The 49,674-nt window shown below is 68.5% G+C and carries 48 protein-coding genes and 3 pseudogenes; 31 read left to right on the forward strand and 20 right to left on the reverse strand.

Annotation, left to right across the window (positions count from 1 at the left end):
• Nucleotides 1-924, forward strand: a pseudogene (locus A5694_RS24025) (PE family protein); the annotation flags it as partial.
• On the opposite strand, the gene A5694_RS08625 reads toward A5694_RS24025, so the two are convergent.
• Nucleotides 921-1,718 carry a family 1 encapsulin nanocompartment shell protein gene (locus A5694_RS08625; protein ID WP_064921424.1) on the reverse strand — a complete coding sequence of 266 codons (798 nt, stop codon included), beginning with the start codon at nucleotides 1,716-1,718 and terminating at the stop codon, nucleotides 921-923. The pseudogene A5694_RS24025 and the gene A5694_RS08625 sit on opposite strands and share 4 nt — an antisense overlap.
• Nucleotides 1,715-2,731, reverse strand: a complete 1,017-nt coding sequence (locus A5694_RS08630; RefSeq protein WP_064921425.1) for a Dyp-type peroxidase — start codon at nucleotides 2,729-2,731, stop codon at nucleotides 1,715-1,717. The genes A5694_RS08625 and A5694_RS08630 overlap by 4 nt, the downstream gene beginning before the upstream one ends.
• Nucleotides 2,732-2,783: 52 nt before the next feature.
• On the opposite strand from A5694_RS08630, the gene A5694_RS08635 reads away from it, so the two are divergent.
• From A5694_RS08635 to A5694_RS08675, 9 genes are all read left to right on the forward strand, one after another.
• On the forward strand, nucleotides 2,784-4,040 hold the full coding sequence (locus A5694_RS08635) for a M18 family aminopeptidase (protein WP_064921426.1): 1,257 nt from the start codon (nucleotides 2,784-2,786) through the stop codon (nucleotides 4,038-4,040).
• A gap of 23 nt (nucleotides 4,041-4,063) precedes the next feature.
• Nucleotides 4,064-6,358: a phosphoribosylformylglycinamidine synthase subunit PurL gene (gene purL / locus A5694_RS08640; RefSeq protein ID WP_064921427.1), complete on the forward strand. Its 2,295-nt coding sequence runs from the start codon at nucleotides 4,064-4,066 to the stop codon at nucleotides 6,356-6,358.
• 10 nt (nucleotides 6,359-6,368) lie between these two features.
• Complete coding sequence (locus A5694_RS08645) at nucleotides 6,369-8,099, forward strand: alpha/beta hydrolase (RefSeq protein WP_064921428.1); 1,731 nt, start codon at nucleotides 6,369-6,371, stop codon at nucleotides 8,097-8,099.
• A 24-nt stretch (nucleotides 8,100-8,123) separates the two neighbouring features.
• The gene (locus A5694_RS08650; protein WP_064921429.1) at nucleotides 8,124-8,513 is read left to right on the forward strand and encodes a sterol carrier family protein; all 390 of its coding nucleotides are present in this window, start codon (nucleotides 8,124-8,126) and stop codon (nucleotides 8,511-8,513) included.
• Nucleotides 8,514-8,563: 50 nt separating this feature from the next.
• Nucleotides 8,564-10,081 carry an amidophosphoribosyltransferase gene (gene purF / locus A5694_RS08655; RefSeq protein WP_064921430.1) on the forward strand — a complete coding sequence of 506 codons (1,518 nt, stop codon included), beginning with the start codon at nucleotides 8,564-8,566 and terminating at the stop codon, nucleotides 10,079-10,081.
• 135 nt (nucleotides 10,082-10,216) lie between these two features.
• The gene (locus tag A5694_RS08660; RefSeq protein ID WP_064921431.1) at nucleotides 10,217-11,482 is read left to right on the forward strand and encodes an aromatic ring-hydroxylating oxygenase subunit alpha; all 1,266 of its coding nucleotides are present in this window, start codon (nucleotides 10,217-10,219) and stop codon (nucleotides 11,480-11,482) included.
• A 6-nt stretch (nucleotides 11,483-11,488) separates the two neighbouring features.
• Complete coding sequence (locus A5694_RS08665) at nucleotides 11,489-11,818, forward strand: hypothetical protein (RefSeq protein ID WP_064921468.1); 330 nt, start codon at nucleotides 11,489-11,491, stop codon at nucleotides 11,816-11,818.
• 2 nt (nucleotides 11,819-11,820) lie between these two features.
• On the forward strand, nucleotides 11,821-13,068 hold the full coding sequence (locus tag A5694_RS08670; RefSeq protein WP_064921432.1) for a metal-dependent hydrolase family protein: 1,248 nt from the start codon (nucleotides 11,821-11,823) through the stop codon (nucleotides 13,066-13,068).
• Nucleotides 13,069-13,078: 10 nt separating this feature from the next.
• Nucleotides 13,079-13,531 carry a MarR family winged helix-turn-helix transcriptional regulator gene (locus A5694_RS08675; protein WP_064921433.1) on the forward strand — a complete coding sequence of 151 codons (453 nt, stop codon included), beginning with the start codon at nucleotides 13,079-13,081 and terminating at the stop codon, nucleotides 13,529-13,531.
• Between the two features lie 9 nt (nucleotides 13,532-13,540).
• Here the strand turns inward: A5694_RS08675 and A5694_RS08680 are convergent, their stop codons facing one another.
• From A5694_RS08680 to A5694_RS08690, 3 genes are read right to left on the reverse strand one after another with little or no spacing between them, the layout of a single operon-like run.
• On the reverse strand, nucleotides 13,541-15,196 hold the full coding sequence (locus A5694_RS08680; protein WP_064921434.1) for a nitric oxide reductase activation protein NorD: 1,656 nt from the start codon (nucleotides 15,194-15,196) through the stop codon (nucleotides 13,541-13,543).
• Complete coding sequence (locus A5694_RS08685; protein ID WP_064921435.1) at nucleotides 15,193-16,014, reverse strand: CbbQ/NirQ/NorQ/GpvN family protein; 822 nt, start codon at nucleotides 16,012-16,014, stop codon at nucleotides 15,193-15,195. Before A5694_RS08685 ends, A5694_RS08680 begins: the two co-directional genes overlap by 4 nt.
• Before the next feature lie 4 nt (nucleotides 16,015-16,018).
• On the reverse strand, nucleotides 16,019-17,167 hold the full coding sequence (locus tag A5694_RS08690) for a spirocyclase AveC family protein (RefSeq protein ID WP_082952584.1): 1,149 nt from the start codon (nucleotides 17,165-17,167) through the stop codon (nucleotides 16,019-16,021).
• A gap of 98 nt (nucleotides 17,168-17,265) precedes the next feature.
• On the opposite strand from A5694_RS08690, the gene A5694_RS08695 reads away from it, so the two are divergent.
• From A5694_RS08695 to purM, 8 genes are all read left to right on the forward strand, one after another.
• Nucleotides 17,266-17,868 carry a TetR/AcrR family transcriptional regulator gene (locus A5694_RS08695; protein ID WP_064921437.1) on the forward strand — a complete coding sequence of 201 codons (603 nt, stop codon included), beginning with the start codon at nucleotides 17,266-17,268 and terminating at the stop codon, nucleotides 17,866-17,868.
• Nucleotides 17,869-17,935: 67 nt separating this feature from the next.
• On the forward strand, nucleotides 17,936-18,700 hold the full coding sequence (locus tag A5694_RS08700) for an SDR family NAD(P)-dependent oxidoreductase (RefSeq protein ID WP_064921438.1): 765 nt from the start codon (nucleotides 17,936-17,938) through the stop codon (nucleotides 18,698-18,700).
• A gap of 42 nt (nucleotides 18,701-18,742) precedes the next feature.
• Entirely contained in the window at nucleotides 18,743-19,957 is a 1,215-nt protein-coding gene (locus A5694_RS08705) for an SRPBCC family protein (protein ID WP_064921439.1), read from the forward strand.
• Entirely contained in the window at nucleotides 19,954-20,289 is a 336-nt protein-coding gene (locus A5694_RS08710; protein WP_064921440.1) for a hypothetical protein, read from the forward strand. The genes A5694_RS08705 and A5694_RS08710 overlap by 4 nt, the downstream gene beginning before the upstream one ends.
• Before the next feature lie 35 nt (nucleotides 20,290-20,324).
• The gene (locus A5694_RS08715) at nucleotides 20,325-21,170 is read left to right on the forward strand and encodes a TauD/TfdA dioxygenase family protein (RefSeq protein WP_064921441.1); all 846 of its coding nucleotides are present in this window, start codon (nucleotides 20,325-20,327) and stop codon (nucleotides 21,168-21,170) included.
• Nucleotides 21,171-21,258: 88 nt separating this feature from the next.
• A complete protein-coding gene (locus tag A5694_RS08720; RefSeq protein WP_064921442.1) occupies nucleotides 21,259-22,389 on the forward strand; it encodes an acyl-CoA dehydrogenase family protein in 1,131 nt (376 codons plus the stop codon).
• Complete coding sequence (locus A5694_RS08725) at nucleotides 22,386-23,633, forward strand: acyl-CoA dehydrogenase family protein (RefSeq protein ID WP_064921443.1); 1,248 nt, start codon at nucleotides 22,386-22,388, stop codon at nucleotides 23,631-23,633. The genes A5694_RS08720 and A5694_RS08725 overlap by 4 nt, the downstream gene beginning before the upstream one ends.
• A gap of 35 nt (nucleotides 23,634-23,668) precedes the next feature.
• Complete coding sequence (purM, locus tag A5694_RS08730; RefSeq protein WP_064921444.1) at nucleotides 23,669-24,766, forward strand: phosphoribosylformylglycinamidine cyclo-ligase; 1,098 nt, start codon at nucleotides 23,669-23,671, stop codon at nucleotides 24,764-24,766.
• A 176-nt stretch (nucleotides 24,767-24,942) separates the two neighbouring features.
• Here purM and A5694_RS22505 read toward each other — a convergent pair whose 3' ends face one another.
• Nucleotides 24,943-25,110 carry a DUF3073 domain-containing protein gene (locus tag A5694_RS22505; RefSeq protein ID WP_082952585.1) on the reverse strand — a complete coding sequence of 56 codons (168 nt, stop codon included), beginning with the start codon at nucleotides 25,108-25,110 and terminating at the stop codon, nucleotides 24,943-24,945.
• A gap of 135 nt (nucleotides 25,111-25,245) precedes the next feature.
• Nucleotides 25,246-26,325: a YgfZ/GcvT domain-containing protein gene (locus A5694_RS08735; RefSeq protein WP_064921445.1), complete on the reverse strand. Its 1,080-nt coding sequence runs from the start codon at nucleotides 26,323-26,325 to the stop codon at nucleotides 25,246-25,248.
• Nucleotides 26,326-26,360: 35 nt separating this feature from the next.
• Between A5694_RS08735 and A5694_RS08740 the strand changes: the two genes are divergently transcribed.
• Nucleotides 26,361-27,263, forward strand: coding sequence for an aminodeoxychorismate lyase (locus A5694_RS08740; protein WP_064921446.1), 903 nt, complete (start codon nucleotides 26,361-26,363; stop codon nucleotides 27,261-27,263).
• On the opposite strand, the gene A5694_RS08745 is transcribed toward A5694_RS08740, so the two are convergent.
• The 7 genes from A5694_RS08745 to lmeA form a co-directional block, all read right to left on the reverse strand.
• A complete protein-coding gene (locus tag A5694_RS08745; protein ID WP_064921447.1) occupies nucleotides 27,234-27,920 on the reverse strand; it encodes an FABP family protein in 687 nt (228 codons plus the stop codon). The two genes, A5694_RS08740 and A5694_RS08745, sit on opposite strands and share 30 nt — an antisense overlap.
• A 117-nt stretch (nucleotides 27,921-28,037) precedes the next feature.
• Complete coding sequence (locus A5694_RS08750) at nucleotides 28,038-28,340, reverse strand: DUF1416 domain-containing protein (RefSeq protein ID WP_064921448.1); 303 nt, start codon at nucleotides 28,338-28,340, stop codon at nucleotides 28,038-28,040.
• 1 nt (nucleotide 28,341) lies between these two features.
• Nucleotides 28,342-29,175, reverse strand: a complete 834-nt coding sequence (locus A5694_RS08755; RefSeq protein WP_064921449.1) for a sulfurtransferase — start codon at nucleotides 29,173-29,175, stop codon at nucleotides 28,342-28,344.
• 18 nt (nucleotides 29,176-29,193) lie between these two features.
• The gene (locus tag A5694_RS08760) at nucleotides 29,194-29,682 is read right to left on the reverse strand and encodes a DUF4395 domain-containing protein (protein WP_064921450.1); all 489 of its coding nucleotides are present in this window, start codon (nucleotides 29,680-29,682) and stop codon (nucleotides 29,194-29,196) included.
• 96 nt (nucleotides 29,683-29,778) lie between these two features.
• Nucleotides 29,779-29,868, reverse strand: a complete 90-nt coding sequence (locus tag A5694_RS25240; protein WP_369127102.1) for a putative leader peptide — start codon at nucleotides 29,866-29,868, stop codon at nucleotides 29,779-29,781.
• A 29-nt stretch (nucleotides 29,869-29,897) separates the two neighbouring features.
• Complete coding sequence (locus tag A5694_RS08765) at nucleotides 29,898-30,302, reverse strand: thioredoxin family protein (RefSeq protein WP_064921451.1); 405 nt, start codon at nucleotides 30,300-30,302, stop codon at nucleotides 29,898-29,900.
• On the reverse strand, nucleotides 30,299-31,090 hold the full coding sequence (gene lmeA / locus A5694_RS08770; RefSeq protein WP_064921452.1) for a mannan chain length control protein LmeA: 792 nt from the start codon (nucleotides 31,088-31,090) through the stop codon (nucleotides 30,299-30,301). Before lmeA ends, A5694_RS08765 begins: the two co-directional genes overlap by 4 nt.
• 60 nt (nucleotides 31,091-31,150) lie before the next feature.
• Here lmeA and A5694_RS08775 point away from each other — a divergent pair, with 60 nt between their 5' ends.
• The 6 genes from A5694_RS08775 to pstB all read left to right on the forward strand — a co-directional run bounded on the left by A5694_RS08775 (nucleotide 31,151) and on the right by pstB (nucleotide 36,870).
• The gene (locus A5694_RS08775; RefSeq protein ID WP_064921453.1) at nucleotides 31,151-31,924 is read left to right on the forward strand and encodes a winged helix-turn-helix transcriptional regulator; all 774 of its coding nucleotides are present in this window, start codon (nucleotides 31,151-31,153) and stop codon (nucleotides 31,922-31,924) included.
• Entirely contained in the window at nucleotides 31,921-32,838 is a 918-nt protein-coding gene (gene mshD, locus A5694_RS08780; protein WP_064921454.1) for a mycothiol synthase, read from the forward strand. Before A5694_RS08775 ends, mshD begins: the two co-directional genes overlap by 4 nt.
• A gap of 113 nt (nucleotides 32,839-32,951) precedes the next feature.
• Nucleotides 32,952-34,058: a phosphate ABC transporter substrate-binding protein PstS gene (gene pstS / locus A5694_RS08785; RefSeq protein WP_064921455.1), complete on the forward strand. Its 1,107-nt coding sequence runs from the start codon at nucleotides 32,952-32,954 to the stop codon at nucleotides 34,056-34,058.
• Nucleotides 34,059-34,169: 111 nt separating this feature from the next.
• The gene (gene pstC, locus A5694_RS08790) at nucleotides 34,170-35,108 is read left to right on the forward strand and encodes a phosphate ABC transporter permease subunit PstC (RefSeq protein WP_234786433.1); all 939 of its coding nucleotides are present in this window, start codon (nucleotides 34,170-34,172) and stop codon (nucleotides 35,106-35,108) included.
• Nucleotides 35,108-36,022, forward strand: a complete 915-nt coding sequence (gene pstA / locus A5694_RS08795; protein WP_064921456.1) for a phosphate ABC transporter permease PstA — start codon at nucleotides 35,108-35,110, stop codon at nucleotides 36,020-36,022. The genes pstC and pstA overlap by 1 nt, the downstream gene beginning before the upstream one ends.
• Before the next feature lie 71 nt (nucleotides 36,023-36,093).
• Nucleotides 36,094-36,870, forward strand: a complete 777-nt coding sequence (gene pstB, locus A5694_RS08800; protein ID WP_064921457.1) for a phosphate ABC transporter ATP-binding protein PstB — start codon at nucleotides 36,094-36,096, stop codon at nucleotides 36,868-36,870.
• Nucleotides 36,871-36,931: 61 nt separating this feature from the next.
• On the opposite strand, the gene phoU is transcribed toward pstB, so the two are convergent.
• The 5 genes from phoU to A5694_RS08825 all read right to left on the reverse strand — a co-directional run bounded on the left by phoU (nucleotide 36,932) and on the right by A5694_RS08825 (nucleotide 42,867).
• On the reverse strand, nucleotides 36,932-37,600 hold the full coding sequence (gene phoU, locus A5694_RS08805) for a phosphate signaling complex protein PhoU (protein ID WP_064921458.1): 669 nt from the start codon (nucleotides 37,598-37,600) through the stop codon (nucleotides 36,932-36,934).
• Nucleotides 37,601-37,644: 44 nt separating this feature from the next.
• Nucleotides 37,645-39,816, reverse strand: coding sequence for an LCP family protein (locus tag A5694_RS08810; protein WP_064921459.1), 2,172 nt, complete (start codon nucleotides 39,814-39,816; stop codon nucleotides 37,645-37,647).
• Nucleotides 39,817-39,995: 179 nt separating this feature from the next.
• Nucleotides 39,996-41,165 (reverse strand): tRNA dihydrouridine synthase DusB, encoded by a 1,170-nt coding sequence (dusB, locus tag A5694_RS08815; RefSeq protein WP_428844267.1) that lies wholly within the window; start codon nucleotides 41,163-41,165, stop codon nucleotides 39,996-39,998.
• A gap of 14 nt (nucleotides 41,166-41,179) precedes the next feature.
• A complete protein-coding gene (locus tag A5694_RS08820; RefSeq protein ID WP_064921460.1) occupies nucleotides 41,180-42,181 on the reverse strand; it encodes an acyl-ACP desaturase in 1,002 nt (333 codons plus the stop codon).
• An 86-nt stretch (nucleotides 42,182-42,267) separates the two neighbouring features.
• On the reverse strand, nucleotides 42,268-42,867 hold the full coding sequence (locus A5694_RS08825; protein WP_064921461.1) for a TetR/AcrR family transcriptional regulator: 600 nt from the start codon (nucleotides 42,865-42,867) through the stop codon (nucleotides 42,268-42,270).
• Nucleotides 42,868-43,182: 315 nt separating this feature from the next.
• Between A5694_RS08825 and A5694_RS08830 the strand changes: the two genes are divergently transcribed.
• From A5694_RS08830 to A5694_RS08855, 6 genes and pseudogenes are all read left to right on the forward strand, one after another.
• Nucleotides 43,183-44,046, forward strand: a complete 864-nt coding sequence (locus A5694_RS08830) for an SDR family NAD(P)-dependent oxidoreductase (RefSeq protein WP_064921462.1) — start codon at nucleotides 43,183-43,185, stop codon at nucleotides 44,044-44,046.
• A complete protein-coding gene (locus tag A5694_RS08835; protein WP_064921463.1) occupies nucleotides 44,046-45,434 on the forward strand; it encodes an aromatic ring-hydroxylating oxygenase subunit alpha in 1,389 nt (462 codons plus the stop codon). The genes A5694_RS08830 and A5694_RS08835 overlap by 1 nt, the downstream gene beginning before the upstream one ends.
• Complete coding sequence (locus A5694_RS08840) at nucleotides 45,431-47,263, forward strand: flavin-containing monooxygenase (protein WP_064921464.1); 1,833 nt, start codon at nucleotides 45,431-45,433, stop codon at nucleotides 47,261-47,263. Before A5694_RS08835 ends, A5694_RS08840 begins: the two co-directional genes overlap by 4 nt.
• Entirely contained in the window at nucleotides 47,264-48,091 is an 828-nt protein-coding gene (locus A5694_RS08845; RefSeq protein WP_064921465.1) for a TauD/TfdA dioxygenase family protein, read from the forward strand. It begins immediately after the preceding gene.
• On the forward strand, nucleotides 48,088-49,038 hold the full coding sequence (locus tag A5694_RS08850) for an SDR family NAD(P)-dependent oxidoreductase (protein ID WP_064921466.1): 951 nt from the start codon (nucleotides 48,088-48,090) through the stop codon (nucleotides 49,036-49,038). The genes A5694_RS08845 and A5694_RS08850 overlap by 4 nt, the downstream gene beginning before the upstream one ends.
• 17 nt (nucleotides 49,039-49,055) lie before the next feature.
• Nucleotides 49,056-49,526, forward strand: a pseudogene (locus A5694_RS08855) (aldehyde dehydrogenase family protein); the annotation flags it as partial.
• A gap of 38 nt (nucleotides 49,527-49,564) precedes the next feature.
• On the opposite strand, the pseudogene A5694_RS22510 reads toward A5694_RS08855, so the two are convergent.
• Nucleotides 49,565-49,672, reverse strand: a pseudogene (locus A5694_RS22510) (aldehyde dehydrogenase family protein); the annotation flags it as partial.
• Between the last annotated feature and the right edge of the window lie 2 nt (nucleotides 49,673-49,674).

Here is a 49,674-nt window from a genome sequence, read left to right on the forward strand (position 1 = left end):
GCAGTGGGCGGCACCGGCGGCACCTCCGGCACCGCCGGTGCCGCCATGGCCACCACCGCCGCCGTCCCCACCCACTCCGGCGTTGGGGATGCCCCCGGCGCCCTCATGCCCGGCACCGCCACGACCGCCGTTTCCGCCGGCGCCGCCCACGCCGCCGTTGCCGGAATGGCTACCGCCGGCGCCGCCCGCACCCCCGGCACCGCCGTTACCGCCGTCAGCCCCGCCGACGCCGACAGTCAGACCGTTGGAGCCGTCTCCGCCGGCGCCGCCCGCGCCTCCGGCGCCGCCGGCCATGGGGGCGCCGGCGGCAATGGCGGAACCGGTGGCGCCGGTGGTGCCGGCGGCGTCGGTTCGACAGTGGTTTCCGCCGGTGACGGCGGCAGCGGGGGCCACGGCGGCAATGCCGGCGCGGGTGGGCAGGGCGGTATCTCCGCCCACGGCACCGACGGCAACGGCGGCCGGGGCGGCACCGGTGGTGGCGGCGGCGTGGGCGGCAACGGTGCCGTCGGTGCCCGGGGCGCCGTGGTCAACCAGTCCGGTACCACCGGCGGCAGCGGGGGCACCGGGGGTGCCGGCGGCAATGGCGGCGACGGTGGGGCGTCAACCGGAGCGGTGGGCGGCAACGCCGGCGACGGCGGTAAGGGCGGCACCGGCGGTGGCGGTGGCACCGGCGGTGCCGGCTACGGGGGCACCCTCTTCCCCGGCGCGGGGGGTGACGGTGGGACCGGTGGGATCGGTGGCGCCAGCGGCGACGGCGGCAACGGCGGAGCCGGGGTGACCGGCGGCAGCGCAGGCAGCGGGCCGCAGGGCGGCGCCGGTGGTGCCGGCGGCGAGGCCGGCAGTGGCGCGCACGGCGAACCCGACGGCCAGACCGGCGCCCCGGGAGCCGGCGGCGCCCCGGGCCGGGCCGGCCTCCCGGGTTAGCAGGTCAAGGCGACCGCGGCTTCGGCGGTGTAGCACAGGAACGTACATGTCTCCTGCAGGTACAGCTGCACGTTCTCGGCGTCGTGCGACAGGTAACCGATCGACACGTCGGTGCCCAGGCGCAAGTCGAAGTCGCCGCCGCGGGTGGTCAGCACGAATGCGCCGTCGATCGCCGGCGCCCAGATGATGTCGCCGGTGACCAGCCGGCGCAGGTGCTCGCGGATCGGGTAGCCGTGATCGGAGGTTTCGCTGACCTTGGTGTAGGCATCGGCCGACAGCAGCACCGAATACGGGCCGTCCACCCCGGCCAGTCGCAGCGCCGACAGCGCCTGGCTGATCGCGTCCGGGATGTCCCGCGGATCCTCCGGCAGGGGCAGCGGCGCATTCGAACTCGCGTTGCGGATGCCCTCCACCGAAGCGGCGGGGTAGCCCCCGAAGATGATCTGGTCCTCGGCGAATGCCAGCTTCTTGGCCGCGTCCTTCACCGGGTCCCAGTCGGCGTCCTGTGAGCCCCGCTCGACATCGTCGATCTCCGCCCGCGACAGCGTGAACGGAACCCGCAGGCGCACCAGCGGTTTGCTGTCGCGCAGGTGCGCTTCCACCCCATCGGCCGGGGCGCCGATCCCGGTCAGCCGACCGGTGCCCACCGCGGCGGCCGTCGGACCGGCCGGTTCGCTCACGTCGACGACCCGGCGCCCGGCGATGTGCCGCTTGAATGTCCGGGCCGCCTCCTGCTCGATGTCGGCCCAGGCCGCGTCGGTGACCGGGGCCAGATCGCGATACAGGTTGTTCATTGCGAATTTCCTTTCAGGCTGCCGATATTCAGTGAGCCGTCAACGGTGGGCTCGACGGGCTCAGCCGGGGTCGGAGCCGCCGAGCCGGGGAGCGGCGGCGGATCGTCGAGGAAGTCGGCGGTGGGGGTGAAGAACAGTCCGCCGGTGATCGCGGTGGAGAAGTCCAGGATCCGGTCGGTGTTGCCGGGCGGGTCACCGAAGAACATGTTGCGCAGCATCTGCTCGGTGATCTCCGGGCTGCGCGCGTAGGCGATGTAGTAGGTGCCGGACCCGCCGTCGCCCACCGTGCCGAACGGCATGTTGTGCCGCACGATATCCAGCTCGTTGCCGTCCTCGTCGGTGATCACGTTCAGCGCGATGTGCGAGTTGGCCGGCTTCACCGCGTCGTCGAACTCGAGGTCGTCGGCCTTGGTGCGGCCGATCACCCGCTCCTGTTCGGTGACCGGCAGCGCTTCCCAGGCGGCCATGTCGTGCAGGTACTTCTGGACGTGCACGTAGGACCCGCCGGCGAAGTCCGGGTCCTCGTCGCCGACGGCGGTGGCGGCCAGCGCCTCGTCGCCGACCGGGTTCTCGGTGCCGTCGACGAAGCCGAGCAGGTCGCGATTGTCGAAGAACCGGAAGCCGTGCACCTCGTCGACCACGGTGATCGCACCGGCCATCGCCTTGACGATGCGGCCCGCGAGCTCGAAGCAGACGTCCAACGTCTCGCCCTTGACGTGGAACAGCAGATCCCCCGGGGTGGCCGGCGCGGTGTGCCGGGGGCCAACCAGCTCGACGAACGGATGCAGCTGCGCCGGGCGGGGACCGGTGAACAACCGGTCCCAGGCGTCCGAGCCGATCGAGGTCACCAGTGACAGCCGCTTGCTCGGGTCACGAAAGCCGATCGCCCGGGCGAAACCCGCCAGCTCCGGCAACGCCTCGTGGACGGTGGGCTCACCGCCCTCATCGATGGTGGCGACCAGGAAAATAGCCGCACAGGTCAGGGGAGCGGTGACGGGCTGAACGGACGGCACGGTATCGACCCTAACGCCCCCACCGACGTCCAGATGCGAAAGACTTGAGCCCATGGCGGCCACCGCAACCGGATTATGCGAGTTCATCGACGCCTCACCGTCGCCGTTTCACGCCTGCGTGACCGTGGCCGAACGGCTGCGCGCCGCCGGCTACACCGCGGTCGCAGAGACCGACCGCTGGCCGCAGCAGCCCGGGCGGTACTTCACGATCCGGGCCGGGTCGGTGGTGGCCTGGGACAGTTCTGAGCAGGGTGGCACCGATGCCGCGTTCCGGATCATCGGCGCGCACACCGACAGCCCGAACCTGCGGGTCAAGCAGCATCCGGCCCGGGAGGTGGCCGGTTGGCAGCTGGTGGCGTTGGCGCCGTACGGCGGTGCCTGGCTGAACTCCTGGCTGGACCGCGACCTGGGCGTCAGCGGGCGGCTGTCGGTGCGTGACGGGTCTCACCAGCTGGTCCGCGTCGACGAGCCGATCCTGCGGGTGCCGCAGCTGGCGATCCACCTGGCCGAGGATCGCGCAGCAGTCAAGCTGGACCCCCAGCGGCACCTGAACGCGGTCTGGGCCGCCGGCGGCGCGCCCCGGGACTTCCTGGGCTACGTGGCCGAACGCGCCGGCGTGCAGCGGCGCGACGTGCTCGGGTTGGACCTGATGACCCACGACCTGGCGCCGTCGGCGGTGACCGGGGCGGGCCAGGACTTCGTCAGCGCGCCGCGGCTGGACAACCAGGCCAGCTGCTACGCCGGCCTGGAAGCGCTGCTGTCCGCGCGGGGCGGCCGCTACCTGCCGGTGCTGGCGCTGTTCGACCACGAGGAAGTCGGCTCGACGTCGGATCACGGCGCCGGCTCGGAGCTGCTGCTGACCGTGCTGGAGCGGATCACGCTGGCCGCCGGCGGGGATCGGGAGGACTTTCTGCGCCGGCTGGCCGGCTCGACGCTGGCGTCGGCGGACATGGCCCATGCCACCCACCCCAACTACCCGGACCGTCACGAACCGGGCCATCAGATCGCGATCAATGCCGGGCCGGTGCTCAAGGTGCAACCGAACCTGCGCTACGCCACCGACGGCCGCACCGCCGCCACCTTCGCGCTGGCCTGCGACCAGGCCGGAGTGGCGCTGCAGCGCTACGAGCACCGGGCCGACCTGCCGTGCGGGTCGACCATCGGTCCGATGAGCGCCGCGCGCACCGGCATCCCCACCGTCGACGTGGGCGCCCCGCAGTTGGCCATGCATTCGGCGCGCGAGCTGATGGGTGCGCACGACGTCGCCTCCTACGCGGCCGCCCTGACCGCCTTCCTGGCGCCCGACTGAGCCGAAATCGGTGCCATACACTCATGCCTGTGACGTCCCCGACCACGCTCGACACCGTCGAACACGCCGCGGCCACCCCCGATCACCCGCAACCGTTTGCCGAGCTGGGCCTCAAAGACGACGAGTACCAGCGCATCCGCGACATCCTGGGCCGCCGTCCCACCGACGCCGAGCTGGCCATGTACTCGGTGATGTGGAGTGAGCACTGCTCCTACAAGTCGTCCAAGGTGCACCTGCGCTACTTCGGTGAGACCACCACCGACGAGATGCGCAAGGCCATGCTGGCCGGCATCGGGGAGAACGCCGGCGTGGTCGACATCGGCGACGGCTGGGCGGTGACCTTCAAGGTGGAGTCGCACAACCACCCGTCGTATGTGGAGCCCTATCAGGGCGCGGCCACCGGGGTGGGCGGGATCGTGCGCGACATCATGGCGATGGGCGCCCGCCCGATAGCGGTGATGGACCAGCTGCGCTTCGGCGCCGCCGACGCACCCGACACCCGCCGGGTGCTCGACGGGGTGGTGCGCGGCATCGGCGGCTACGGCAACTCCCTGGGGCTGCCCAACATCGGCGGCGAAACGGTCTTCGACGCCTGCTACGCCGGCAACCCACTGGTCAACGCGCTGTGTGTCGGTGTGCTCAAGAAAGAAGACCTGCATCTGGCGTTCGCGTCGGGCACCGGCAACAAGATCATCCTGTTCGGGGCGCGCACCGGCCTGGACGGCATCGGCGGGGTCTCGGTGCTGGCGTCGGACACCTTCGGCGGGGATGAAACCGGTTCCGGCAGAAAGAAACTGCCGTCGGTTCAGGTCGGCGACCCGTTCACCGAGAAGGTGCTCATCGAGTGCTGCCTGGAGCTGTACGCAGCCGGGCTGGTGGTCGGTATCCAGGACCTCGGCGGCGCCGGGTTATCCTGCGCCACTTCCGAATTGGCGTCCGCCGGTGACGGCGGCATGGCGATCGAGCTGGACAAGGTACCGCTGCGCGCGGCGAACATGACCCCGGCCGAGGTGCTCTCCAGTGAGTCGCAGGAGCGCATGTGCGCGGTGGTGGCCCCGGAGAACGTGGAGGCCTTCATGGCGGTGTGCGCCAAGTGGGATGTGCTGGCCACCGTGATCGGTGAGGTCACCGACGGCGACCGGCTGCAGATCACCTGGCACGGCCAGACCGTCGTCGACGTCCCGCCGCGCACGGTGGCCCACGAGGGCCCGATCTATCACCGCCCGGTGGCCCGCCCGACCACCCAGGACGCGCTCAACGCCGACCGCTCGGACACGCTGCCGCGGCCGGTCACCGGTGAGCAGCTGCGCGCGACGCTGCTTGCGCTGCTTTCCAGTCCGCACCTGTGCAGCCGGGCGTTCATCACCGAGCAGTACGACCGCTACGTGCGCGGCAACACCGTGCTGGCCGAGCACGCCGACGGCGGGATGCTGCGCATCGACGAGGAATCCCGGCGCGGAATCGCCATCTCCACCGACGCCTCGGGGCGCTACACCAAGCTGGACCCCTACACCGGTGCCCAGTTGGCGCTGGCTGAGGCGTACCGCAACGTGGCCGTCACCGGTGCCACCCCGATCGCTGTCACCAACTGCTTGAACTTCGGGTCCCCGGAAGATCCCGGGGTGATGTGGCAGTTCGCCGAGGCGGTGCGCGGGCTGGCGGATGGCTGTGCGGCCCTGGGGATTCCGGTCACCGGCGGCAACGTGAGCTTCTACAACCAGACCGGCGCGACGCCGATCCACCCCACCCCGGTGGTCGGGGTGCTCGGTGTCATCGACGACGTGGAACGCCGGCTGCCGTCGGCGTTCGGCGTCGAACCGGGTGAGACGCTGATGTTGCTCGGTGACACCCGCGACGAGTTCGACGGCTCCATCTGGGCGCAGGTCACCGCCGACCACCTGGGCGGGTTGCCCCCGAAAGTCGATCTGGAGCGCGAGAAGCTGCTCGCCGAGGTGCTGTGTGCGGCATCGCGCGACGGATTGGTCTCCGGGGCGCATGATCTGAGTGAGGGCGGCTTCATCCAGGCCGTGGTCGAATCGGCGATCGCCGGCGAAACCGGTTGCCGCATCGTGCTTCCCGAAGATGCAGATCCGTTCGTCTTGTTGTTCTCCGAGTCGGCGGGGCGGGCACTGGTCGCGGTGCCCCGCACCGAGGAGAGCCGGTTTACGGCGATGTGCGAGGCCCGCGGGCTGCCGATCACGCGCGTCGGCGTGGTCGACCATGGCTCCGCGGAGGTGGAGGTTCAGGGCCAGTTCAGTGTGTCGCTGGCGGAACTGCGCAGCACATCCGAGGCGGTGCTGCCGGGGATCTTCGGATAGCCGCACCGGCATGGGGACCACGGTCGCACCGCGGGGCAGACACCCGCTGCTGGTGTGGGCGTGGGGGCTGCTGCGGCTGAAGTTCGTCGGGGTGGCGTTCGGCGCCTTGTTCTTCTGCCTGTCGCTGACTCCGTCGCTGTTGCCGCGCGACTGGCTGTTCCAGGGGCTGATCGGCGGCATCAACGCTGCCTTCGGGTACGGGCTGGGCGTGGTGATCGGGGCGGTGGTCGACCGGCTCGTGCTGCGCGGTGCTCGGTGGTGGCCGCCGTCGCAGCGGGTGTTGTTCGCCCTGAAGGCGGCCGTGGTGGTGGCGGCGCCGACCGCATGCGTGCTGATGGTGATTCCGGCCGCCGGCTGGCAACGGCAGGTGTCGGAGCTGCTGGGCATCGAGGGCCCGGCGACGCTGGGCTACCTGCGCACCCTCGGTCTCGCCATCGGTGTCGCCGCCGCCCTGGTGTCGGCGGTGCGCACCCTGATCGACGCCAGCCGGCTGGTGGCGCGCGCATTGATCCGGCGCTGGCACCTGCACAGCGAGGTCGCCCTGTTCATCGGCACCGCGATCGTCGTCGTCGTCCTGATCACCCTGATCAACGGGGTGCTGATCCGCGGGTTCTTCGCGGGTGCCAGCGCGGTGTTTCAGCCGGAGAACAGCGCCACGCAGCCCTGGGCTATCCAGCCCCAGCAGCCGGAGCGCTCCGGCAGCCCGGCGTCGCTGGCGCCATGGGAGACCCTGGGCAGCCAGGGCCGCAGCTTCGTCTCGGGGGGAGCGCACGCTGCCGAACTGAGCCGGATCAACGGGCGGCCGGCCCGCGAACCCATCCGCGTCTACGCCGGGCTGCACAGCGCCGGCGACGACCAGGCCCGGATGGAGCTGTTGGTCGACGAACTGGAACGCACGCACGCCTTCGACCGCCAGGTGCTGGTCGTGGTGCCGACCACCGGCACCGGTTGGGTCAATCCGGCCGCGGCCGACGCGCTGGAGATGCTCTACAACGGCGATAGCGCGATCGTCGCTGTGCAGTATTCCTATCTGCCGAGCTGGATCTCGTTCCTGGCCGACCAGCGCAAGTCGATGGACTCCGGCCGGCTGCTGGTGCACACCATCGCCGAACGCTGGCAACGTCTGCCCGCCGAGCACCGGCCCAAGCTGGTGCTCTATGGGGAAAGCCTGGGGGCGATGGCCGGTCAGGCCGCGTTCGACTGGCTGCCCGACATCGCCGAGATGGGGTTCGAGGCGGTGTTGTGGGTGGGCCCCCCGCAGGCCAGCCCACTATGGCACGCGCTGCTGGTGCGGCGCGATCCCGGCAGCACCGCAACGTTGCCCCGTTACGACAACGGCCGTACCGTCCGGTTCTCCCAGGGCACGTTGCCCGCTGAGATCGCCCGGATCGCCGCGCCGCCGTGGCTGGGCACCCGGGTGCTGTTCCTGCAGCACGCCTCCGACCCGGTGGTCTGGTGGTCGCCGGACCTGCTGTTCGCCCGGCCGGACTGGCTGACCGAGCCGCCCGGCCCGGACCGTACCGCGTCCATGCGCTGGTATCCGGTGGTGACGTTCTGGCAGGTCAGCGCCGACTTGGCGCACGGCGAGTCGATGCCGACCGGGCACGGGCACAATTACGCGGACACCATCCTGGACGGCTGGGTGGCCGTGCTGCCGCCGGACGGGTGGCAGCCGCAGGACACCGAGCGGATCCGGACCGCGTTGCGTGCGGCCCGGGGAACCGAAGGCCCGGTGTCCTAGGCGGCCCGGCATACCCTGAGGCACATGCCCGCAGCAGTCGACCCGGCGCAGACCCGCCAAGCCGTCCTGGCGCTCGCCGAGTGGCTGCGCGACGAGCGCCTGCCCGCCCCGGACCGCCCCGCGCTGGCCGCCGCGGTCCGCCTGACCGCGCGCACCCTGGCCGCGCTGGCCCCGGGCGCCAGCGTCGAAGTGCGGGTGCCGCCGTTCGTGGCCGTGCAGTGCATCGCCGGGCCGCGACACACCCGCGGCACCCCGCCGAACGTCGTCGAAACCGATCCGCGCAGCTGGCTGCTGTTGGTCGCCGGGCTGCTTTCGCCGGGCGCGGCGACCGCCGCCGGAAAGCTGCGGTTGTCGGGCTCGCGGGCCGGCGAGATCGCCGAGTGGCTGCCGTTGGTGAAACTCGGCGCAGATTGACCGTAGACTGAACGCTGTCATCTACGCGCGCCCCCGGGAGCAGACACAACGTGCTTGACCAGCAGGCGGAAGACCCTGAAAACCCGCCCCGCGAAGAATGCGGTGTCTTCGGTGTCTGGGCTCCCGGTGAAGAAGTAGCGAAGCTCACATATTACGGCCTGTATGCGCTGCAGCACCGCGGCCAGGAGGCCGCCGGGATCGCGGTCGGCGACGGCTCGCAGGTGCTGGTGTTCAAGGATCTCGGCCTGGTCAGCCAGGTATTCGAGGAGCAGACGCTGGCGGCGATGTCGGGCCACGTGGCGATCGGACACTGCCGCTATTCCACCACCGGCGAAACCACCTGGGAGAACGCCCAGCCGGTGTTCCGCAACACCGCGGCCGGCACCGGGGTGGCGCTGGGCCACAACGGCAACCTGGTCAACACCACCGAACTGGCCGGCCGCGCCCGCGAACTGGGCCTGCTCGACACCCGCCGTCCCGGCGTCGCCACCACCGACTCCGACATCCTGGGTGCGCTGCTGGCGCACGGGGCCGCCGATATCACCCTGGAGCAGGCGGCGCTGGAGCTGTTGCCGACGGCGCGCGGCGCCTTCTGCCTGACGTTCATGGACGAGAACACCCTCTACGCCGCCCGTGACCCGTGGGGGGTGCGGCCGTTGTCGCTGGGGCGGCTGGATCGCGGCTGGGTGGTCGCCTCCGAGACCGCCGCGCTCGACATCGTCGGCGCCTCGTTCGTCCGGGACATCGAGCCCGGTGAGCTGCTGGCGATCGACGCCGACGGGGTGCGCTCCACCCGGTTCGCCAACCCCACCCCCAAGGGCTGTGTGTTCGAGTACGTCTATCTGGCCCGGCCCGACAGCACCATCGGTGGCCGTTCGGTGCACGCCACCCGGGTGGAGATCGGCCGGCGGCTGGCCCGCCAGCATCCGGTCGACGCCGACCTGGTCATCGGGGTGCCGGAGTCCGGCACCCCGGCCGCGGTCGGATACGCCCAGGAGTCCGGCATCGCCTACGGGCAGGGCCTGACCAAAAACGCCTATGTCGGACGGACGTTCATCCAGCCGTCGCAGACCATCCGCCAGCTCGGTATCCGACTCAAACTCAACCCGCTGCGGGAGATCATTCGCGGGAAGCGGCTCATCGTCGTCGACGACTCGATCGTGCGGGGCAACACCCAGCGGGCGCTGGTGCGGATGCTCCGGGAGGCCGGCGCGATCGAGGTGCACGTGCGGATCGCCTCCCCGCCGGTGAAGTGGCCGTGCTTCTACGGCATCGACTTCGCCTCGCCCGCCGAGCTGATCGCCAACGTCGTCGAGGACGAGGCCGAGATGCTCGAGGCGGTGCGCCGCGCCATCGGCGCGGACAGCCTGGGTTACGTCGGGCTGGAAGACATGATCGCGGCCACCGAGCAGCCCCGCTCGCGGCTGTGCAGTGCCTGCTTCGACGGCAACTATCCGATCGAGCTGCCCGGCGACAGTGCCCTGGGCAAGAACGTGGTCGAGCAGATGCTGGCCACCACCGCATTGCAGGCCGAGAGCGGCAATGATCCGGCGCTGAGCCAGCCCTAAAGGCCGAACTTCCTTTCCCGGAGCCCCACGAGGCGATACCGCCGCCAGTATCAACTACTTGACATTGAACGGGGTAGTCGATAGCGTCGGCGCCATCGAGGCTCGTGAGCTGAGTCGGCTAGGACAGGAGTGGTTGTGGCGCGTTTTCCGAAGCCGCCCGAGGGCAGTTGGACCCAGCACTATCCCGAACTCGGTACCGGACCCGTGTCGTACCGGGATTCCGTCACGCCGGAGGTCTACGAGAAGGAGCGGGCGGCGATCTTCCGGCGGGCCTGGCTGAATGTCGGTCGGGTAGAACAGCTTCCGCGAAAGGGCAGCTACTACACCAAGGAACTCAAGGTCGTCAACACCTCAATCATCGTGGTGCGCACGGCATCTGACGAGGTCAAGGCCTACCACAACGTCTGCCGTCACCGCGGCAACAAGCTGGTCTGGGACACCATGCCGCTGGAGGAGACCAGCGGGAACTGCCGCCAGTTCACCTGCAAATACCACGGCTGGCGCTACGACCTCGACGGCAACCTGACCTACGTGCAGCAGGAAGAGGAGTTCTTCGACCTGGACAAGAGCCGCTACGGGCTGGTCGGCGTGCACTGCGAAGTCTGGGAAGGCTTCATCTTCGTCATCTTCGCGCGAGAGCCCGAACAACCGCTGCGCGAATTCCTCGGGCCGATGGTCACGGCATTGGATGGCTACCCGTTCGGGAAGATGACGTCACGGTGGCAGTACCGATCGGCCGTCAACTCCAACTGGAAGCTGTTCCTGGACGCGTTCCAGGAGTTCTATCACGCGCCGGTACTGCACGGGAACCAGACGCCGGTGGCCTTCCGGGTGGCCGCCGAAGAAGCCGGCTTTGAAGCACCCCACTACCGTCTGGAAGGGCCGCATCGGCTGGTGAGTACCTCGGGGGTGCGGGCCTGGGAGATGTCCGCGGAGATGCGCAAGCCTATCGAGGAGATCTGCCAGAGCGGGTTGTTCGGCCCATGGGACGCGCCGGACATCGGGCCGATGCCGGAGGGCCTGAACCCGGCGAAATGCGATCCCTGGGGCTTGGATTCGTTCCAGATCTTCCCCAACTTCACCATTCTGTTCTGGGGCCAGGGCTGGTACCTGACCTACCACTATTGGCCGACGTCGCACGACTCGCACATTTTCGAAGGCACGCTGTACTTTCCGCAGCCCCGTACGCCGCGCGAGCGGGTCGCCCAGGAACTCGCGGCGGTGTCGTTCAAGGAGTACGGGTTGCAGGATGCCAGTACCTTGGAGGCGACCCACACGATGCTCGGCACCGGCGCGGTGGACCGCTTCCTGCTCAACGATCAGGAGGTGCTGATCCGGCATTTCCACTGCGAAACCGCCAAGTGGATCGCCGAATACGAACAGGCGAACGTGAAGGTGTGAGTGTTGATGACCACTATGCTGCCGAGAGAATTCGGCGACCTCGAGCCGTTCAGCGACTGGTGTCTCGGTACTGAACCAGAGCGCTACGCCAAGCGCATGAACAGTTCCATGGCCGACATGCAGGCCTTCTACGACGCCATCACGGCCCGCGCCGAAGATGCACTCGCCTACTGCGACAAGTTCAGCCTCGACGACATGCCCGAGGATGTGCTGAACCTGATGCACCTGTTGTACTCCATGATCACGGTGGCGTTTCCGGCCGAATCCTGGAAGCAGCCGCGAGTCCCCGACTCGGGTGCCGCTGTCATCGAGTGCGTCTCCGAGCCGTTCCCGTGAGCATGACCGAAACCACCGTGCTGCGAGCCGCCCGGTGGCTCGACATCGACGCCGGGATGGTGCGCTCACCGGCCGTCGTCGTGATTGAGGACGGCCGGATCACCGCAATCAATTCCGAAGCACCCGTAGACGTTTCCGCCGACGACATCGACCTCGGCGACGTCACGTTGCTGCCCGGCCTGATGGACATGGAGCTCAACCTGCTCATCGGCGGCCCGGGCAGCCCCGAAGGGCTTCCGACGCCGCTGCACGGGGTGCAGGATGACCCGGCCTACCGCACGCTGCGGGCCGCGGTCAATGCGCGGACCACGCTGGAAGCCGGGTTCACCACCGTGCGCAACCTGGGCCTGATGGTCAAGACCGGTGGGTACCTGCTCGATGTCGCCCTGCAGCGCGCCATCGACCAGGGTTGGCACGTCGGTCCGCGTATCTATCCCGCCGGTCATGCCGTCACCCCGTACGGCGGGCACCTGGATCCGACGGTCTTCCAACGGCTCGCGCCGGGTGTCATGCCGCTGTCGGTCGCCGAGGGCATCGCCAACGGCGTTCCCGACGTGAGCGCCTGCGTGCGCTACCAGATCCGCCACGGCGCCAAGCTGATCAAGGTGTCGGCCTCGGGCGGGGTGATGTCGCACAGCACGTCTCCGGGAGCCCAGCAGTACTCCGATGCCGAGCTGGCGGCGATCGCCGACGAGGCGCACCGTGCGGGGGTGCGGGTGGCCGCCCATGCCATCGGCGACAACGCGATCCGGGCGTGTATCCGGGCCGGCATCGACTGCATCGAGCACGGCTTCCTGGCCACCGACGCCACTTTGGAGATGATGGTCGAGCACGGTACGTTCCTGGTCTCCACCACCTACTTGACCGACGCGATGGCCGTCGATCGGATTGCGCCCGAACTGCGCAAGAAGGCCGCCGAGGTGTTCCCGCAAGCCAAGGCCATGTTGCCCCGGGCGATCGAGGCGGGCGTACGCATCGCGTGCGGCACCGACGCGCCGGCCATCCCGCACGGCCAGAACGCCAAGGAACTGTCCGCGCTGGTGCAGCGCGGCATGACACCGCTGCAGGCACTGCGCGCGGCGACCGTCACCAGCGCCGAGCTGATCGACGCCGCGGACGAACTGGGGCGGCTGGCGCCCGGCTACCGCGCCGATATCATCGCGGTACCGGGAGATCCGACCCGGGACATCGGCACCACCGGTGACGTGCGTTTCGTCATGAAGGACGGCCGAATCTACAAGCGCAGCTGATCGGAGGGGCATGGATCCCACCCGCAATACCCTGTGGCTGCTCAAGCAGGCCTTCTACTATTCGCTGACGACGGTGAACGAGGCGATCAGCGATCACGGGGTGAGCACCGCGCAGATCGGGTTGTTACGTCAGCTGTCCGGTGAACCCGGGCTGTCCGGCGCCGAGTTGGCCCGCCGGCTGCTGATCACCCCCCAAGGGGTGCAACTGGCGTTGAGTGCGCTCGAGGGCCGCGGTCTGGTGGAGCGCAAACAGGATCCGCGGCACGGCCGGATTCTGCGGGCGTATCTCACCGACGAGGGGCGCTCGGTGGCCTCGGAGGTTGTCGCCGACGCGATCGCCGCGCACGACAAGGTCTTCGGTGTGCTGACACCAAAGGAGCAGGAGACACTGCGCGCGCTGCTGACCCGCGTGGTCGAGCAGGGGACCGGTCATACCCTGTTCGGTGACCACGTAGACCCCTGACCGCCGCTCTCACCGGGCCGGCTTCGGCGCGGCGAGTTCGGCGAGCGCAGCCGAGAACAACTGGTCCATCTGCGGGCTCAACTCGGCCAGCGTCATGGCGCTGGCGTGGCTGGCAGCGCCGAACACCTGCCGACTGGCCTCGGCGGCGCCGATGGTGAGGCAGAGGCAGGCCACGCCGTCTGCGCGGAGTTCCTCGATGGCCTTGCCGACATCGGCTTGCGCGTAACGGCCTTCGTAGCCGACGTCGTAGGGGAAACCGTCCGACAGGACGAGCAGCAGACGGTTCGGGGTACCCGCCTCGGCCTTGAGAATCTGTCCTGCGCCGCGGATTCCCGCGCCGAGCCGGGTGTAGCCCGACGGTTGAAGGCCGTTGAGTCGGGCTCGCCCGAGGGCGCCGAAAGGTTGCCCGAATGTCTTGATCGCCGGCAGCTGAACCAAGTGCCGGCCCTGTGACCGAAATGCGTAGACGGCTACTCGATCGCCGAGCTCTTCAAGCGTGACGGCCAGGGTGGCCGCCGCCCGTCGCTGATGGTCGTGTACCGCCAGGCCACCCGGATCGGTATCGGTCGCCGACCCGGAGGCATCCAGCAGGATGAGCACGCCGAGATTGCGGGCCAGCTTGCGGCGTTCGGTGTAGATGTGTTCGGGCGGCGAATAGCCGGAGCGCAGGTCGATGACCAACTCGATGAGCGCCTCGAGGTCGAGCTCGTCGCCGTCGGCGCGGCGACGTAACGCCTTGGGGCCCAACCCGACACGCGCCAGACGTCGCCGGAGCACCTCATCGTGGAGCACACCGGCTTCCGCGGCATCGGCAGCAACAGTGAACGGGAAATCAACCACCCGGCACCAGTTGGGCCGGTAGGTGTTGTTGAAGACATCCCACTCGGGATACCAGGCGCCGCCGACGCCTACCGTTGCGGCGGGCCTTCCGTCGTCGCTGAATCGGATCCGCGTGGGTAGCGGCCGGGCGGTCGCACCCACCGTGTGCGACCGCCGCAGGGTGCGCACCGGCATCTCTCCGCCGGAGTTGCTGTCCCCGGCCGAACGCGAGGCGCCGAGCAGCTTTCGCAGAAAGCCCGAGAGCGCTGGCGAATTGAAGACCGGATTGTCGAAGAGTTTGAGAATTCTGCTGTCGCCCGACCCGTCGCCGTCGGCGTCCTCGGGCGCCTCGGCGAAGTCGAGTTCCGCGCGCAGGTCCGCATCGGTGGCCTTCGCGCCAGACGGTGACGCCAACAGCTGCGAGGGTTTGATGACACCGAACCACTCCGGCGGATCGTCGACCTTCACCCGGCTCCTGGCCGCCTGAAGTGATTCTTCGGAACACGCCGTACGCGGGCGCGGCCCGGAGCGCAGTGTCGCTGCCAGCGGAAGCCGGTCGGCGAGTTCGGCCAGCACCCGGTCGCCTTCGAGTGCCAGGTAGCGCCGGGCCACCGTCGGGCGCGCCCGTAATGCCTTCACCAGCCGCGGATTCAGGCTCCCGGCACCGAGCAGAGCGGCTTGGACGAGCATCTCGCGGCGCTGCGTCGCCAAGCCGGCTCCCGCCGACACGAAGACGGCGCGGCCGTTCGTATAGGCGGCTTCACCCGCGGGCGCCTGCGAGACGTCGAGGGCCCGGCTCGCGACGTAGCTGGCGATGAACCTGAGCCGGTCCGGGGTTTCGGTCACAGCGGGGGGAGAACGGCGTCGACGAGTTCCCGCAGCGCGCGGATGACGTCGGCGTCGTCGGAGAGAATTTCGACGATGGCGGACTGGGCGGCACTGCGCAGGCCGAGCCCTTCGGCGACGAGACCGCCGGCCAGGATCAGCATCCGGGTGGAGGATCCTTCCCGCAGCGGTGAGCCGTCCAGGTTCCGGATGGCGTTGCCGAGCGCGACCAGCGCACGTGCAGTCTGCGGGTCGATCCCGGCTTCGCGTGCAACGATCTCGGTCTCGATCTCGGCGGGCGGAAAGCCGAGCTCGATGGCGACGAACCGCTGGCGGGTCGACTCCTTGAGGTTCTTCAGCACGCTTTGGTATCCGGGGTTGTAGGAGATCACCAGCTGAAACCCCGGTGCCGCAGGCACCGTCGTACCGAGTCGATCGACCGGAAGCTCACGGCGGTGATCAGCCAGGGGATGGATCACCACGGTGGTGTCCTGGCGCGCCTCCACCACCTCGTCCAGATAGAAGATGGCTCCTTCGCGTACGGCGCGGGTCAACGGCCCGTCCACCCAGACCGTCTCTGAACCTTTGAGCAGGAACCGGCCTACCAGATCCGCCGACGTCATGTCCTCGTGACCGGCGACGGTGATCAGGTCGCGGCCCAGCTGATGGGCCATGGCCTCCACGAACCGGGTCTTCCCGCATCCGGTGGGCCCCTTCAACAACACCGGCAATCCGCGACGTGCCGCGGCCCGGAAGACCTCCACCTCGTCGCCGACCGCGCGGTAAAACGGCGCCGCGGTGGGACTTTCGACCGCCGAAGGATGACTGTTGGGCCGCACCTTCTCAGTTCCCGGGCTCGAACGGCACGATCGGGGGCACCGAAACGCCCTCGGGCATCACCAGTTGGCCGTCGACATTGACGTAGCCGGAGCGATTGGTCGGCATCGGCAGAACGGGATGCGGGCACGGCTTGTCGGTGCCGTCACCGCAGATGCCGCCGGTGAAGTAGGAGCGCTTCTGGTGGTCTTGTGGCCACGGATCGGCGTGCAGGGCGATCCATTGCGCGGGCCCCATGTAGAAGGCGAAGAAGCACGCGCTGACCCCGGCGAAGATCGCCAGGAACCGGGTGAACTGCTGCCGCGCGAACCCGCCTCGGACCTGATCGAGTCCGCGCTCGACGACGGTGCGGCCGCGGTCGTCGGTGAAGTAGCGCAGCGAACACAGCGCCGCCTGCACGGCTCCCCACATCAGTCCCTCGTAGACGGGCCATTGGTAGTAGGTGTCGGCATTGATCGACACCGAGCGGATCGCCCCGGGGTAGGTGTACAAGCCGGTCGGCAGCAGGACCAGACCCTCCATGACGAAGTCGAAGACGAACGAGATCGCATAGGTGACGGCGATCAGGCGAAGATTGCTGATGCCCGGCCAGCGCGCCTTGATCTTGCGCATCACCGCGCATCCGACGATGGTGATCAGCAGCACCCCGTAGGCGTAGCCCGGCACGTTCGTCAACAGCGGCTCGGCGACCTGGCGGCCGGGTTCCTCGGGTGACACCCATCCCGGAATGTGCGACGTCCACGAACCCCGGTTGAACAGCCAGGTGTTGTAGGTGCACCAGGTATTGAAGTAATTGAGCAGCGGGTCCTGGAAGAACATCAGGCCCATCGATGCAAACAGCATGCCGTCCAGCGTGATTCGCCGCTCGCGGCGCCAGGGCCGGATGAAAAACCACCAGATGGCGAACGGCAGGCCGACCCACAACACGACGGCGTTGGCGATCAGGGGCACCTTCATGTACATCGGCGGATCGTTCGGCCCTACCGGGACTCGTTCGAAGAACGGGCCGGTGATCCACCGCGCCCACACATACAGCTGCAGCGCCAGCAGCGCCCCGCCCACGGCCGCCCAGATCCGGATCGCCCCGCCGCCGGAGCGGACCGGCGATTTCGGCTCGGCGACAACGTTCTTCTGACTCGACACGCCGCTACTCATAATGCGGTCCCCTTCCCGATGGCGCAGTGGAGCAAAATATACTCATCGGTATCTCAGCTGCCAAGGGGTATCGAAGATTCTGTGGGATAATCTCGACCATGGTGGAGCGGTGGACCCGGGAGCGAAGGCTGGCCCACACCCGTTCGCTGCTGCTGGATGCCGCCGAGGAAGTATTCGCCGAAAAGGGCTTTAATACAGCGACTCTCGATGACATCGCCCAGGCCGCCGGGTACACCAAGGGCGCCATCTACAAGCACTTCGCCGGCAAGGAGGAACTCTTCCTGGCTGTCAGCGACCGGTACTGGCGCCGCTATTTCGACAATTTCGCCGAGGTGATGACGAACGCGAGCCAGGTCGGGGAGCGCGAGCTCGACGACATCGCCGAGCGTTGGCGCCAGCTGAGCCAGGACCGCGGCGCAGAGCACGCCGCGCTCGGGCATGAGTTCGCGCTGTACCTGCTGCGCAATCCCGAAGCCCGCGAGCGGGTCGCCGGCAAGCGGGCCGAGGTCGTCGAGCAGCTGGCGAAGTTCATCGTCGACGGCGTCGAACGGCTCGGCGGGACCCTGCTGATCCCGGCGCGCACGCTGGCCCAGGTTCTCGTCGCCACCAGCGATTCCGCCGTGCTGGCCAGTCAACTCGACGACATCGACCTCTACCGGCCGGTGGTCGCGATGTACGTCTCGATGATCAAGCTGCCCTGACCGGTGGTCACCGGCGTCGATAACCAGTACTTGAGATTAATGACAAGTACTTGATAATATCCCGGGGATGGATGCAACCACAGTGGTGTCGCCGCGGGTCGCCGTCGTCACCGGCGGGGCCTCGGGCATGGGCGAGGCCTCCTGCCACGAGCTGGGCCGGCGCGGTTATCGGGTCGCCGTCCTGGATATCAATGACCAAGCCGCACAGCGGGTCTCCGATGACCTGCGCAGCAACGGCGCGACCGCGCTCGGTATCGGCGTCGACGTCACCGATCGCGCCATCGTCGACGACGCCTTCGCCAAAGTGCGCAGTGAGCTCGGTCCGGTCGCCGCCCTGGTCACCAGCGCCGGCGTCTTCGGCTACTCCGCCTTCGCCGACATCACCCCGCAGGAGTGGGCCCGAATCCTCGACGTCAACCTCACCGGTACCTTCCACTGCTGCCAGGCCGCGTTGCCGGACATGGTCGACGCCGGCTGGGGCCGCATCGTGATGATCTCGTCGTCGTCTGCCCAGCGGGGAACGCCGTTCGCCGCCCATTACGCCGCATCCAAAGGCGCGGTGATCACCTTGACCAAGTCGCTGGCCCGCGAGTACGCCGTGCACGGCATCACGGTCAACAACATTCCGCCCTCGGGTATCGAGACGCCCATGCAGTACCAATCGCAGGCAGCCGGTTACCTGCCGCCCAGCGAACAGATCGCCGCCAACATCCCGCTGGGCCGGTTGGGCACCGCCGACGACATCGCCGCCGCGGTCGGATTCCTGTGCTCACAGGAGGCAGGCTTCATCACCGGGCAGGTGCTGGGCGTCAACGGCGGATCAGTGATGTGACACAGCGAATTTCGCCGGCGCCAGGCAAACAGGGAGGTTCAGATGCAACGATCCGGTAGGCCCGCGGAGGGTTCGTGGACCGAGCACTACGATCTCGGCACCGGGCCGGTCTCGTTCGCCGATTCCACGTCGCGCGAGTTCTACGAGATCGAGCGTGAGGCGGTGTTCAAGCGCGCCTGGCTCAACGTCGGCCGCGTCGAGGAGGCTCCCGACCACGGCAGCTATGCCACCAAGGAAATCGAAGCGGCCCGGGCGTCGGTCATCCTGGTCCACGCGGACTGCGGGATGCGCGCCTTCCACAATGTCTGCCCGCGGTGTGCGACGAAGCTGGTCTGGGACGACTTCCCGGATCGCGAGACCGCCGGGCAATGTCAGGAGTTCACCTGCAAACGCTGCCGCCGCAGCCACGGATTCGACGGCACCGACCCGGACCTGATCGCCGTGCACTGCGACATCTGGAACGGCTTCATCTTCATCAACTTCGCACGCGAACCACGGCAGGGCCTGCGCGAATTTCTCGGGCCGATGATCACCGGTCTCGACGACTACCCGTTCGCCAAACTGACCGAACGCTACGACTGGGTGGCGCACAACAACAGCAACTGGAAGATCTTCGCCGACGCCTTCCAGGAGTACTACCACGTGCCGGCGCTGCACTCCCAGCAGGTTCCCGCTGCGGTGCGGGTACCCGGCGCCGGCTTCACCTGCGGTCACTTCCAGCTCGACGGGCCGCACCGGTTGGTGTCCACCGCCGGCCGGCGCCGCTGGCTGCTGCCCCCGGAGTACATGTACCCGATCGAGCGGGCCACCCGCAGCGGGCTGGTCGGCCCCTGGCAGACCCCCGACATCGGCGAGCTGCCGGCCGGGGTGAATCCGGGCGGTATCGAGCCGTGGGGGATCAGCAACTTCCAGATTTTTCCCAATACCGAGATCCTCATCTACGGCGGCTGGTACCTGCTGTACCGGTACTGGCCGACCTCGCACAACACCCACCGGTTCGAGGCCCATACCTACTTCCATCCGGCCCGCACCGTGCGCGAACGCATCGAGCACGAGGTCGCGGCGGTGGTGCTCAAAGAGTTCGCGCTGCAGGACGCCGGCATGCTCGGCGGCACCCAGGCCGCGTTGGAGTACGGCATCGTCGACGATTTTCCCCTCAACGATCAGGAGATCCTGGTTCGCCACCTGCACAAGGTGGTCGTCGACTGGGTGGACGACTACCGGAAAGACCCCGCCGGCGCAGGAGCGATCCGATGACCGTCAAGAGGCTGCCCAGCGCCTTCGCCGAACTGGAGAAGTTCACCGAAACCTGGTGTCTGCCAACCGAAACCGAACGTTTCAACCAGAGGCTGGCCAGCACCATCCCAGAGCTGCGGGTCTTCTACGACGCGTTCTTCCCGCGGTTGGAGGAAGCGATCGACTACTGCGACAAGTTCACGCTGGACGAGCTCCCCGAGGACGCCCTCAACCTGCTGCAGCTGATCTATTCGCTGGTCATGGTGGCGATGGCGGTGGAAGTCATGGGCCAGCCCGCTCCCGTCGACGCTGCCGACGCCGTCATGATCCGCACCGGCTGGCCGGTTCCGTGACCACCGGAAATCCATCGCCCGAAAGGACGCAGCCGATGAGTCTGCTCACGATCAACAAACTCACCTCCTCCGTCGGCGCCGAGGTCGTCGGCGTCGACCCGCAACGGCTGGTCGACGACGATGAGCTCGCCGCCGCGGTGCTTGACGCACTCGAGGACAACGGGGTGCTGGTCTTCCCCGACCTGCAGCTCAAACCCCGGGATCAGGTGGCGTTCTGCACGCGGCTGGGCAGCGTCGACTTCTCCTCGGACGGCCACCACGAGGTCGCCGGCATCTATCCGATCACGTTGAACACCGCGAAGAATTCCGCGGCGAGCTACCTGCGCGCCACCTTCGACTGGCATATCGACGGCTGCACGCCGATGGGCGACGAGTGCCCGCAGAAGGCCACCGTGCTCTCCGCGGTGCAGGTGGCCGAGCGTGGCGGCGAGACCGAGTTCGCCAGCTCCTACGCCGCCTACGACGTGCTCACCGACGACGAGAAACAGCGCTTCGGCTCGCTGCGGGTGGTGCACTCGCTGGAAGCGTCCCAGCTCAGGGTCACACCCGACCCGACACCGGAAGAGCTGGCCCGGTGGCGGGCTCGGCCCACCCACACCCACCCCCTGGTGTGGACCCACCGCACCGGCCGGAAGTCGCTGGTGCTGGGCGCCTCCACCGACTACATCGTCGGGATGGATCTCGACGAGGGCCGCGCACTGCTGGCCGAACTGCTAAGGCGCGCCACGGTGCCCGACAAGGTCTATCGGCACAAGTGGTCGGTGGGCGACACCGTCATCTGGGACAACCGGGGTGTGCTGCATCGCGCCGCCCCGTACGACCCCGGCTCCCCGCGGGAAATGCTGCGCACCACGGTGCTCGGTGACGAGCCCATCCGGTGACCCGCCCCGGACCGCTGCCGCAGAACGGTTGCGGCGATAGCCTGCCGGTCAAGGCGGTCAACGCCGTTGGCGTCCAGAAGGAGACCCTATGACCGACTTGTCCACAGAGAGCGAGCTGTTTGTCGCCACGGCCCGCGCGTTTCTCGACAAGACCGCGCCGCTGAGCGGGCAACGTGACCTACATGCCCAGGGCCGCTCCTACGATCCACGGTGGTGGACGCAGGCCGCCGAACTGGGGTGGGCCGGCTTGTTGGTGCCCGAGGAACTCGGCGGGGGCAGCGTCTCCGACAGCGGCCTGCACGACCTCGCGGCGCTCGCCGAAGCGATCGGGCGCACGGTCGCGCCCGGGCCGCTGTACCCGGTGAGCACCGTGCTGGCCGGCTTGGTCGACGCCGACAACCGCGCCGACCACGCCGCGACCATCGCCGCACTGATCTCCGGTGAGCAGGTAGCGACCTGGGCGGCCGACGAGCCGGGCCGAGGCTTTCGGCCGCACCAGCCGGCCGTCGCCGCCACCGGAACCGGCTACCGGCTCAACGGCGTCAAGGACCGGGTCGAAGCCGGTGCGCAGGCCGATCTGATCCTCGTCGGCGCCCGCACCGACGACGGCGCGCTGCGGCAGTTTTTGATCCGCGCCGACGCCCCGGGCGTGACGGTGCACCCGCAGCCCTGCATCGACCTGGTGAAGCAGTACGCGCGCCTCGAGCTCGACGACGTCGAGGTCGAGGCAGTCGTGGGCAGCGCCGCGCAGACACCGCAACTCATCGACCGCCAGACCCAGGTCGCGATCGCCCTGACGTGCGCCGAGACCGTGGGAATTCTGGACGCCGTACTGGCGATGACCCTTGCATGGACCCGGGACCGGTACAGCTTCGGCCGGCCGCTGGCGTCCTACCAGGCGCTCAAACACCGGCTCGCCGATATGACCATGTGGATGCACGCCGGCCGCGGGATCGCCGCCGGCGCCGTGGATAAGGTGGCCGCGCGCGCCCCGGACGCCGGGATGTGGGTCAGCGCCGCCAAATCCTATTTGGGCGAACACGCCGGGTTGCTGGTCCAGGAGTGCGTCCAACTGCACGGCGGCATCGGCGTCACGTGGGAACACGACCTGCACGTGTACCTGCGCCGGATCACCTTGTATGCCGGCCTGTTCGGCACAGCGGGCGAACACCACCAGGCCATCGTCCGGGCCGCGACCACCACGGAGCCGGCCGCATGAGCCAGACCACCGCGACCGAAGAGTTCACCGTCACCGAGTTCGCTGCCCGGGCGCGCAGCTGGCTGGCGGCCAACATGCCGCGTCTCGATCCGCAGCACCCGCCGCGCAACGGGCGCGACGACGAGGGCGCCTGGCAGCGGGCGCGGGAGCTGCAGCGGCGCCTCTATGACGGCGGATTCGCCGGGATCTGCTTCCCGCGCGAATACGGCGGCCTGGGCTTGGACATCCGCTATCAGAAGGCCTTCGACATCGAATCCGACGGCTACGAGATGCCGTTGATACTCAACGTCCCGACCTTCACCATCTGCTGCGCGACGCTGCTCGACACCGGCAGTGAGGAGCAGAAGCGCCGGCACATCCATGCCGCGCTGCGTGGGGAGGAGGTGCTCGTCCAGCTGCTCTCGGAACCCAGCGGCGGGTCCGACCTGGCGGGTCTGATCACCCGCGCCGATCGTGACGGGGACAGCTGGGTGATCAGCGGCGCCAAGACCTGGAGCACCAGTGCCTTCGCCGCCGACTACGGACTATTGCTGGCCCGCACCGATTCCACGGTGCCCAAACACGACGGCCTGACGATGTTCCTGATGCCGATCGACGCTCCCGGCGTCACACTGCGGCGTATCGAACAGGTCGACGGCACCAACGAGTTCTGTGAGGAGTTCTTCGACGGGCTGCGCCTCGGCGACGACGCGGTCGTCGGCGAGGTCAACAAGGGCTGGGACGTCGCCTCCCGCCTGCTGTTCCACGAGCGCCGCGCCGTCGGGCAGGGCTCGGAGTTCGCCAGCGGACGCGGCCCCGAACGCACGGAAATGGCCGCCGGCGACTTCCTGGTCCTGGCCGCCGACGCCGGAACCGTCGACGACCCGCTGATCCAGGACAAGATCGGCCGGGTGCTGGCCCGGCGGATGGTGCGCGATTGTCTCGTCGACTATGTCGGACGCGCCATGCGCACCGGGGCGCTGCCACCGGCGGCCGGCTCGCTCATCCGGCTGTTCCACTCCGATGTGACTTTCCTGGAGGTCGATACCGCCACCGAGGTCGCCGGGCCGCTCGGGGTCGTCGACGGCGACGCACAGCTGCTCAGAGTCGGAAAGCGGTACCTGTCGCGCCAGACGGTGGCCCTCGGGGGCGGCAGCAATGAGATGGCCCGCAATGTCATCGCCGAGCGCGTGCTGGGCCTGCCCCGCGAATACGCCGCCGACCGGGGTGTCCCCTTCAACCAGGTGCGACACAACAGGGCCTGACCGCGCCGGCCCTGAGCACGGTAGCCTTTACCGCGATGACGGAACCCGCAGCACATTCGAGCGCCCAGGGCGTCACCTACGCTTCGGCAGGTGTGGACATCGACGCCGGTGACAGGGCCGTCGAACTGATCAAACCGCTGGCCGCCCGGGCCACCCGGCCGGAGGTGCGGGGCGGCCTCGGCGGATTCGCCGGGCTGTTCGCCCTGCGCAACGACTATCGCGAGCCGTTGCTGGCGTCGTCCACCGACGGCGTGGGCACCAAGCTGGCGATCGCCCAGGCGATGGACAAGCACGACACCGTGGGCATCGATCTGGTCGCGATGGTGGTCGACGACCTGGTGGTGTGCGGTGCCGAGCCGCTGTTCCTGCAGGACTACATCGCCGTCGGCCGCACGGTGCCGGAACGGGTCAGTGCGATCGTCTCCGGCATCGCCGAAGGGTGCGTGCAGGCCGGCTGTGCGCTGATCGGCGGCGAGACCGCCGAGCACCCGGGCCTGATGGAACCGGACCACTACGACATCTCGGCGACCGGTGTCGGTGTGGTGGAAGCCGACGACGTGCTGGGGCCGGACCGCGTTCGCCCCGGTGACGTGCTGATCGCGATGGGCTCCTCGGGGCTGCACTCCAACGGCTACTCGCTGGCGCGGGCGGTGTTGCTCGACATTGACCGGATGAATCTGGCCGGCCATGTCGAGGAGTTCGGCCGTACGTTGGGGGAGGAGCTGCTGGAGCCGACCCGCATCTACGCCAAGGACTGTCTGGCGCTGGCCGCCGAGACCCAGGTGCGGACTTTCTGCCACGTCACCGGCGGCGGCCTGGCCGGCAACCTGGCCCGGGTCATGCCGGACGGGTTGATCGCCGAGGTGGACCGCGGCACCTGGACTCCGGCTCCGGTGTTCGCGATGATTGCGCAACGCGGCCGGGTGAGTCGGGCCGAGATGGAGAAGACGTTCAACCTCGGTGTCGGCATGGTCGCGGTGGTCGCGCCGGAGGACACCGACCGGGCGCTGGCGATCCTGACCGCCCGCCACGTCGACTGCTGGCCGCTCGGCACGGTGGCCAAAGCCGGCAAGAACGCCCAGGGTGAGGCGGGAGCGGGCGCCAAGCTCGTCGGGCAGCACCCGAGGTTCTAGCCCGGGGAGAGGCGAAGCTGGGACCGTCGCATAGACCCGGCGGTTCAGCGAGGCTCGACGGAGGAGAGGCGAAGCTGGGACCGCCGCATAGACCCGGCGGTTCAGCGAGGCTCGACGGAGGAGAGGCGAAGCTGGGACCGCCGCATAGCTGGGCCCCGCGGTTCAGCCCTCAGCGGTCAGCGCCGCCAGTCGTCGTCACCGTTCCACGAGTCGTCACCGTCGGTGTCGTTGACATCAGCCCCAGCCAGCTCACGTTGGAGCTGGGTGAAATCGGTCGACGGTGAGCTGTACTTGAGCTCTCGAGCAACCTTGGTCTGCTTCGCCTTAGCCCGGCCGCGGCCCATGGGGGGACCCCCTCGCGCAATAACGGAGCGGCCCCACGAGCAGGCGGCTCCGATCTGAGTGTGTTTATTGTCCTGCCGACAGCTTACCGTGCCGTCCGCTCGGCTGCCGAGCTGGCCTGTGCGGTGTGACCACCATCAAACCCGGCCCCGCAGCCGGTCGACGGCGACGCGGCCCGCGCCCCGCACGTCCGGCGGCGGCAGGGATTCGGCGTCGATCACCGCGCTGACCTCCGCGCCGGGGCCGGTCGACAGCGGGGTGTCGGCCGGTAGCCCGCGCTTGAGCAGCGCCAGGGCGATCGGGCCCAGTTCGAAGTGGTCCACCACGGTGCCCAGCCGGCCCACCGGGCGGCCCCCGGAGCTGATCGGATCGCCGGTGGCGGGACGGTCCACCGACCCGTCCAGGTGCAGCAGCACCAGCATCCGGGGCGGCTTGCCCAAGTTATGCACCCGCGCCACCGTCTCCTGCCCGCTGTAGCACCCCTTGTTCAGGTGCACCGCGCCGACGCCCGGTCCGCCGATCCAGTTCATCTCGTGCGGGATGCTGCGCTCGTCGGTGTCCAGGCCCAGCCGCGGCCGTCGCGCCGCCACCCGCGCGGCCTCGTAGGTCCACACCCCGGCCGGCCTCACCCCGGCCTGGGTCAGCCGGCGCTGCCAGCCGCCCTTCTCGGCGGGTGGCACCAGCAGCTCCAGGGTGTGCTCACCCGGCCCGGGTCGCAGGAAGGCACCGGAGTCTCCGATCGCCACCGCCTCGGTGTCGGGCAGCGCGGCCACGCCCAGTGCGTCGCGCACCGCCGGGTCGGCGAGGCGCGGCCCCAGCAGTGACAGCACCGCGAGGTCGGCCGGTTGGATCGTCACGTCGGCCCAGAACACCATCTTGCGCAGGTGTGCGGTCAGCGGTTCGCCCCGCCATGGCTCGGTGTCGAGGTAGGTGGTGCCGTCCAGTTCGGTCTGGACCCAGTGATCGGTGATGTGGCCGTGGGCGTCCAGGATCAGGTTCTCGGTGCTGGCACCGTCGGGCAGTTCGGCCACGTGCTGGGTGCACAGGGTGTGCAGCCACGTCTTGCGCTCCGGGCCGCCGACGGCGAGCACCGCCCGATGGGATCGGTCCACCAGCACGGCTTCGCTTTGGGCACTTCGCTGTTCGCCGAACGGGTCGCCGTAGTGCCAGACGGCGCCGGCGTCGGGGCCGGGATCGGGAGCGGGTACCGCGGACACAGGTCAACTCTACGGAGCCGCTACGCTCAGGGTCCATGCCCGCCGATCACCCCGTGACGATCGTCACCGTGGGTGGCGGGCCGGCGGAGCCGAACGTCCCCCTGGTCCATGCCGACGACCTGGGCCTGCTGCGCGGTGACGGGGTGTTCGAAACCCTGTTGGTGCGCGACGGCGGAGCGTGTTTGCTAGCGGCGCACCTGCAGCGGCTGGCCCGCTCGGCGGAGTTGATGGATCTGCCCGCCCCGGATCTGGACCAGTGGCGGCGCGCCGTCGATACGGCGGTGCGTCAGTGGCCGGCGGCCGGCGAAGGTGCGCTGCGGATGATCTACAGCCGGGGCCGGGAAAGCGGTTCCCAAACCGACCCGCAGCCAACGGCATACGTGATGATCACGCCGTTGCCGGTGCGCATCGCCGAGGCCCGCCGGCACGGCGTGGCCGCGCTGAGCCTGGACCGCGGCATACCGGCGCAGGGACCGGCGATGCCGTGGCTGCTGGCCGGCGCCAAAACCCTGTCCTACGCGGTCAACATGGCGGCATTGCGTCACGCCGCCAAGCACGGCGCGGACGACGTGATCTTCCTCAGCTCCGACGGCTACGTCTTGGAGGGCCCGCGCTCCACCGTCGTCCTGGTCGAACCGGGGCGCATGGTCACGCCGCCGTCGTCGCAGCCGATCCTGCGTGGCACCACCGCCGAGGCGCTGTTTCAAACCGCTCGCGGCGCAGGTTACCGGTGCGAGTACACGCCGTTGCGGGACACCGATCTTGCTGCGGCGCAGGATATCTGGCTGATCTCCAGCATCACCTTGGCGGCGCGGGTACACACCCTGGACGGCCGGGTACTGCACCCGCGGGTGCCCGACGCCGAGGTCACCGCCCTGGTGGATGCCGCCATAGTCGACGCGGGGCCGTCAGCCGACGAAGCGGGCCAGCCGGGCTGACAGGTGCGGCACCAGTTGGCCGTCGGCGTCCACCCGCTCTTCGACGTAGGCCAGGTCGCCGTCCTCGACGATCCCGTAGAGCCGCTTGGCGCCGCCGATCAGCGCCCCGGACTTGCTGCGCGCCAGGGCGTCGGTGACCAACTCCCACGACGCCGGGCCGTGTGGCCGCCCGTAGAACAGCTCCACGTAGCCGCTCGCATGCGCCAGCAGCAGCTCGATGGCCTGCGTCTCGTCTGGATCCTCAGGGTCGTCGATGAACCGCCAGAAGCCGGTCTCGCGCAGCGCCGGACCGGTGACTTCGGCGGCCTCCTCGAGCGGCCAGGAGCGCGCTTCCCAGTTCAGGTAGTCGCCGCCGTCGTGGGACACCACGATCTGCTGGCCGAACCGGTAGTCGCCGTGCGCGCCGTGGCCCACACCTTCCCCGCGCCACACGCCGACCAGCGGCAGCAGCGCCAACAGGTCGTCGTGCAGGTTCGGGCCTTCACGCAGGTTGGCGGTGTCGCGGATCGGCAGGTCCGCAGAGACCGGGAAGACCGGGATGTTGCGCGCCGCGGTCTGTTTGGCCCGTTCCGCGGCGGCAGCTACCGCGCGGTCACCGGATCCCGGGATGACCGGACGGTCACCGCCGCCCGGCGCGCCACCGTCGGGGGCACTCACATCTCGTCGGTGATCAGCCGATACAGCGTGTACAGCGCGAACCAGGTGATCAGGCCCGTAGCCGCCACCAGCATCAACTCGAAGAACAGCACCACGGGGGCAGTCTATCGCGAACCGTCAGGCGACTTTGATGTCGACCTCGTGGATGCCTGCCCCGGACGGCGTGACCACCGCATCGCCGTTGCCGGCCGACGACAGCGCCCGCACCGTCCACGATCCGGGGGCGGCGAAGAACCGGAAGTCACCGGTGGCCGAGGCGACGACCTCCGCGGTGAACTCGTCGGAGGAGTCGAGCAGCCGCACGAACGCGCCGCCGACGGTCTGACCGGAGCTGTCCACCACGCGGCCGGTGATCACCGTCTCCTTCTCCAGGTCGACGTTGGCCGGCAAGGCGAGTCCTTGTTTCGGTCCAGAGCACATATCAGCTTCCCAATTCGATCGGGGCGCCCACCAGGGAGCCGTATTCCATCCAACTGCCGTCGTAGTTCTTGACGTTGCGGTGTCCGAGCAGCTCGCGCAGCACGAACCAGGTGTGCGACGAACGCTCACCGATCCGGCAGTACGCGATGGTCTCCTTCTCGCCGTCCAGGCCGGCGTCGGCGTACAGCTTGGCCAGCTCCTCGTCGGATTTGAAGGTGCCGTCCTCGTTGGCGGCGCGGCTCCACGGCACGTTGATTGCGCTGGGGATGTGGCCGCGCTGCTGGCTCTGCTCCTGGGGCAGGTGCGCCGGCGCCAGGATCTTGCCGGAGAACTCCTCCGGGGAGCGCACATCGACGAGGTTCTTGGTGTTGATCGCCGCGATCACCTCGTCGCGCCGGGCCCGCAGCGACTCGTCCAACGGCTTGGCCGTGTATGACGTCGCCGGCCGGGTGACCTTCTCGCTGGACAGGGGGCGCCCGTCGAGTTCCCACTTCTTGCGCCCTCCGTCGAGCAGCTTTACGTTCTCGTGCCCGTAGAGCTTGAAGTACCAGTAGGCGAACGCGGCGAACCAGTTGTTGTTGCCGCCGTAGAGGACCACGGTGTCGTCGACTGAGATACCGCGCTCGGAGAGCAATTTGGAGAACGCGGCGGCGTCGATGACGTCGCGCCGGACCGGGTCCTGCAGATCCTTGCGCCAGTCCAGCCGGATCGCGCCGGGGATGTGGTTGGTGTCGTAGACGCTGGTGTCCTCATCGACTTCGACGAAGACGGTGTCGGGTGCGTCGAGATTGCGCTCGGCCCAGTCGGTGGAGACCAGGACGTCGGAGCGGGCCATGGATGGAATCCTTTCCGATTACTTCGAGGCGAACGACTTCGTAGCGAGCTCAGCCGCGGGTGCCGGGCGTAGCCGCACGACGAGCGGGTAGAGCTGACAGCCCAGGCAGATGCCGAAGGCGGCATTCAGGAAGGCCGCCGCCAGCGCGGCGGCCGTCGCGGCCAGCCCCACCGCCGGGGCGGCGGCGAAACCGGCGATTCCGATCACCGCGAACACCAGGCCGACGAGCTGGGCGAAGCGCAGCGGCGCCACCGGCTCGCGCGCGCTCACCGGACCGAGTCGCGGCGCCAGCAGGCGCGCGTAGAGCATTCCGTAGGGGTGGCGGCGGGGGCCCAACGCCGCGCCGACCGCGAACACCACGGCCTGGCCCGTCAGCACGACGGTGGCGGCGCCCGGGCTGAGCTCGGACATGAGCAGGACGGCCACCAGAACCGCGGTGGTAACCCAGGCAGCGAAGCGGGGGCCCCGGACGTCTACCGGCGCGGTGCTGGTGTCGGGGTTCGACATCGTTGCTGCTCCCTGGCTGTCATGGAAATCGGCTGGTGGAGACATGCCACGGATTCCGTCCGGGCGACTCCTCGAGCGACGCGAAAACGCGGCGACTCAGCGACAGCGACAACAGCAGCAGCCCGCGGTGCGGCACAGGTCGACTGTGCGGCGCTTGGTGAGCACAAGCTCAAGGCGGGCGAACACGCCGTACAGCGTACCCAATGCGGAGGTGTTCAAGCCAATAGCGGCGCCAGCGCCGACCGCAGGGCAGCGGCCGTGGGGACCCCGGAAGCCCGATAGCGCTGCCGGCCGTCGGCATCGAAGATCAGCGTGGTGGGCAGCGACAGCACCGAAAACCTCCGCGCAGCACCCGGATCGGCGTCGATGTCGATCTCGCGGTGCGCGACGCCGCCGAGCTCGCCGCAGACCTGCTCGACGACCCGGCGCACCCCGGCGCACGGTCCACACCATGGCGCAGAGAAGTGCACCACGGTCGGCCCGCCACGGGCCAGGCCCAGATCGGCGGTGTCGGGTCCGGCGCCGTCGGGCGTCTCCCGCAGCACCCCGGCCCGGCGGTTGAGCCACCACCCGACCGCGCCCGCGAGCGTCAGGCCGGCGACGATCGCGATCACGCTCATGGCTGGCGGAATTCGGGCAGGGTGATGGTCATATCCCCGGCGATGCCCTCGATGATCACGTCGGAGCCGCGCGCCCCCTGGCTGGTGGGGACCAGGCCGAACGGGAGCCGTTGTTGGGGCAGGCTGCCGCCGAAGGCCGCCAGCACCGCCGCCCGCTGCTCGTCGGGAACGTGCTGGTTGGCGGTGTCCGGCCCGGTGAGCACCCCGGTGGGAGTGATCACCAGCGTGCTGTGGTCGGCGCCGGCGATCGACAGGTCCACCGCGACGCTGACCCGCTTGCCGTAGCCGGCCGGTGTGCCGGTGAACACCAGGCCGTGACTGCTGGAGATCCCCGACTCGGTGGTGCCGCCGGTGGCGTCGTTGGTCTCGCTCGGTGGTGCCTCCACCATCAGATCGCGAATGCCCAAGTAGCGGCCCAGATACACCGAGCCGATGATGATCCGGCTCTCCAGTTTGGCGACCGGGATCTTGGCACCGGGGCGGAACCGCCAGGACGCCTCGCTCAGGTCGACCGAATGCATGGTGGCCTCCAGCATCGCCTTGCCGATCATCGGCTGCTCGACAGCCGGGGCCTTGATCTCCACTTCGTCGTAGTGATCGCGGCGTGCCTGCGGGAGGAACGGGAACCCCAGGATCGCCACGAAGGGGTCCGAACCGAGGTCGGTGGCTCGCCGAACCGCCCGGGACAGTTGGTATTCGGCGTAGACGCTGGTGCCGAAATCGACCCCGGCTGCTGCGACGATCAGAGCCGCGATCACGGCCGATATCCCGATAAGCACCCTGCGCACCCGGCCATTCTGGCAGGTCGCACGCTATCGTTAGATCACCTGGGACGCTGGAGGGCCTCGTTGGAGCTACTGCTGTTGACTGCTGACCTGCACCCTGAAGCGGTGCTGCCGTCGCTGTCGCTGCTGGCACACACCGTGCGGACAGCGTCGCCGGAGGTCTCCGCGCTGCTTGAGGCCGGTTCGGCGGAGGTGGTGATCGTCGACGCGCGCACCGATCTGGCCGGGGCCCGGGGGTTGTGCCGGCTGCTGAGCACCACCGCAGGATCGGTACCGGTGGTGGCGGTGGTTACCGAGGGTGGGCTGGTCGCCGTCAATGCCGAGTGGGGCATCGACGAGATCCTGCTGCCGGGGACCGGGCCGGCCGAGACCGACGCCCGGTTGCGACTGTTGACCGGCCGTCGGGGCGCTCCGGCTGCCGAACAGGCGTCCGGCCAGACCAAACTCGGTGAGCTGGTCATCGACGAAGGCACCTACACCGCGCGGCTGCGGGGGCGGCCGCTGGACCTGACCTACAAGGAATTCGAGCTCCTCAAGTACCTCACCCAGCACGTCGGGCGGGTCTTCACCCGCGCGCAGCTGCTGCAGGAGGTGTGGGGGTATGACTTCTTCGGCGGCACCCGCACCGTCGACGTGCACGTCCGGCGGCTTCGGGCCAAGCTCGGCCCGGAATACGAGTCGTTGATCGGCACGGTACGCAACGTCGGCTACAAGGCGGTCCGGCCGGTGCGGGGCAAACCGGCGGGCGCGTCCGACGAGGGGGACGGCGAGGACGAGGCGGTCGATGACCTCGACGGTGCCGACGGCGGTGCGCCCGAGTCGCTGGCCAGCCAGTGACCGTCCCGCAATGGCGCGCCGCACTCACCGACGACGAGCAGCGGCAGATCCGGGAGCTGATCACCGCCGCCACCGAGTACGACGGCGTCGCCCCGGTCGGTGAGCAGGTGGTGCGCGAGCTCACCGGTGATCGTGTCGGGCACCTGGTCACGGCGGACGGCGGTGCGGTGCTGGGCTACCTGCAGCTGAGCGCACCGCCGGATGGCACCGCGCCGATGGCCGAGCTGGTGGTGGCGCCGCAGGCCCGCCGGCGCGGCATCGGATCCGCGATGGCCCGCGCCGCATGGGCGAAAACCGAAGGACACAACCGGTTCTGGGCGCACGGCACACTGCCCGCGGCCCGGGCCACCGCCGCGGCGCTGGGCTTGACCGCGCTGCGCGAGCTGCTGCAGATGCGCCGGTCGCTGCGCGGGGTGCCGGAGCCGTCGCTGCCGGCCGGGGTCTCGATTCGCAGCTACGCGGGGCAGGCCGACGACGCCGAATTGCTCCGGGTCAACAACGCGGCCTTCGCCTGGCACCCGGAGCAGGGCGGCTGGACGGCCGCGGACGTGGCCGAGCGGCGCGCCGAGGGGTGGTTCGATCCGCACGGGCTCTTCCTGGCGTTCGACGAGCTCCACGGGGCCGCCGAGCCGCATCTGCTGGGATTCCACTGGACCAAGATCCACCCCGGCGCGACACCCATCGGCGAGGTGTACGTCGTCGGGGTCGATCCAGCCGCTCAGGGCCGCGGCCTGGGGCGGGCGCTGACCGAAGTGGGTCTGGCCTACCTGGCCGACCGGCTCGCCGACGTCGACTCGCCGACCGTGCTGCTCTACGTCGAAGCGGACAACACCGCGGCGTTGCGGACCTATGAGCAGCTGGGTTTCACTGTGCACAGCGTCGACACCGCCTACGCCGCGGTTGATCGTGGCTGACTGGCGGGCGATCTATTCACCACGCGTTCACCTGCCGGGTGGATGCCATCCATAAGTGCCGCATACGTTCCGGGGGGATTCGTACCGGAACGAGCGTGGGAAAGCGAGAAACGATGAAGCCCAAAACGGCGGGCCTTGCACTGTTGGCGGCGACCTTGGGTCTGGCGCTGAGCGGCTGCGGCAGCGACGACAACACCGGCGGCTCGGCCGGCGCCGCCGGTTCGGGGTCGGCCGCGTGCGCCGGGAAGAACACCCTGACCGCCGAGGGGTCCACGGCGCAGCAGAACGCGATCGCGGTGTTCAACCAGGTCTGGGGCCAGGAGTGCGCGGGCAAGAACCTGTCCTACAACCCGACCGGATCGGGCGCGGGCCGCGAACAGTTCATCGCCGGGCACGTCGATTTCGCCGGATCCGATTCCCCGCTGAGTGAGGCCCAGGTCGCCCAGGCGGCCGCCCGCTGCGGCGGCGGCAACCCGGCGTGGCACCTGCCGCTGGTCTTCGGCCCGGTCAGCATGGCCTACCACCTCGACGGGGTCGAGCATCTGGTGCTCAACGGCGATGTGTTGGCGCGGATCTTCAGCGGAGCGATCACCAGCTGGAACGACCCCGCGCTGGTCGCCCTGAACCCCGGTGTGGAGCTGCCGGCCACCGCCATCACGCCGATCTACCGATCGGACTCCTCGGGCACCACCGACAACTTCCAGAAGTACCTCAGTGCCGCCGCGCCGCAGAGCTGGACCAAGGGCGAGGGCAGTGAGTTCCAGGGCGGTGTCGGAGAAGGCGCGCAGAAGTCGGCCGGGGTGGTGCAGGCGGTCCAGAGCACGCCCGGTGCCATCGGCTACGTCGAGAAGGGCTTCGCCGACCAGGCCAATCTCCGGTCGGCGATGATCGATTCGGGCGCCGGAGTGGTCGCCGCCACCGACGAGGCGGCCGGGGTGGCCATTCAGTCGGCCGGGTTCGTCTCCGAGGACAGCAACGACATGCGCCTGGACCTGAAGTCGCTCTACGGCACCAGGCAACCGGCCGCCTACCCGCTAGTCTTGGTGACCTATGAGATCGTCTGCTCCAAGGGCTACGACCCGGACACGTCGGCGGCCGTGAAGTCCTTCCTGAAGTCGGCGTCGACCGGCGGTCAGGACGGCTTGTCCGGTGCGGGATACGTCCGGCTCCCCGACCAGTTCCAGCGGCGCCTGAGCGCTGCGATCGACGCGATTCAGTAGCCGCTGTGCCGCACGCGATGGGAGGTGTCTAGCGTCGCCGAGTCGTTTGGTACCACGTCGTCGGAGTCGTCGAAGTCATCCGGCTTAGCCGGGCCACTGGTCAGGCCGGCGGTGACGCGTTCCACCGGAAGCCGCCTGCCCGACCGGCTGTTCCGCCTGGTGGCGGAGGGCTCCGGTGTGCTGATCATCGTCTTGATCACCGCTGTCGGCGGCTTCCTGCTGCTGCGGGCGATTCCGGCGTTGCGGCGTAACCAGGAGAATTTCTTCACCTTCGCCGGCAGCTGGGTGACCACCGACACCTCCGCCATGCATTTCGGCATTGCCGAGATGCTGCGGGTGACGGTGTTCGTCTCGGTGTTCGCGCTGCTGCTGGCCATGCCGGTGGCCCTCGGGGTCGCGATCTATCTCGCCGAATACGCCCCTCGACGGCTCGTCGGGCCGCTCGCGTACATGGTCGAACTTCTTGCCGCCGTGCCGTCGATCATCTATGGGGCATGGGGGTTATATGTGCTGGCGCCGCAGTTGCGTGGCACCGCGCAATGGCTCAACGAGCACCTCGGCGGGTTCTTCCTGTTCGCGACGGGCAACGCATCGGTGGCTGGCGGCGGCACCATCTTCACCGGCGGGATCGTGCTGGCGGTGATGATCCTGCCGATCATCACCGCGGTCACGCGCGAGGTGCTGGCCCAGACGCCCCGCGGCCAGATCGAGGCGGCGCTGGCGCTGGGAGCGACGCGGTGGGAAGTGGTCAAGACAGTGGTGTTGCCGTTCGGGCGGTCCGGATACATCAGCGCCGCGATGCTTGGCCTGGGACGTGCCCTCGGCGAGACGGTGGCGCTGCTGATCATCCTGCGGGCCACCCAGAAGGCGTTCAACTGGTCGTTGTTCGACGGCGGCTCCACGTTCGCCACCAAGATCGCCGCCACCGCATCGGAATTCAACGACCAGTACAAGGCCGGCGCTTACATCGCGGCCGGGCTGGTGCTGTTCGTGCTGACGCTGGTGGTCAACGCGTTGGCGCGCGCGGCTATCACGAAGAAGGTGCACTGATGACCGCCCTGCTGGACCGGCCGGTCAAGGAGCGCACGTTCGCGGCGGTCAGCCTGCGGCGCCGGGTGGCCAACGCCGTCGCGACGGTGCTGGTCACCCTGGCGATGGCGGTGGCGCTGGTCCCGCTGGTGTGGGTGATGTATTCGGTGATCGAACACGGGTTCACCGCGATCAGCTCCAGCGCCTGGTGGACGCACTCGCAGGCCGGCATGACGGCGTTCGTGGCGGGAGGCGGCGCCTACCACGCGATTGTCGGGACGCTGCTGCAGGGACTGGTGTGCGCGGCGCTGTCCATCCCGCTCGGCATCTTCGTCGCGATCTACCTGGTCGAATACGGTGCCGGGACCCGCCTCGGCAAGGTCGCGACCTTCATGGTCGACATCTTGACCGGGGTGCCCTCGATCGTGGCGGCGCTGTTCGTCTATGCCCTGTGGGTGGCCACCCTCGGTTTTCACCGCTCCGGCTTAGCGGTGTCGTTGTCGCTGGTGCTGCTGATGGTGCCGGTGATCGTGCGGGCGACCGAGGAGATGCTCCGGATCATTCCGATGGATCTGCGGGAGGCCAGCTACGCGCTGGGCGCGCCGAAGTGGAAGACCATCACCAGCATCGTGATCCCGACGGCGCTGTCCGGGATCATCACCGGGATCCTGCTGGCGCTGGCACGGGTGATGGGCGAGACGGCGCCGCTGCTGATCTTGGTCGGCTATTCGCAGGCGATGAACTTCGACATGTTCCACGGTTTCATGGGGTCGTTGCCGGGCATGATGTACGACCAGACGTCGGCGGGCGCGGGCACCAGCGCCGTCCCCACCGACCGGCTCTGGGGTGCTGCCCTGACGCTCATCATCCTGATCGCGATCCTCAACATCGCGGCCAGGTTCGGAGCGCGCCTGTTGGCGCCCAAGAAGTTCTAGTCTGTCGGCAATCCAGCGTGCGCGAAGCGGTGGGTGTGAAATTTCGATGAGGTTTAGAGGAGTGCTGCACGGTGGCTAAAAGGTTGGACCTAGCCGACCTGAACATCTATTACGGGTCGTTCCACGCCGTCGCCGACGTGACGCTCTCGGTCGCGCCGCGCAGTGTGACCGCGTTCATCGGTCCGTCCGGATGCGGCAAGTCGACCGTGTTGCGCACCCTCAATCGGATGCACGAGATCACCCCGGGCGCCCGAATCGAGGGTTCGGTGCTGCTCGACGGCGAGGACATCTACCGGCCCGAAATCGACCCGGTGGGCGTACGCAAGGCCGTCGGTATGGTGTTTCAGCGCCCGAATCCCTTCCCCACCATGTCGATTCGCGACAACGTGGTGGCCGGGCTCAAACTGCAGGGCATCCGCAACCGCCGCACCCTCGACGAGACCGCCGAATTCTCGCTGCGCGGCGCCAACCTGTGGAACGAGGTCAAAGACCGGCTGGACAAGCCGGGCGGCGGCCTCTCCGGGGGGCAGCAGCAGCGCCTGTGCATCGCCCGCGCCATCGCGGTGCAACCCGACGTGCTGTTGATGGACGAACCGTGTTCGGCGCTGGATCCGATCTCGACGATGGCCATCGAAGAGCTGATCGCCCAGCTCAAGCAGCAGTACACCATCGTCATCGTCACCCACAACATGCAGCAGGCGGCCCGGGTGAGTGATCAGACGGCGTTCTTCAACCTGGCCGATGTCGGCAAACCGGGCCGGCTGATCGAGATCGACGGCACCGAGAAGATCTTCTCCAATCCGAGCCGCAAGGAAACCGAGGACTACATCTCCGGCCGCTTCGGCTAGCGGGCAGCGCGAGGCCGGCGGAGTCGATTGAAGCGGCTCGCCGCCATTGGGTGAGCCGGTGCTACCCGGGTGAGGGCAGCGTGTTCTCGTCCGGGAACTTGCCGGTGGCCTGGAAGATCACCCGGCGGGCGACCTCCACGGCGTGGTCGGCGAACCGCTCGTAGAAGCGGCCGAGCAGTGTCACATCGACGGCCGCCGCGACGCCGTGCCGCCACTCCTTGTCCATCATCACCGAGAACAGATGCCGGTGCAGGTCGTCCATCGCGTCGTCTTCCTCGCGAATCCGGGCGGCCTTCTCCGGGTCGCGCGACAGCAGTACCTCCTGTGCACTGTTGCCCAAATCCACTGCCACCCGGCCCATTTCGGCGAAATATCCGTTGACCTCTTCGGGGAGTGCGTGTTGCGGGTGGCGGCGGCGGGCGATCTTGGCGACGTGCAGCGCCAGCGCGCCCATCCGGTCGATGTCGGCGACCATCTGGATGGAGCTGACGATCGCGCGCAGATCCCCGGCGACCGGCGCCTGCAACGCCAGCAGCACGAAGGCGCTCTCCTCGGCACGGGCGCTCATCGACGCGATCTTCTCGTGGTCGGTGATCACCTGCTCGGCGACCACCAGGTCGGCCTGCAGCAGGGCCTGAGTGGCACGTTCCATGGCGATCCCGGCCAGGCCGCACATCGTGCCGAGCTGTTCGGCCAAGTCCGAGAGTTGCTCGTGATAGGCGGTTCGCATGCCCTCAAGACTAACCTGGGCGGCGCCCGACGGCGCTGCGGCGACTACTCGCAGGTGGTGTCGGCGGCGTTGGTGACCGTCAGGTCGGCGGGCAGCTCGGTCGGCTCGACGCTGGCGCCGCGGTTGAGCTGCACGGTGACCTGGGAGCCGACGGCGGCCGGCTTGCTGACGCTCCGGAAATCCGAACCCAGCACTACCCGCACGATGTTGCCCAACCCGGTGACCCGCTCGATCGGCGCGCCGGACAGTGCTGAGGCAACGGTGGCCGCGGCCTGTTCGTTGCCCGGGGAGAACAGGACTTTGGTGGCCTTGACCGTGCCCGGGTAGTCGTCGGCGCTGTCGACGTCAAAACCCCACCGCTGCAGACCTGCCGAGGTGGAGGCGGCCAGGCCCGAGACGTCGGTGGCGTTGGACACCCGCACGGTGACCTCACCGGGGGAAGTGGTGACCGCCCGCACCTGCTCGCTCTGCGGCTTGGCGGCCGGGCTGGCGGCGTTGGTCGAGGACTGGGCGGGGGACTGCGTGGTGGGGCTGGCCGTGGTGGTCGAGATCGTCGTGGCGTTGTGGTCGTTCTCGCCGGGCAGCGGGTCGTCGTTGATGATGGCGTCGAACAGCGCCCGCATGTCGTCCAACCGCGGAACCTCGTCGCCGTTCTCGTCGGTCTCACTGGTCGGTACGGTCACGAAGGTGATGTGCCCGGCCGCCACCTTCTGCAGCGACTGCCCGAGGTTCACCAGGTCCTTCGTCTTGACGTTGTCGACGTAGCTGTCGCCGATGAACATGTTGACCACGTTGTTGAGCTTGGTCGGCGAGAAGAAGGTGTTCGTGGAGATCAGCGAGCGCAGCAGCGACGACAGGAACAGCTGCTGGCGTTTGATGCGGCCGTAGTCGCCGTTGTCCTCGGTGGTGACGTTGCGCGCCCGCACGTAGCTCAGCGCTGTCGCACCGTTGACCCGCTGCCGGCCGCTGTGCTCCAGCACGCTGCCCAGCTCGAGGTCGTAGAGCGGGCTGGTGGTGCACACCTCGACGCCGCCGAGCGCGTCGACCATCTTGCCGAAGCCGACGAAGTCGACGGCCATGAACCGGTTGACCGCCAGCCCGGACAGCTTCTGGATCTCTTTGACCAGACACTTCGGGCCACCGAAGGCATATGTCGAGTTGAGCTTGGTCTCGGTGTAGACGGTCTCGGCGCTGTAGGAGCCGGTGTCGGGGTCGTAGATCCGGCCGTAGGCACCGGTCTCGGGATTCCAGACCTCACACTGGATCGGCGTGATGGCCAGGTCGCGAGGAAATGACACCACCACCACGCGTTTACGGTTGGCCGGGATGTTGACCAGCATGATCGTGTCGGATCGGGCACCTTCGGCGTCCTCGGTGGTGCCCGCACCGATGTCGCTGTTGGCGCCGGCGCGGGTGTCGGCGCCCACGATCAGGAAGTTCTCGTCGCCGTACTGGCCGGCTGCGTCGAGGATGTCGTGCGAATCGGGGTCTAGCGCGTTGACGTGGTTGAGGCTGCGGTTCTTCGACGTGCTCCACTGCCACGCCGAGCCGGTCAGCACCAGGGCCAGAACCGCCAGCATGGCCGCCACCATCCGGCCCGCCGCCATCGCCCGGCGGCGGGTCTTGCGCGGGTACGGCTGGTCGGATTCGCTGTCGGTTTCGTCGTCGGTGCCCGGCGCGTCGATGCGCACCATCTCGCCCGCCACGTCCGGCAGTTCGGTGGTGGGCTCGAACCCGTCCCAGACACCCCAGTCGATGTCGTCGGCGTCGGCCAGCTCGGTGCCGTGAATCAGGTCGAGATCGGGCAACTCCGACGGATAGGCGACCTCGATGTCGGTGGCGTCGAAAGCCGGTGCGTCCACGACTTCGAAGGCCGGCCACGATTCCGGCGCGGGGTCCGCGGGGTCTTCGGCTGCTGGGGTTTCTGCGGGCTCCGCGGCCGCCGGGGCGGCGCGGCGCCGGCTGCGGCCGCCAGACGGCGGGACGCCGCCGTTGACCTTGGCGATCAGGTCGGCGACGGTCACCGACCCGTCACCACCGTTGCGGCGGCGGGACGACGCCGAACGGCGGGGGGCCGGTGCTGCATCCGGGGCCGGGGTCTGCCAACGCTCCCAGGGCGCGGGTCCGGGCGGGGTCATCGTCATCAGCTGATGGTCACCGTCGTCCCCGCCGTCTCCAGGCCAGTGACCAGGAGTGGCGTTGTCGCCGTCACTCATGTCTTCACGGGCCTCCGCGTCTTCGGACTGACGGGCGTCGCTCGCACGTCAGCGTGCACGGATGATCACCGTTGATTCTCCGTACCGTTCCGCCCCCGCAGGGACGAACCCACCTGGGGCAACAAGCTACTTATTCTACTGAGAACTTTCCAGACACGCGATGTCGAGAACGTCTCATTTCAGCCACCTGAGTGCATAATGTCAGCCCCGGTCGGCACCGCGCAGTCGTCCGGGTCGGTCAGCCATCCTTCAGGAAGAGCAACCTGGGCCGCTGACCCCTGTCGGCCGCGCGGCCCGGTCGCGGCGGCGGGGAACGGGATGGACCCGTCGAGCTGTGTGAGCAGCGTGTCGAGTTCGGCCAGTGTGGTGACCATGGCCAACCTGCGGCGCAACTCCGACCCGGCCGGGAACCCGTGCAGATACCAGGCGACGTGCTTGCGGATCTCCCGCATGCCCTTGTCCTCGCCGAAATGCGACGCCAACAGCTCGCCGTGGCGGCGGATGATGTCGGCGACTTCCCCCAGCGTGGGCGGGGTCGGGGCCGGACGGCCGGCGAAGGCCGCGGACAGCTCGGCGAACAACCAGGGCCGGCCCAGGCAGCCCCGGCCGATGACGACGCCGTCGCAGCCGGTGGCGGCCATCATGGCCAGCGCGTCACCGGCTTCGAAGATGTCGCCGTTGCCGAGCACCGGAATCGAGCGCACCTGCGCTTTGAGCGCGGCGATCTGCGCCCAGTCGGCGGTACCGGAGTAGCGCTGCGCGGCGGTCCGGGCGTGCAGGGCCACCGCGGCCGCGCCCTCGGCCTCGGCGATGCGCCCGGCGTCGAGGTGGGTGTGGTGGGCGTCGTCGATGCCGATCCGGAATTTCACGGTCACCGGAATATCGGTGCCGGCGGTGCCGCGCACTGCCGCGGCGACGATGTTGCCGAACAGCCGGCGCTTGTAGGGCAGCGCCGAGCCGCCGCCGAGCCGGGTCACCTTGGGCACCGGGCAGCCGAAGTTCATGTCGATGTGGTCGGCCAGGCCGTCGTCGGCGATCATTTTCGCCGCGGCGTAGGTGGTGTCGGGGTCGACGGTGTAGAGCTGCAGCGAGCGCGGGGACTCCTCCGGCGCGAACGTCGTCATGTGCAGGGTGGCCGGGTGCCGTTCGACGAGCGCCCGGGCGGTCACCATCTCGCACACGTACAGGCCGCTGACCGTGCCGGCCCGGGCCTGCTCCAGCTCGCGGCAGAGGGTGCGGAAGGCCACGTTGGTGACGCCGGCCATCGGGGCCAGCACCACCGGGCTGGCCAGCCGGATCGAACCGATCTTCAGCGCGGACTGCAAGCGCGGCGGAGCTGGGCGCCGCAGTTCGCCGCTGCCGACTACGGCGCTGATGGCTCCAGCACCTTCTTGGCGGCGCGCTTCTCGGCCATCTTGGCCTCCCGCTCGAGCCGGCGCTGCTTGGCCACCTCGAACTTCTCGCACGTCTCATCCAGCTCGGCGACGATCTTGCCGATCTCGTCCTGGTAGCGGGCCGCCTCGCCGCTGAACTCGCGCTCGAGGATGCGCCACTTCTTCAGCACCGGCATCACCACGTCGTCGCGGTGGATGATCGGGTCGTAGACACCGCCGACGGCGATGATGACCGCTTTGCGGCGGAACTCCGGGACCACGAATCCGGGCATCTGGAAGTTGGCCAGCACCCGGTGCAGCGAGTACATCGCCCGGTCCGGCGCGATGTCGAACCCGACCGCGCTGATGTCGCGGTAGAAGATCATGTGCAGGTTCTCGTCGGCCGAGATCCGGGCCAGCAGCTGATCGGCGACCGGGTCATTGCAGGCCCGGCCGGTGTTGCGGTGCGAGATCCGGGTGGCCAGCTCCTGGAACGTCACGTAGATGACCGAGTCGAACAGGCTCTCGGCGAACAGATCGTCCTGGACCTGGTGGTTCTGCCCCGGGCTGAAGCCGCGGTTGACGGTCTCCATCCGCAGGGTCTCCAACTCGATCGGGTCGCAGTTGCGGGTGACGACGAGGTAGTCGCGCAGCGCGATGCCGTGGCGGTTCTCCTCGGCGGTCCATCGGTTGACCCAGGTGCCCCACGGGGCGTCCATGGTGAAGTTCATCGCGATCTCGCGGTGATACGACGGCAGGTTGTCCTCGGTCAGCAAGTTCTGCACCATGGCGGTGCGCGCGACCTCGGAGAGCTTCGACTGCTCCGGGTCCCAGTCCTGCCCGCCGAGGGCGTAGTAGTTCTTGCCCTCCGACCACGGGACGTAGTCGTGGGGATTCCAGTCTTTGGTCATGGAGAAGTGGCGGTTGACCGCGTTCTCGACGACCGGCTCGAGCTCGTGCAGCAACTCGAGGTCAGTCCACTCACGCGTCATAACAGCTCCTGAGTATCTGTGTCCGCTAGTTGCAGGCAATATATCTGTGTATGCCGGTAGCAGCAAGTTCGCGGGGGCGTGTTGTGCTAACCATTGTCCGCATCTTCGGCCCGGCCGGTGTTGAGCAGCATGTCGACGCAGAAGTCGATGAACTGTGTCCGGCTGGCCACCAGCCGCCCGTTGAGATAGGCGGTGAACAAGGCGGTCAGGGCGCCGATCAGCCCGGTCGCCACCATGTTCTGTAGGCCGGGATCACCGATTCGGGTGAGCTTGCGCTGCAGCATCTCGATGAACGTCGGCATCCATTGCGCACCGGAGTGGGTCAGGACCGGCTCGGTCTCCGGAGCCAGTAGCAGCACCCGGCCGCGCACCGGGTCGTCGACCATCAGGGCAACGAAGCCTTCCACGGCTTCCCGCGGCGTATGTGCCGACAGCAGGGCCGCCATCGCGCGGGTACACACGTCGTCGTACACGGCGCGGACGAATTCATCGCGGTCGGCGAAGCTTTCGTAGAAGTAGCGCTCGGTCAGCGCCGCAGCGCGGCAGACCGACCGGATGGTCAGCGTGGGCCCGTTCTCGCCGCCGAGCAGTTGGACGCCGGCCGCGATGAACGCGTCGCGGCGCAGGGCCTGACGGTCTTTCAGGGGGACCCCGGACCAACGGCCCCGGCGTTGACCGGACGGCACTTCAATCTCCTAAGGTCCAGTTTGACCACGATCGTAGTCCCTGGTGCACGCTCGGGCGTGTGGCGTTCCACTGCCCGGCATGTGGGACAGAGCCGCCGGTGCGGCGGCCGGGCCCGCGCCCGCGGTGCCGCAACGCCTCCTGCGTTAGTCCAGACAATAAAACCGCCGGGCCGTCCCGTGCGCCCTTGACTGAGCGCACCGTGCTGCGGAATAGTGTTCTTCAGAACGAAGAATGACGTATGTTGTCCGGACAAATCCGTATATCCCGATCGGGGGCAGTGCGGATCTGCTGCCGGTGCCAGGAGAAAGCGGGTCATGGCGGATCACTCCAGCCTCCTGAGTCACCTCAGTCTCGCGGGCCGGGTCGTCGTGGTGTCCGGAGCCGGTGGCGGCGGTATCGGTACCACCATCACCGCGATGGCGGCAGCCGCCGGGGCCACGGTGATCGCGGTGAGCCGGTCGGCGGACAACCTCGACGAACACGTCGCGCCGCTGGCCGCCCAGGGCCTGCCGGTGCTGCCGGTGGCCGCCGACGCCGGCACCGACGAGGGCATCGCCGCGGTGCTCGATGCGGCGCGGCACGCCGACGGGCAGCTCTACGGGCTGGTCAACGTTGCGGGCGGGGCGGCGCCGGCGACCTGGATGCCCGCCACCCGGGTGGCCCGCTCCGATTGGCGGGAGATCTTCGCGCACAACCTGGAGACCGCGTTCTTCATGAGCCGGGCCGTCGCCGCCGAACTGGTGGCCCAGCAGCGTCCGGGGTCGATCGTGTCGATCTCCTCGATCAGCGGGATGAACACCGCGCCGTTTCACATCGCCTACGGCACCGCCAAGGCCGGCGTCGCCGCGATGACGCGCACGATGGCGCTCGAGCTCGCGGCGGCCGGGATCCGGGTCAACGCGGTGGCCCCGGGGGTCACCGAGACCGCGGCGTCGGGCACCTATGTCGACGAGGACCCCGATCGCGACCGGCGGGCGATTGCCATGGGGCGCCGGGGACGGCCCGAGGAGCAGGCCGGGCCGATCCTGTTTCTGCTGTCGGAGCTGTCCAGCTACATCACCGGCCAGACCCTGCTGGTCGACGGCGGGCTCGACCTCAAATGGAGTCACCTCGGCGCCGACAACACCTCGCTGTTTCTCAAGGACGAAACCTTCCGCGCGGCGATGAGGAGGATGTGATGACCGATCCGGTGCGCAACGCCGATACGGCCGAAGAACTGTCGCAACCGATGACGATCGGCGTCGAGGCCTACACCTGCGGCGACTACGCCCGCGCCGAACGCGACAAGCTGTGGCGCAAGGTGTGGCAGCAGGTCGGGCGGGTCGAGGACCTGCCGGAGGTGGGCAGCTACCTGACCTACGACATCCTCGACGACTCGATCATCGTGGTGCGCACCGGGCCGGAAACCTTTGCCGCCCACCACAATGTCTGCATGCACCGCGGCCGCCGGCTGATCGACACCCCGGCCGGGGCGAAGAACGCCCGCGCGCGCACCCGCAAGTCGTTCGTCTGCGGCTTCCACGGCTGGACCTACGGCCTGGACGGGGCATGCACCCACATTCGCGAACAAGACGACTGGCAGGGCACGCTGACGCCGGCGAACACCCATCTGCGGCCGGTGCGGGTCGACGCCTGGGGCGGCTGGCTGTGGATCAACATGGATCCGGACTGTGAATCACTGGCCGACTTCCTGTTTCCCGCGGCCAAGATCCTCGACCCGTTCGGGCTGGAGAACATGCGCTACAAGTGGCGCAGGTGGCTGGAATTCGACTGCAACTGGAAGGTTGCGATGGAGGCCTTCAACGAGACCTACCACGTCTATACGACCCACCCGGAGTTCAACAGGTTCGGCGAATTCAAGGGCTGGGCCAAAGTGCAGGGCAAGCACAGCAACATCGGCTACGACGCCCCGGACGATCTGGAGACGACGAAGTCCAAGATTCGCCTGGGTACCGGTGCCGACCCCCGGGTGTCGACCGCGGAGATGCAGATCTACACCATGGAGGAGACCAACGCCACCACCACCACGACCCTGGTGAACGCCGCCAAGCGGCTGGTCGACGAGCTTCCCGAGGGCACCCCGGCCGACAAAGTCCTGCAACACTGGCTGGACTCGGCGCGCCGCGACGACGAGGCCCGCGGCGTCATCTGGCCGACAATCCCGGCCGGCGTGCTCGGCCAAGCCGGCACCGCGTGGCAGATCTTCCCGAACTTCCAGATCGGCCAGGGCCTCACCAGCGCGCTGTGTTACAGCGCCCGGCCGCATCCCAGCTACAACCCCGATAAGTGCCTCTTCGAGGTCTCGGTGTTCGAGCTCTTCCCGAAAGGGGAAGAACCGTCGACTGATTGGGAGTACACCCCGGTCGGCGATCCGGGCTGGCGCTCGGTGCTGCCGCAGGACTTCTCCAACATGGCCGCGGTTCAACAGGGCATGAAATCCCTTGGCTACCAGGGTGCGAAGCCCAACCCATATCGGGAGCGCGCCATCGTCAACCTGCACCACCAGCTGGCGAAGTACATGGGCTCCGGTGAACCGCAGGAGCTCCCGAAAGGAAGCAATCGATGACGGAGTGCCCGCCGACCCACACACCGGACGATTTCGACATCGACGCGCTACGAGCGAAATACGCCGCTGAGCGGGCCAAGCGGCTGCGCACTGACGGCTCCCGTCAATACATCGAGGTCGAGGATGACTTCGCCGACTACTACGAGGTCGATCCGTACACGCCGGTAACACCGCGCGACCCGATCGTGGAGGACATCGACGTCGCGGTGCTCGGCGGCGGGTTCGCCGGACTGCTGTCGGCGGCGCACCTGAAAAAGGCCGGCGTCGACGATGTCCGGGTCATCGAGCTCGGCGGCGACTTCGGCGGGGTGTGGTACTGGAACCGCTTCCCCGGAATCCAGTGCGACAACGAATCCTATTGCTACATCCCGCTCCTCGAAGAGCTGGACTTCATCCCGAGCAAGAAGTTCGCTGACGGTCCGGAGATCTACGAGCACTGCCGGCGCATCGGCAAGCATTTCGGCCTGTACGACTCGGCGATCTTCTCCACCCAGGTCCGTGAGCTGCGCTGGCAGGAACAGACCTGCCGCTGGCAGATCACCACCAACCGGGGCGACGACATCCGGGCGCGCTTCGTGGTGATGGCGTCGGGGCCGTTCCACCGGCCGAAGCTGCCCGGCATTCCGGGCATCAAGGAGTTCACCGGCCACAGCTTCCACACCGCGCGCTGGGACTACGCCTACACCGGCGGGGACAGCACCGGGGGACTGCACAAGCTTGCCGACAAACGGGTCGCGCTGGTCGGCACCGGTGCCACCGGGGTGCAGGTGGTCCCGTTCCTGGGCGAATATGCCAAGCATCTGTACGTGTTTCAGCGCACGCCTTCGACCGTCGACTTCCGGGGCAACAAGCCCACCGATCCGGAGTGGGTGAAGACGCTGAAGCCCGGCTGGCAGCGGGAGCGGCAGCGCAACTTCCACGCCTGGACGTTCGAAGGCATGGCGCTGGGACAACCGGACCTGGTCTGCGATTTCTGGACCGAGCTGGGCCGCAACACTGCTGAGCAGGTGCTGGCCCTGGAAGACCCGGCGGCGATGACCCCGGAGCAATTCATGGCGATCCGGGAGGTCGAGGACTACAAGATCATGGAGCGGTTGCGCCGCCGCATCGACGACATCGTCGCCGACCGCGCGACCGCCGAAGCGCTCAAGCCGTACTACCGGTTCCTGTGTAAGCGTCCCTGTTCCAACGACGACTATCTCGATACGTTCAACCGGCCCAACGTGACACTTGTCGACGTCTCAGACGCCAAGGGCGTGGAACGGGCCACCGCCACGGGGCTGGTCGCCGGCGGCGTCGAGTACGAGGTCGACTGCATCATCTATGCCAGCGGTTTCGAGATCACCACCGATATCAGCCGCCGCTACTCGATCGACACGATCGAGGGCCGCGATGGGCTGTCGCTGTACGACCACTGGCGCGACGGTTACCGGACGTTGCACGGCATGACCAGCCGGGGTTTCCCCAACCAGTTCTTCACCGGCTTCACCCAGGTGGGCATCTCGGCCAACATCGCGGCGAATTACGAGCTTCAAGGTGAACACATCGCCTACATCATCGCCGAAGCGCTGGCGCGGGGAGCGAGCACGGTGGAACCGGAATCGGAGGCTCAAGAGGACTGGTGCCGCACCATCCGGGAGACCGCTGTCGACAATTCAGCGTTCGAACAACAGTGCACGCCCGGCTATTACAACAACGAGGGCGGCGGGGGCGGTGAGAAGATCCGTTCGCATCTAGGTGAGCCCTACGGCCCGGGTTTCTATGCGTTCGAAGACCTGCTGCGCGATTGGCGCGCGGCCGGCGATTTGAAGGGTCTGGTTCTGGAGTAGATGACCGCGATGACGCTGACCACCCGCGATCTCACCCCGCGGATCGCCACCGAGATCCGCGCCGACAAGGACGCGCTGCTGTCCGGTGACCATGCCGGGGCGATCCGTGAGCTTCTCGAACAGCGCGGTGTCCTGGTGTTCCCGCAGATCGGGTTCACCGACGCCGAACAGGTGGCCTTCACCGAGACGTTGGGCACGCTGGCGCCCGAGCGCGACGGTGCGGCCGTCTACGACGTCACGTTGGACACCGAGATCAACAAGCAGGCCGATTACCTCAAAGGTTCCTTCTACTGGCACCTGGACGGCACGATGAACCAGGTGCCGATCCTGGCGTCGCTGCTGCTCAGCAAGGTGCTGCCGGCCGGTGGTGGCGGCGACACCGAGTTCTGCAACACCTATGCCGCCTATGAGGAGCTGCCTGACGAGGACAAGCAGCGGCTGGAGTCGCTGCGGGCGATGCACTCGGCGTGGAATTCACTGTTGTACTACGACCCCGAGCCGGACGCCGCTACGCTGCAACAGATGATGGCGATCGGCCAGTGCGAGCTGCCGCTGGTCTGGACGCACCGCTCCGGGCGCAAGTCGTTGATCCTCGGCTGCACCGCCAGCCACATCGTCGGCATGGACTACTCCGAGAGCACCAAAACCCTGGTGCGACTGCGCGACTGGGCCACCCAGCCGCAATTTGTCTACCGGCACCAGTGGTCGGTCGGTGACCTGGTCATGTGGGACAACACCGGCACGATGCACCGGGCCCGCCCCTACGATGCGGCCTCGGGCCGGATGCTGCACCGGACCAAGCTCGCCGGTGAGGAACCCTTCGCTTGAGCGGATCTGACGACCTCGGGTTCGACGGCCGGGTCGCCGTCGTGACCGGTGCCGGGCGGGGGCTGGGCCGCGCCTACGCGCAACTGCTGGCGGCGCGGGGGGCCCGCGTCGTCGTCAACGACACCGGGGCCGACCTCACCGGCGACGGCATGCGCGTGGACCCGGCCGAGGAGGTCGCCGCGGCGATCCGGGCGGACGGGGGCGACGCGGTCGCCTGCACCGCGTCGGTCGCCACACCGCAGGGCGGGCAGGACATCATCGGGTCCGCGCTGGAGCACTACGGCCGACTCGACGTCGTGATCCACAACGCCGGAAACGTTCGGCGGGCCTCGTTGCGGCAGATGAGCTATACCGATTTCGATGCCGTCCTCGACGTGCATCTGCGCGGTGCCTTCCATGTCGTGCGTCCGGCCTTTCCGGTGATGTGCGATGCGGGTTACGGTCGCATCGTGTTGACTTCGTCGATCGGCGGCTTGTACGGCAACTTCGAGGTGGCCAACTATGCGGCCGCCAAAGCGGGTGTGATCGGGCTGAGCAACGTCGCGGCGCTGGAGGGCGCAGCTTCCGGTGTCAGGTGCAATGTCGTGGTGCCGGCGGCGGTGACGCGGATGGCTGAGGGCATCGACACCTCCGGTTATCCGCCGATGAAGCCGGAGCTGGTCGCACCCGTGGTGGGCTGGCTTGCCCACGAATCCTGTTCGGTCACCGGCGAAGTGCTGATCGCACTGGCGGGCCGGGTGGCCCGGGCGGTGGTGGCCGAAAGCCCGGGCGTGTACCAGCCGCGGTGGACCATCGGCGAGGTCGGGGAACGGATCGCAGAGATCCGGGATATCGGTGCGCCGGTGATCTTCCCGGTGGTGCCGGACGGTCATGCCGACCACATCCGATACAGCTTCGGCCTGGCACACGCCGGCCGCCTTCGGCGCCAGCCCGAGGAAACCCGGTAGCACAAAGGAGTGTTGTGATGCGCGAATACGTCAAGTTCTACATCGACGGGCAGTGGGTGGATCCGGCCGAGCCGAAGACCCTCGACGTGGAGAACCCGGCCACCGAGCAGGTCTGCGGCAAGATCGCCCTCGGTTCCGCAGCCGATGTCGACCGCGCGGTCGCGGCGGCCCGCCGGGCATTTGGCGGCTGGTCGCAGACCAGCCGCGCCGAGCGCCTGGATCTCATGCAGGCGATCCTCGCCGAATACCAGCGTCGCAGCGGCGATCTCGCCGACGCGGTGCACGAGGAGATGGGTGCCCCGCCGGCGCTGGCCGCCGGGGCGCAGGTGCAGTTGGGCATCGGCCACATGGTCACCGCGATCGACGCGCTGAAGAACTTCTCGTTCGAAGAGCAGCGTGGCCAGACGCTGGTGACCAGGGAACCGATCGGAGTGTGCGGCCTGATCACACCGTGGAACTGGCCGTTGAACCAGATCGCGGTGAAGATGTAGGCAGAGAACGGCGCCACCTCCGAGGGCTTCAGCACCATGGTGCAGCCGGTCGCCAATGCCGGATAGACCTTCACCGCGATCTGGTTCAACGGCCAGTTCCACGGTGTGATCAGGCCGCACACTCCGATCGGTTCCCTGGTCACCG

This window comes from Mycolicibacter sinensis, from assembly GCF_001667945.1.
GTDB lineage: Bacteria > Actinomycetota > Actinomycetes > Mycobacteriales > Mycobacteriaceae > Mycobacterium > Mycobacterium sinense_B.

Excerpts from the sequence above, each read along its gene's own strand:
- A5694_RS08700 (WP_064921438.1), top strand. The coding sequence starts at position 17,936 with ATGGATGCAACCACAGTGGTGTCGCCGCGGGTCGCCGTCGTCACCGGC.
- A5694_RS08675 (WP_064921433.1), top strand. The coding sequence starts at position 13,079 with ATGGATCCCACCCGCAATACCCTGTGGCTGCTCAAGCAGGCCTTCTAC.
- A5694_RS08810 (WP_064921459.1), bottom strand. The coding sequence starts at position 39,816 with ATGAGTGACGGCGACAACGCCACTCCTGGTCACTGGCCTGGAGACGGC.
- A5694_RS08635 (WP_064921426.1), top strand. The coding sequence starts at position 2,784 with ATGGCGGCCACCGCAACCGGATTATGCGAGTTCATCGACGCCTCACCG.
- A5694_RS08755 (WP_064921449.1), bottom strand. The coding sequence starts at position 29,175 with ATGGCCCGCTCCGACGTCCTGGTCTCCACCGACTGGGCCGAGCGCAAT.
- A5694_RS08715 (WP_064921441.1), top strand. The coding sequence starts at position 20,325 with ATGAGTCTGCTCACGATCAACAAACTCACCTCCTCCGTCGGCGCCGAG.
- A5694_RS08665 (WP_064921468.1), top strand. The coding sequence starts at position 11,489 with ATGACCACTATGCTGCCGAGAGAATTCGGCGACCTCGAGCCGTTCAGC.
- phoU (WP_064921458.1), bottom strand. The coding sequence starts at position 37,600 with ATGCGAACCGCCTATCACGAGCAACTCTCGGACTTGGCCGAACAGCTC.
- A5694_RS08650 (WP_064921429.1), top strand. The coding sequence starts at position 8,124 with ATGCCCGCAGCAGTCGACCCGGCGCAGACCCGCCAAGCCGTCCTGGCG.
- A5694_RS08845 (WP_064921465.1), top strand. The coding sequence starts at position 47,264 with ATGACCGCGATGACGCTGACCACCCGCGATCTCACCCCGCGGATCGCC.
- A5694_RS22505 (WP_082952585.1), bottom strand. The coding sequence starts at position 25,110 with ATGGGCCGCGGCCGGGCTAAGGCGAAGCAGACCAAGGTTGCTCGAGAG.
- A5694_RS08830 (WP_064921462.1), top strand. The coding sequence starts at position 43,183 with ATGGCGGATCACTCCAGCCTCCTGAGTCACCTCAGTCTCGCGGGCCGG.
- pstA (WP_064921456.1), top strand. The coding sequence starts at position 35,108 with ATGACCGCCCTGCTGGACCGGCCGGTCAAGGAGCGCACGTTCGCGGCG.
- A5694_RS08625 (WP_064921424.1), bottom strand. The coding sequence starts at position 1,718 with ATGAACAACCTGTATCGCGATCTGGCCCCGGTCACCGACGCGGCCTGG.
- A5694_RS08645 (WP_064921428.1), top strand. The coding sequence starts at position 6,369 with ATGGGGACCACGGTCGCACCGCGGGGCAGACACCCGCTGCTGGTGTGG.
- A5694_RS08725 (WP_064921443.1), top strand. The coding sequence starts at position 22,386 with ATGAGCCAGACCACCGCGACCGAAGAGTTCACCGTCACCGAGTTCGCT.
- A5694_RS08690 (WP_082952584.1), bottom strand. The coding sequence starts at position 17,167 with ATGAGTAGCGGCGTGTCGAGTCAGAAGAACGTTGTCGCCGAGCCGAAA.
- A5694_RS08820 (WP_064921460.1), bottom strand. The coding sequence starts at position 42,181 with ATGACGCGTGAGTGGACTGACCTCGAGTTGCTGCACGAGCTCGAGCCG.
- A5694_RS08710 (WP_064921440.1), top strand. The coding sequence starts at position 19,954 with ATGACCGTCAAGAGGCTGCCCAGCGCCTTCGCCGAACTGGAGAAGTTC.
- A5694_RS08760 (WP_064921450.1), bottom strand. The coding sequence starts at position 29,682 with ATGTCGAACCCCGACACCAGCACCGCGCCGGTAGACGTCCGGGGCCCC.
- A5694_RS08740 (WP_064921446.1), top strand. The coding sequence starts at position 26,361 with ATGCCCGCCGATCACCCCGTGACGATCGTCACCGTGGGTGGCGGGCCG.
- A5694_RS08720 (WP_064921442.1), top strand. The coding sequence starts at position 21,259 with ATGACCGACTTGTCCACAGAGAGCGAGCTGTTTGTCGCCACGGCCCGC.
- purM (WP_064921444.1), top strand. The coding sequence starts at position 23,669 with ATGACGGAACCCGCAGCACATTCGAGCGCCCAGGGCGTCACCTACGCT.
- purL (WP_064921427.1), top strand. The coding sequence starts at position 4,064 with ATGCCTGTGACGTCCCCGACCACGCTCGACACCGTCGAACACGCCGCG.
- A5694_RS08750 (WP_064921448.1), bottom strand. The coding sequence starts at position 28,340 with ATGTGCTCTGGACCGAAACAAGGACTCGCCTTGCCGGCCAACGTCGAC.
- A5694_RS08695 (WP_064921437.1), top strand. The coding sequence starts at position 17,266 with ATGGTGGAGCGGTGGACCCGGGAGCGAAGGCTGGCCCACACCCGTTCG.
- A5694_RS08670 (WP_064921432.1), top strand. The coding sequence starts at position 11,821 with ATGACCGAAACCACCGTGCTGCGAGCCGCCCGGTGGCTCGACATCGAC.
- A5694_RS08705 (WP_064921439.1), top strand. The coding sequence starts at position 18,743 with ATGCAACGATCCGGTAGGCCCGCGGAGGGTTCGTGGACCGAGCACTAC.
- A5694_RS08840 (WP_064921464.1), top strand. The coding sequence starts at position 45,431 with ATGACGGAGTGCCCGCCGACCCACACACCGGACGATTTCGACATCGAC.
- A5694_RS08835 (WP_064921463.1), top strand. The coding sequence starts at position 44,046 with ATGACCGATCCGGTGCGCAACGCCGATACGGCCGAAGAACTGTCGCAA.
- pstS (WP_064921455.1), top strand. The coding sequence starts at position 32,952 with ATGAAGCCCAAAACGGCGGGCCTTGCACTGTTGGCGGCGACCTTGGGT.
- A5694_RS08765 (WP_064921451.1), bottom strand. The coding sequence starts at position 30,302 with ATGAGCGTGATCGCGATCGTCGCCGGCCTGACGCTCGCGGGCGCGGTC.